The organism is Virgibacillus salexigens (genome assembly GCF_014905415.1).
GTDB classification, from domain to species: Bacteria; Bacillota; Bacilli; order Bacillales; family Amphibacillaceae; genus Virgibacillus; species Virgibacillus salexigens.
Genome location: NZ_BNEO01000003.1, coordinates 57,672 through 115,342 on the forward strand (window position 1 = coordinate 57,672; position 57,671 = coordinate 115,342).

Annotated in this window: 46 protein-coding genes (1 of these 46 only partly in view); 38 read left to right on the plus strand and 8 right to left on the minus strand. The window is 39.1% G+C overall.

The window, feature by feature from the left end; translation table 11 throughout:
* The 9 genes from lacZ to JKP73_RS14420 form a co-directional block, all read left to right on the plus strand.
* Window positions 1-3,867: the 3' portion of a beta-galactosidase, LacZ type gene (gene lacZ, locus JKP73_RS14380; RefSeq protein WP_200411484.1), read on the plus strand. It extends 537 nt beyond the left edge of the window; the window shows 3,867 of its 4,404 coding nt (coding positions 538-4,404); its start codon lies beyond the left edge, outside the window; its stop codon occupies window positions 3,865-3,867.
* 101 nt (window positions 3,868-3,968) lie between these two features.
* Entirely contained in the window at window positions 3,969-6,671 is a 2,703-nt protein-coding gene (locus JKP73_RS14385; RefSeq protein WP_200411485.1) for an NPCBM/NEW2 domain-containing protein, read from the plus strand.
* Between the two features lie 1,082 nt (window positions 6,672-7,753).
* Window positions 7,754-8,341 carry a CalY family protein gene (locus JKP73_RS14390; RefSeq protein ID WP_200411486.1) on the plus strand — a complete coding sequence of 196 codons (588 nt, stop codon included), beginning with the start codon at window positions 7,754-7,756 and terminating at the stop codon, window positions 8,339-8,341.
* Between the two features lie 67 nt (window positions 8,342-8,408).
* Window positions 8,409-12,146 carry a glycoside hydrolase family 84 protein gene (locus tag JKP73_RS14395; RefSeq protein WP_200411487.1) on the plus strand — a complete coding sequence of 1,246 codons (3,738 nt, stop codon included), beginning with the start codon at window positions 8,409-8,411 and terminating at the stop codon, window positions 12,144-12,146.
* Between the two features lie 286 nt (window positions 12,147-12,432).
* Window positions 12,433-15,183 (plus strand): family 20 glycosylhydrolase, encoded by a 2,751-nt coding sequence (locus JKP73_RS14400; RefSeq protein WP_200411488.1) that lies wholly within the window; start codon window positions 12,433-12,435, stop codon window positions 15,181-15,183.
* A 745-nt stretch (window positions 15,184-15,928) separates the two neighbouring features.
* Window positions 15,929-16,090: a SipW-dependent-type signal peptide-containing protein gene (locus tag JKP73_RS14405; protein ID WP_234447125.1), complete on the plus strand. Its 162-nt coding sequence runs from the start codon at window positions 15,929-15,931 to the stop codon at window positions 16,088-16,090.
* A gap of 29 nt (window positions 16,091-16,119) precedes the next feature.
* Window positions 16,120-16,689, plus strand: a complete 570-nt coding sequence (locus JKP73_RS14410) for a hypothetical protein (protein ID WP_200411490.1) — start codon at window positions 16,120-16,122, stop codon at window positions 16,687-16,689.
* Window positions 16,690-16,783: 94 nt separating this feature from the next.
* Window positions 16,784-17,353 carry a signal peptidase I SipW gene (gene sipW, locus JKP73_RS14415; protein ID WP_200411491.1) on the plus strand — a complete coding sequence of 190 codons (570 nt, stop codon included), beginning with the start codon at window positions 16,784-16,786 and terminating at the stop codon, window positions 17,351-17,353.
* Between the two features lie 2 nt (window positions 17,354-17,355).
* Window positions 17,356-17,538: a hypothetical protein gene (locus tag JKP73_RS14420; protein WP_200411492.1), complete on the plus strand. Its 183-nt coding sequence runs from the start codon at window positions 17,356-17,358 to the stop codon at window positions 17,536-17,538.
* Between the two features lie 563 nt (window positions 17,539-18,101).
* Here JKP73_RS14420 and JKP73_RS14425 read toward each other — a convergent pair.
* Both JKP73_RS14425 and nhaC read right to left on the minus strand, forming a co-directional pair.
* On the minus strand, window positions 18,102-18,326 hold the full coding sequence (locus tag JKP73_RS14425) for a hypothetical protein (protein ID WP_021292470.1): 225 nt from the start codon (window positions 18,324-18,326) through the stop codon (window positions 18,102-18,104).
* A 63-nt stretch (window positions 18,327-18,389) separates the two neighbouring features.
* Window positions 18,390-19,847, minus strand: coding sequence for a Na+/H+ antiporter NhaC (nhaC, locus tag JKP73_RS14430; protein WP_200411493.1), 1,458 nt, complete (start codon window positions 19,845-19,847; stop codon window positions 18,390-18,392).
* Between the two features lie 398 nt (window positions 19,848-20,245).
* On the opposite strand from nhaC, the gene JKP73_RS14435 reads away from it, so the two are divergent.
* Complete coding sequence (locus JKP73_RS14435) at window positions 20,246-20,935, plus strand: FadR/GntR family transcriptional regulator (protein ID WP_021292468.1); 690 nt, start codon at window positions 20,246-20,248, stop codon at window positions 20,933-20,935.
* A 101-nt stretch (window positions 20,936-21,036) separates the two neighbouring features.
* Here JKP73_RS14435 and JKP73_RS14440 read toward each other — a convergent pair whose 3' ends face one another.
* Both JKP73_RS14440 and JKP73_RS14445 read right to left on the minus strand, forming a co-directional pair.
* The gene (locus JKP73_RS14440) at window positions 21,037-22,239 is read right to left on the minus strand and encodes a chromate transporter (RefSeq protein ID WP_200411494.1); all 1,203 of its coding nucleotides are present in this window, start codon (window positions 22,237-22,239) and stop codon (window positions 21,037-21,039) included.
* A 14-nt stretch (window positions 22,240-22,253) separates the two neighbouring features.
* Entirely contained in the window at window positions 22,254-22,562 is a 309-nt protein-coding gene (locus tag JKP73_RS14445) for a PadR family transcriptional regulator (protein WP_200411495.1), read from the minus strand.
* 339 nt (window positions 22,563-22,901) lie between these two features.
* Here JKP73_RS14445 and JKP73_RS14450 point away from each other — a divergent pair, with 339 nt between their 5' ends.
* The 15 genes from JKP73_RS14450 (at window position 22,902) to JKP73_RS14520 (ending at window position 38,482) form a co-directional block, all read left to right on the plus strand.
* Complete coding sequence (locus JKP73_RS14450; RefSeq protein ID WP_021292466.1) at window positions 22,902-24,062, plus strand: betaine/proline/choline family ABC transporter ATP-binding protein; 1,161 nt, start codon at window positions 22,902-22,904, stop codon at window positions 24,060-24,062.
* Between the two features lie 13 nt (window positions 24,063-24,075).
* Window positions 24,076-24,720 (plus strand): ABC transporter permease, encoded by a 645-nt coding sequence (locus tag JKP73_RS14455; protein WP_021292465.1) that lies wholly within the window; start codon window positions 24,076-24,078, stop codon window positions 24,718-24,720.
* A gap of 25 nt (window positions 24,721-24,745) precedes the next feature.
* The gene (locus JKP73_RS14460; RefSeq protein WP_031335834.1) at window positions 24,746-25,669 is read left to right on the plus strand and encodes an osmoprotectant ABC transporter substrate-binding protein; all 924 of its coding nucleotides are present in this window, start codon (window positions 24,746-24,748) and stop codon (window positions 25,667-25,669) included.
* A gap of 1 nt (window position 25,670) precedes the next feature.
* Entirely contained in the window at window positions 25,671-26,321 is a 651-nt protein-coding gene (locus tag JKP73_RS14465) for an ABC transporter permease (RefSeq protein WP_021292463.1), read from the plus strand.
* 33 nt (window positions 26,322-26,354) lie between these two features.
* Window positions 26,355-28,022, plus strand: coding sequence for a CocE/NonD family hydrolase (locus JKP73_RS14470; RefSeq protein ID WP_200411496.1), 1,668 nt, complete (start codon window positions 26,355-26,357; stop codon window positions 28,020-28,022).
* A 153-nt stretch (window positions 28,023-28,175) separates the two neighbouring features.
* On the plus strand, window positions 28,176-28,712 hold the full coding sequence (locus tag JKP73_RS14475) for a GbsR/MarR family transcriptional regulator (protein WP_021292461.1): 537 nt from the start codon (window positions 28,176-28,178) through the stop codon (window positions 28,710-28,712).
* Window positions 28,713-29,180: 468 nt separating this feature from the next.
* Window positions 29,181-29,321: a hypothetical protein gene (locus JKP73_RS14480; RefSeq protein ID WP_021292460.1), complete on the plus strand. Its 141-nt coding sequence runs from the start codon at window positions 29,181-29,183 to the stop codon at window positions 29,319-29,321.
* A 277-nt stretch (window positions 29,322-29,598) separates the two neighbouring features.
* Window positions 29,599-29,748 (plus strand): hypothetical protein, encoded by a 150-nt coding sequence (locus tag JKP73_RS14485; RefSeq protein ID WP_021292459.1) that lies wholly within the window; start codon window positions 29,599-29,601, stop codon window positions 29,746-29,748.
* Window positions 29,745-31,343, plus strand: a complete 1,599-nt coding sequence (locus JKP73_RS14490; RefSeq protein WP_200411497.1) for a sodium/proline symporter — start codon at window positions 29,745-29,747, stop codon at window positions 31,341-31,343. The genes JKP73_RS14485 and JKP73_RS14490 overlap by 4 nt, the downstream gene beginning before the upstream one ends.
* Window positions 31,344-31,346: 3 nt before the next feature.
* On the plus strand, window positions 31,347-31,835 hold the full coding sequence (locus tag JKP73_RS14495) for a hypothetical protein (protein ID WP_038246345.1): 489 nt from the start codon (window positions 31,347-31,349) through the stop codon (window positions 31,833-31,835).
* A 204-nt stretch (window positions 31,836-32,039) separates the two neighbouring features.
* On the plus strand, window positions 32,040-32,825 hold the full coding sequence (locus tag JKP73_RS14500) for a carbon-nitrogen family hydrolase (RefSeq protein ID WP_021292456.1): 786 nt from the start codon (window positions 32,040-32,042) through the stop codon (window positions 32,823-32,825).
* A gap of 159 nt (window positions 32,826-32,984) precedes the next feature.
* Window positions 32,985-33,830: a pantoate--beta-alanine ligase gene (panC, locus tag JKP73_RS14505; RefSeq protein ID WP_021292455.1), complete on the plus strand. Its 846-nt coding sequence runs from the start codon at window positions 32,985-32,987 to the stop codon at window positions 33,828-33,830.
* Between the two features lie 614 nt (window positions 33,831-34,444).
* Window positions 34,445-35,119, plus strand: a complete 675-nt coding sequence (locus tag JKP73_RS14510; protein WP_021292454.1) for a uracil-DNA glycosylase — start codon at window positions 34,445-34,447, stop codon at window positions 35,117-35,119.
* Window positions 35,120-35,411: 292 nt separating this feature from the next.
* Window positions 35,412-37,037, plus strand: a complete 1,626-nt coding sequence (locus tag JKP73_RS14515; protein ID WP_188943466.1) for an amidohydrolase — start codon at window positions 35,412-35,414, stop codon at window positions 37,035-37,037.
* 5 nt (window positions 37,038-37,042) lie between these two features.
* The gene (locus JKP73_RS14520) at window positions 37,043-38,482 is read left to right on the plus strand and encodes a sodium:solute symporter family protein (RefSeq protein ID WP_200411498.1); all 1,440 of its coding nucleotides are present in this window, start codon (window positions 37,043-37,045) and stop codon (window positions 38,480-38,482) included.
* A gap of 30 nt (window positions 38,483-38,512) precedes the next feature.
* On the opposite strand, the gene JKP73_RS14525 is transcribed toward JKP73_RS14520, so the two are convergent.
* Window positions 38,513-39,058, minus strand: a complete 546-nt coding sequence (locus JKP73_RS14525; protein WP_038246352.1) for a GNAT family N-acetyltransferase — start codon at window positions 39,056-39,058, stop codon at window positions 38,513-38,515.
* 141 nt (window positions 39,059-39,199) lie between these two features.
* On the opposite strand from JKP73_RS14525, the gene JKP73_RS14530 reads away from it, so the two are divergent.
* From JKP73_RS14530 to JKP73_RS14550, 5 genes are all read left to right on the plus strand, one after another.
* Window positions 39,200-39,787 carry a TetR/AcrR family transcriptional regulator gene (locus JKP73_RS14530; protein ID WP_200411499.1) on the plus strand — a complete coding sequence of 196 codons (588 nt, stop codon included), beginning with the start codon at window positions 39,200-39,202 and terminating at the stop codon, window positions 39,785-39,787.
* 27 nt (window positions 39,788-39,814) lie between these two features.
* Window positions 39,815-41,152 (plus strand): purine-cytosine permease family protein, encoded by a 1,338-nt coding sequence (locus tag JKP73_RS14535; RefSeq protein WP_021292449.1) that lies wholly within the window; start codon window positions 39,815-39,817, stop codon window positions 41,150-41,152.
* Complete coding sequence (locus JKP73_RS14540) at window positions 41,149-42,240, plus strand: S-methyl thiohydantoin desulfurase family protein (protein ID WP_200411500.1); 1,092 nt, start codon at window positions 41,149-41,151, stop codon at window positions 42,238-42,240. Before JKP73_RS14535 ends, JKP73_RS14540 begins: the two co-directional genes overlap by 4 nt.
* A 2-nt stretch (window positions 42,241-42,242) precedes the next feature.
* Window positions 42,243-43,808, plus strand: a complete 1,566-nt coding sequence (locus JKP73_RS14545) for a hydantoinase/oxoprolinase family protein (protein ID WP_200411501.1) — start codon at window positions 42,243-42,245, stop codon at window positions 43,806-43,808.
* A 158-nt stretch (window positions 43,809-43,966) separates the two neighbouring features.
* Window positions 43,967-44,530, plus strand: a complete 564-nt coding sequence (locus JKP73_RS14550; RefSeq protein WP_021292446.1) for a GNAT family N-acetyltransferase — start codon at window positions 43,967-43,969, stop codon at window positions 44,528-44,530.
* 441 nt (window positions 44,531-44,971) lie between these two features.
* Here JKP73_RS14550 and gbsB read toward each other — a convergent pair whose 3' ends face one another.
* Window positions 44,972-46,180: a choline dehydrogenase gene (gbsB, locus tag JKP73_RS14555; protein WP_200411502.1), complete on the minus strand. Its 1,209-nt coding sequence runs from the start codon at window positions 46,178-46,180 to the stop codon at window positions 44,972-44,974.
* A gap of 21 nt (window positions 46,181-46,201) precedes the next feature.
* On the minus strand, window positions 46,202-47,671 hold the full coding sequence (betB, locus tag JKP73_RS14560) for a betaine-aldehyde dehydrogenase (protein WP_200411503.1): 1,470 nt from the start codon (window positions 47,669-47,671) through the stop codon (window positions 46,202-46,204).
* Between the two features lie 332 nt (window positions 47,672-48,003).
* Between betB and cudC the strand changes: the two genes are divergently transcribed.
* From cudC to JKP73_RS14575, 3 genes are all read left to right on the plus strand, one after another.
* Window positions 48,004-48,567, plus strand: a complete 564-nt coding sequence (cudC, locus tag JKP73_RS14565) for a choline uptake/conversion transcriptional regulator CudC (protein ID WP_021292443.1) — start codon at window positions 48,004-48,006, stop codon at window positions 48,565-48,567.
* Window positions 48,568-48,589: 22 nt separating this feature from the next.
* Window positions 48,590-49,486, plus strand: a complete 897-nt coding sequence (locus JKP73_RS14570; RefSeq protein WP_021292442.1) for a glycine betaine ABC transporter substrate-binding protein — start codon at window positions 48,590-48,592, stop codon at window positions 49,484-49,486.
* 165 nt (window positions 49,487-49,651) lie between these two features.
* Window positions 49,652-50,944, plus strand: a complete 1,293-nt coding sequence (locus JKP73_RS14575; RefSeq protein WP_021292441.1) for a M20 family metallo-hydrolase — start codon at window positions 49,652-49,654, stop codon at window positions 50,942-50,944.
* A 48-nt stretch (window positions 50,945-50,992) separates the two neighbouring features.
* On the opposite strand, the gene JKP73_RS14580 is transcribed toward JKP73_RS14575, so the two are convergent.
* Window positions 50,993-52,213: an EAL domain-containing protein gene (locus JKP73_RS14580; protein WP_188943471.1), complete on the minus strand. Its 1,221-nt coding sequence runs from the start codon at window positions 52,211-52,213 to the stop codon at window positions 50,993-50,995.
* 255 nt (window positions 52,214-52,468) lie between these two features.
* On the opposite strand from JKP73_RS14580, the gene JKP73_RS14585 reads away from it, so the two are divergent.
* From JKP73_RS14585 to JKP73_RS14605, 5 genes are read left to right on the plus strand one after another with little or no spacing between them, the layout of a single operon-like run.
* Window positions 52,469-53,218 carry an IclR family transcriptional regulator gene (locus tag JKP73_RS14585; RefSeq protein ID WP_200411504.1) on the plus strand — a complete coding sequence of 250 codons (750 nt, stop codon included), beginning with the start codon at window positions 52,469-52,471 and terminating at the stop codon, window positions 53,216-53,218.
* A 23-nt stretch (window positions 53,219-53,241) separates the two neighbouring features.
* A complete protein-coding gene (locus JKP73_RS14590) occupies window positions 53,242-54,195 on the plus strand; it encodes a sugar kinase (protein ID WP_160807470.1) in 954 nt (317 codons plus the stop codon).
* 13 nt (window positions 54,196-54,208) lie between these two features.
* Entirely contained in the window at window positions 54,209-54,838 is a 630-nt protein-coding gene (locus JKP73_RS14595; RefSeq protein ID WP_038246371.1) for a bifunctional 4-hydroxy-2-oxoglutarate aldolase/2-dehydro-3-deoxy-phosphogluconate aldolase, read from the plus strand.
* Between the two features lie 18 nt (window positions 54,839-54,856).
* Window positions 54,857-56,005: a galactonate dehydratase gene (dgoD, locus tag JKP73_RS14600; protein ID WP_038246375.1), complete on the plus strand. Its 1,149-nt coding sequence runs from the start codon at window positions 54,857-54,859 to the stop codon at window positions 56,003-56,005.
* A 56-nt stretch (window positions 56,006-56,061) separates the two neighbouring features.
* The gene (locus JKP73_RS14605) at window positions 56,062-57,420 is read left to right on the plus strand and encodes a GntP family permease (RefSeq protein ID WP_200411505.1); all 1,359 of its coding nucleotides are present in this window, start codon (window positions 56,062-56,064) and stop codon (window positions 57,418-57,420) included.
* Window positions 57,421-57,671: the final 251 nt, after the last annotated feature.

The following is a 57,671-nucleotide window of genomic DNA, read 5'->3' on the forward strand; positions in this document are numbered from 1 at the left end:
TATCTCTGGGTAAACGGTGAAAAGGTTGGCTACAGTGAGGATAGTTTCACACCTGCAGAATTTGATATATCCGATTATATCAAACGTGATGGAAAAAACACCATTTCAGCAGAAGTGTATCGCTGGTCTGATGGCAGCTGGCTGGAAGATCAGGATTTTGTTCGGCTGAGTGGTATTTTCCGGGACGTTTACCTGTATTCCACACCAGACACACATATGCGTGACCTCAGTGTAACGACAGACCTTGATAAAAATTTTGAAGATGCAACATTGAATGTAAATGTTGATGTAAGCAAGTACAGTGGCAAGCAAGTAAATGGCCAGACCGTTGAAATGAATCTGTATGATGCCAATAACAATAATGTGCTGGATACGCCGATAACAGGTGATGTTGCTTTTGATGGAAAAAAACAGGTGTCGATCAAAAAGGATAAGCTTATCGAGAATCCAAAAAAATGGTCAGCTGAGCATCCAAATCTATATACATTGGTAGTGTCATTGAAAGATGAAAACGGAAAGATTATCGAAACAACCAGCACAAAAGTCGGTTTCCGCGAGTTCACCGTGGAAGATGGCCAAATGAAAATTAATGGGAAACCGATTACCCTTAAAGGGGTAAACCGTCATGAAATAGATCCTGAAGATGGACGGACGGTTTCAACAGAACGCATGATTCAAGATATTAAGCTAATGAAAAAACATAACATAAATGCTGTACGTACCTCGCATTATCCGAATCAGAGCGAGTGGTACGATTTAGCGGATAAATATGGGCTATATATTATTGACGAAGCAAATCTGGAATCACACGGAAAACGTTCTGAACTTCCAAAAAGTGATCCTCAGTGGCTCCCGGCATCACTCGATAGGTTGCGGAGTATGATTGAGCGGGATAAAAACCATCCGTCGGTATTGATTTGGTCACTGGGAAATGAAGCTGGAAGCGGATCTACTTTTCAGCATATGGCTGATTTAGCTCATGAAATGGATCCAACCAGGATTGTCCATTACGAAGGGGATACCCGCTGGGCTGACATTGATAGTGTAATGTATCCGGCCGTTTCCTACGTTGAAAATTACGGAAAATCCGGTAAGAAAAAACCGTTTTTGCTAATTGAATATGCACATGCAATGGGGAACAGTGTAGGAAATCTGTATCAATACTGGGATGTTATTGACAGCTATGATAATTTGCAAGGCGGTTTTATATGGGACTGGGTCGATCAAAATCTGCTTGAACCTGTGCCGGGCAATGAAGACGAATCGTATTTTGCTTATGGTGGTGACTGGGGAGATAACCCGAATGATGGAAACTTCCTTGCCAATGGACTGGTCTCGGCGGATCAAATCGTACAGCCTGAGTTGAAGGAAGTTAAGAAAGTATACCAGGATATTGAAATACATGATGCTGATGTGAAAAATGGTGTTATCGAGCTAAAAAATGAATTTCTGTTCACGAATTTAAATCAGTATGAAGCGCATTGGGAGCTGAAACAAGACGGTGAAGTCATTCAGGAAGATACGCTTGATAATCTTAATGTTGCACCATTGACGACAAAGGAAATCGAACTGCCAATCGATCAGCCATCCTTACAAGCTGGATCTGACTATTATTTGAATATCAGCTTCAAGCTTAAAGAAGATACGAGCTGGGCGTCCAAGGGCTATGAAATTGCTGCACAACAGTTCGAGGTGCCATTTGATGTTCCGGAAAAACAGCCGGAAGCAATCGGGGATATGCCGGAACTCGCAGTTGATAACAGCGATTCCGCGATCGATATTGACGGAAATGATTTCAAACTGAATTTTGACAAAGCAAAGGGTACGATTGATTCGTTTACGTATAAAGGAAAAGAATTGCTTAAAAGCGGTCCACAGCCTGATTACTGGCGCGCGCCAAATGAAAACGATATCGGAAATGGAATGCCATCAAGAACAGGGACATGGCGTGATGCCGGTAAAAACAGAACCGTTACCGATGTAACAGTTACAAAATACGGTGAGAATGCTGTCCGTATCCATGTTTCGGGAATATTGCCGACGACACCCCAATCGGAGTACCAGACAGTTTATACCGTGTATGGAACAGGTGAAGTAGCGGTCAAAAATACGCTGACATCGGGAAAAGGGCTTCCGGAAATACCTGCAGTAGGAATGGAATTAACGCTTCCTAGTGAATTTGAGCAGATTAACTGGTATGGTCGCGGACCAGAAAGTAACTACTGGGATCGTAAGACCGGTTATCCCATAGGTGTTTACAGCAGTACGGTTGACGATGAATTTTTCCCATATGCGATGCCGCAGGAGACCAGCAATAAGACAGACGTTCGCTGGGTGACGTTCACCAATGAAGCTGGAACCGGTCTGATGGCGACAGGACTGCCGCTAATGGAATTCGGAGCACTTCATTACACAGAAAAAGACTTGGAAGAAGCGCGTCATCCGTATGAAATGGAGAAAAAAGAGGATATTTTTGTCAACTTGAATTATCACCAGATGGGACTTGGCGGTGACGACAGCTGGGGGGCGCGGCCACATCCGGAGTTTACACTACAGGCAGATCAATCCTATACATCCAGTTACCGTTTGCGTCCGATTACAGCACAAGATTCACCCATGGAACTAAGCAAGCGGATAGTCACCGATGAACTGGTGGAAAGCATCACCATTGATGGAGAAGAGCTGAAGAATTTTAATGCAAATGTAAACGAATATACAAAGAAATACTTGCAGGGAACTAAAGACGAAGCACCTAGAGTAGAGGTAAGTCCGATTCGTGATGATGCGAATGTGGAGATTAGCCAGGCAGATTCACTTCCAGGTAGAGCAGTTGTAAAAGTGACCTCAGCAGATGGCTTGTTATCTGCGGAATACAAAATTCAATTTGAGGTTGTCGATGAGCTTTATCTGAGTGATTTAGATTGGGAGAACGCAACCATCGGCTGGGGAACGGTTCACCGTGATGCTAGTGTTGACGGTAATACACTGACATTGTCAGGGGAAACAGAGCCTGTCACCTATGAAAAGGGAATTGGGACACATGCCCATTCGGAAATAATGTATGATATCGCCGGAAAAGGCTATGAAACATTTCAAGCATACGTCGGTCTGGATCGGGAGGCGAACTCGACAGGAACGGTTAACTTCCAGGTGTTTGCAGATGGAGAAAAATTATTTGAAAGTGGTGTGATGCACCGCGATACACCGGCGAAACTGGTCAATGTGGACATTATCGGCAAGGAACAGCTGAAATTGGTTGTCACCGATGGTGGGGATAATAATGGTAATGATCATGCTGACTGGGCTGATGCAAAGTTCATGACGAAAACGGATAAAACAAAACCGAAAATTAGTACTATGATGGACGGAGAAGTGCTGGAACAAGAAACAACGCTTTCTGATACCGATACCGTCAAGTTCACTTGGGAAGCAAATGACGAAGGTAGTGGTGTTGTAAAAACTTCTGCAACATTTGATGGTAAACCATACGAAGAGGATTCGGCGATCCGTTTAGCTGGAAAACCAGGCGAGCACCAATTGGTTGTAACAGCTGAAGATAAGGCAGGTAATACAACAGAAAAAACGTATATCCTTAAAGTTACAACGAGTGCATCCGCTATGAAAACACTCGTTCAGCGCTATAAGGAAGATGGGGCCTTCAGCAGCGAACAGGCAGTACGTCGATTGAACCATCAGCTGACAACTATCAATCTATTTTTGGAAAAAGATGAAGCACAAAAGGCAGTCAAACATTTGATAGGTTTTGAACAGCTGTTAAATCATCAGAAAGCAAACGGATCTATTTCCAATGAAGCTTATCAGGTACTACAGGCCGATACCGATTATTTGCTGGAAAAGTGGCAATAGTCCAGCCAAAAAAGTTCCAGTGGCAAGTTATGTTGACTTGCCACTCGGGCTTTCGTCTTGTTTGAGGATACTTATACTTGTTAAATGAAGAGGGTGACTAAATGTATGCGAAGCGAATCATAAGCTTGCTATTTTTTCTGGTTATTTTATTCACGGTAATACATTCAATTTATCCTGTTCATGCTGCGACTGACGCTGTTTTGGATTATACTGTGGATCAGGATTTCAACGGGACAAGCGACTATGTTGATCAAACAGGCGATTTATCGAACGTTAAGCAGTTGGAACAAGGGTCAATTCTCGTCAAATTTAAATCGACGAGCAGCAAGGCTGTTAATACCTTCTTAAGTGCATCTCATACAGAAGATGCCTCAAGTAATCTATCTTTTACCATGAACAATGGGACCATCTATGTGGAAAATCGTGAAGATCGTGTGTATGCAACACAGCTTCAGGCATCAGGTTCCTACAATGATGGAGAGTGGCATACGGCAGTTTTGACGGTTGGCATTGACGGGACGAAAATTTACGTCGATGGTAACCAGCTGGGGGCAAGTGATTCCATAGCTTTTTTTAGCAATATTTCAGATTTGGACGGCATGTGGATCGGTAAAAATGTAGACAATGCTGGAGATCAATGGTATTACAAAGGACAGCTTGAAAAAGTACAGCTCTACGATAAAGCACTTACTGCCGAAGAGGTAAAAGCGTTAAGCGGTACGGATAATAATGGTTTTTTCAAGGAAAAAGAACTATTTAATGTAAACGATGGAAAAGGATACGGACAATATCGCATTCCGAGCATCTCTGTTATGGCAAACGGTACTGTCCTTGCTGTTGCAGAGGCGAGAACAGGTGGTGACCAGACACCTACTGATCTGGTTCTGAGACGGAGTACAGATGGCGGGGAAACATTTTCCGATCAAGTCATCCTGGCACCAGGTGTGGAAAACGGTAACGCTGAAATGAACCCGATGCTGCTTGCAGAAGACAAAGGAAGCACCGTTCATTTACTCTGGAGCCGCTGGGAATGGGACAATCCGCAGTACTTTATCCGTACGAGCAAAGATAATGGGGCAACATGGGGAAAAGCAAGAGAAATTACTTCTGTGCTGGATGCGTACACAAACCCAGATAGCCCTGATTATTTTAAAAATATTTCCGGAGCAGGCATGGGACCAGGGCATGCTTTTCAAATGTCCAATGGAGCACTTGTCGTTCCCATTTATTTAACAACGTACGGGTGGGCCAACAGTACAGTTGCCTACATTTATAGTGAAGATGGCGGAGAAACTTGGAAAGCAGGTCCAAAAGTGCCAAATCCTCCTGGTTTTTCAAAAATCCATGAAAATATGATGGTGGAGATTTCTAATGGTGGTTTAATGGCAAATATGCGTAACCCAGGCAGTGATTATCGGGCAGTCTCCACAACAACTGGACTGGAAGAGCCATGGACGACACCGGTTTCGGATAAAACGCTGATTGGACCAATAAATGCAGCAAGTCTAGCCCTCTATGATGCGGACACCATTTTATTTACCAATACAGCAAATAAATCAACACGTACGAATATGACAATTCGCATGAGTGACGATGATGGCAAAACGTGGTATGAGTCCAGGGAGATTTATGCAGGTCAGACTGGCTATTCCGATGTAGATGTCGGTCCAGATAAAACCATTTATACATTTTACGAAAAGCCAGCAGGGAGCAAAATTACACTTGCACGTTTTAACAAAGATTGGATTGAAGGCAGCGCAAATATTCGGTTAAAAGTAGATGAGCAGGTAAAACCTGGAGTGAGTACCACGGTAAAAACGGCATTTACCAATTATAGCGAAAAGGTAGAAAATGATGTGGCAATAAATATGCATGTGCCGGAAAATTGGACAGCAGAAGCGAATCAGTCGGCAGCATTTGATGCCATTGAACCTGGAGAGTCAGTGGAAGTCACCTGGAATATAACTCCGGATAAAAATACGCTGGCAGGTAACTATGAATTACGTGTAGATGCTTCCTATGAAATTGGCGGAAATCAGCAAACTGAATCTGCTGTAAAAGAAGTGAAAATCCTTCCGCCAATACCAACCGAAACAGCTTATTTAAGTGACCTTGGCTGGATTAGCGCGATGAACGGCTGGGGACCAGTGGAGAGGGATACAAGTGTTGGATCAGATAGTGCTGGTGATGGAAGTACCCTTACTATCAACGGTGAAACATTTGACAAAGGTCTTGGCGTACATGCGTATTCAGAAGTTGTCTATCATCTTGGTGGGAAATTCTCCCGCTTTACATCTAAAGTTGGAGTAGACGACGAAGTTTCTCCTGCTTCAGCAGCAAGTGTTGTTTTTGAGGTATGGGGTGATGGTGGGAAACTCTATGATAGCGGCATTATGACTGCCGATGATGACGCCAAAGCAATCGATGTCTCTATTGAAAATGTGAACGAGCTTAAGTTGATCGTAACAGACGGTGGCAATGGTAATGGCAGTGACCATGCAAACTGGGCAGAAGCGAAAATAATCCGATATACCGCACCTGTTTCAGCATCCTTAATCGAAGCACATGTGGAGGAATTAGAAAATGAAGGTGCGTTTGAGAGTGGTCTTATTGCTCGCTTGCTAGGGATGCATGTAGATACATTGGTACAATATGAAGACAAGGAATTAACAGAGAAACTCATTAAACATCTAAACGGCTTTAAACAGCTGTTGCAGCAACAAAAGGAAAATAACGCTATTTCAGCTAAAGCTTATGACACATTAACCGCCGATGCAAAGCGGTTGCTTGCAAAATATCAATGAGAACTTGACAACGTTCTTCCCGAGGTAAATTAGCTGCCGGAGGACTTGTCAATATAGATTTTCGATCGGGCTGAGTATGTTTTCAATTAACTAGAGGAACTTCCGCTCAATTTGGTTCTGAACTTGATCGCTTAACCGCCTCTCTCGTTCAATTTTCCCAGCACAGCAGCTTGATCAATTCACTGCCTATCCCAATAAACCCAGAAACAAATTGTTTTAGGAGAGGTGGAACAATGCAGAAAAAAGCTAGTTTCATAATAAGGATTGGTCTAGTAACCTGGGATTTCAGAAAATGCTGCAGCAATTTAAGGCAGACAACCAAATAACGGAAAAAGTATTCACCAACCTTACCTCTGATGCCAATTATGTAATCGAAAAGTGGAAATAAATCTATATTTAAACAGGCATAGTCAAATGGCTGTGTCTGTTTTCTTTTAGCAGACGGTTACAAGAGGTATCTTTCCCGTGTTATTCGGGCCATAGAATTTATTAATAGTAAATATAGTAAGGCCCCCATCTGCTCCCAATCACAACAAACTTAATCAGTCTATATTTTCCATTGCTGGAAACACAAGAGCCGTCCCTTTGTTTTTAGGTACAACTGCCTGCAATTGAAATTTCCTTTTGCGACAATAGTTCTAATTATAGACAGAATACTCCTAAAATTTAATGAAAAGAACAATATATCTAATAGAAAGGACAATATCTACATTGTGAAAGCGATTTATTATGTGTAACCTTTATGTAACCAAGACTTAAGCAGTGAAAAAAACAAATTTGAAGAAGATGGCGAATTTGCCAACTATGGTGCTGCACGATTTTTAAATGTTCACCTAACGACAATAGAAAGCATTGAAATGAAAGAGAAAGCGGAAAAAGTAATCAATTGAAGGGTTGAAAAGCTGCTCGATCATCAGAAAGAGAAATGATGTAGAAAAAACTTACAGAACATTGAAAACAGGAACCGAAACGTGGATGGATAACTGAAAGAACTAAATTCATGATTAGAGCTTCTCTGTGACAGGTGTGATTTGTCATGGAGGAGTTACTAAATATCTAAAAATTTTAAGGAGGATTTTATTTTGAGTATTAAAAAACAATTAGGAATGGGAATTATGTCGGCGGCGCTTGGATTATCGTTAATCGGAGGAGGAACGTATGCATACTTCAGTGACAGTGAGCAAACGAGCAACACGTTTGCAGCAGGTACGCTTGACCTGTCTGTGGACCCGACAACAATAGTAGATGTCGATAATCTGCAGCCGGGATCATCGGTAACGCGTAATTTTGAATTGCAGAACAACGGTACACTGGATATCCGCAACGTATATCTGGAAACGGATTATATGGTAGAGGACGCCGAAAGCAACAATACCGAAGATTTTGGCGAACATATTCAAGTGCAATTCTTATACAACGCGGATAAGTTTGATGAGGTTGTCTTTGAAACGACGTTGGCTGAACTGAAGAATATGAGTCCAGAAGCGGTTAATGAAAATATTTTCTATCCGGAATTTGGCGAACAGGGTCTGGAGGCAGGTACAGTCGATGATTTAACTGTGAAATTTAACTTTGTCGATAATGGCGAGGACCAGAATCAGTTCCAGGGTGATTCCCTGCAGCTGAACTGGACGTTTAACGCTGAGCAAGGCGAAGGCGAAGAAAAGTAATTTGATGAAAGTGGGGAAAGATTACAGTTCTCTCTGCGTTTTATTCTCACAAAGGAGGGTGTGACATTTGAAGGGATGGCGCGTTGTTTTACTAACGTTAATGCTGATTGTATCACCACTTTTCAGCTTAGCTGCCAGTGCGGCTGAAGACATCGTCAAATCGCAATACGAAATTTATCCACTACCGCAAACCGAAATAGATTTAGGGACGGATTTTACAGTTACAGACGAAGTAAATATTGTAATGGAAGACGGCATAGATCAGCCAACAAAGGATCTATTGAATGAAACTCTTGCATCAAAAACAATTACGATTACGACATCAGATAAAGTTGTTTCGGATCGTACTAATATTTTGATTGGAACAAAAGGATCAAATGGCTATGTGGACACTTATTTTAGTGAAAATATAGATTACGATACCAGTATTTTCGATGAAATTGACCCGTACGTATTAACGATGGATAAAAATTTAGAGGAAAATGGAACGATTGCGGTACTCGGAAAAGACACCGATTCGGTATTTTATGGTCTGGAAAGTTTAAAAATGATTATCGACCAGATTTCCGGTAAACAAATTCATTCGATGCAGTACGAGGATTACGCCGATACCAAGTGGCGGGGATTTATTGAAGGTTTCTACGGGTTTCCGTGGTCACACGAATCCCGGAAAAGTTTAATGGAATATGGTGGGACCATTAAAATGAATGCCTATATTTACGGTCCGAAAGATGAAAAATATCACAACAGCCAGTGGAGAAAGCTTTATCCGAAAGAAGAGCTGGCGAAAATTAAAGAACTTGCCCAAGTAGGACATGAAACCAAAACGGAATTTATCTGGGCGATTCATCCGGGTTTCAATATGATTGACTGGGATAATTATGATCAAGAAATGGATAAACTGTTTGCAAAATTTGAGCAGTTGTATGGTGCGGGTGTACGGCAGTTTGGTTTGTTTATGGATGATATCAGTACAGCCCAGGCGCTAAAAGATAAGGACAAACATGTAAAATTAATTACCGACATTGCCAACTGGGTAAAAGAAAAAGGTGATGTAAAGCCATTAGTCTACACGCCGCCATTTTACAATCAGGCATGGACAGGTTCGTATGGTAAGCCATACTTGGAAGCATTACGCGACGTACCGGAAAATGTAGAAATTATGTGGACTGGCAGTGGTGTTGTTGGGACCGTTAATGAACAAGACATGCAATGGGTGAAAGATATCATCGGACGTGATCCGTTTGTATGGCTGAACTGGCCTGTCAACGATTATGTGAATTCCAGACTGATGCTTGGTAAGGGGGAAGTGTTGAAGCCAGGTACGCATAACATTGCAGGTGTTGTTTCAAACCCGATGCGTTGGGCAGAACTATCGAAAATAGCACTGTTTGCTGTTGCGGATTTCACGTGGAATGTTGATGAATTTGATGCCAAACAGAGCTGGCTTGATTCCTTTGACTATATTGCACCAAATGCAGCATCGGAACTGAATACAATTGCTTACCATTTAAGTGATCCATCGCCAAGCACACATGGACTCGTAGTCGGTGAATCGGAAAATATTAAAACGGAATTAAACACGTTTCGAGATAAGTTTGCTAATGGAGAATCAGTTGATGAAGTCGGTAGGCAGCTGATCGATGAATTTAACAAAATATTGGATGCCATCAGCGGTTTTCGCGAAAAAAGCACGAACGAGCAAATGGTTGATGAAATAAACCCATGGCTCAATAGTCTGAAAAATGTGGTGCAGGCTGATAAACAGGCGGTGCAGTCAGCTATAGCACTGCAAAATAACGACTTGAACGCAGCGTGGGAGTCACTAGGAAATGCTTCTATTGCAATGGCGAAGTCAAAAACATTTACTATTGAAAAGCTGAATTCTCCTGATGTGACGGTGGAGGCAGGTGCCAAGCGGTTAGTTCCGTTTGCCAATGAGTTAATTAACAAACTCGATGCCAAAATCTATACATCTATTGATCCGAAAGCAACTGCCAATATTCCAATGACATCCTATAATTATACAAATATGGAAAAAATATCAGACGGTGATCCGGAAACACTTGTCTATATCAAAACGTTGCAGGAAAACGGTGACTGGTATGGTGTTGATCTAGGAAAAACAGTCCCTGTAAACGATATTCATATTTTACAAGGAAGAAATAATGACGACCATGACATTTTCCATCGTGGGTTATTGGAATACTCTATAGACGGTGAAAACTGGACTGCAATAGGTGGGGAGCGTTCCGGTTATAAAGTGGATGTCGATAACCTTGATGTAGAAGCACGTTATGTCCGCTATCGTCTGACACATGCAGGCGTACCTGGTGGAAAGCCTGATCTATGGACGGCAATCAGGGAATTCACGATCAATGCCAACAAGGAAAAGGCAGGCCTGTATACGAATGTTGACAAGTTAACTGCGGAAGTAAAAAGTACGAACACACAGGCAACATTGGAAAATCTGGCCGGTGTAACACTGAAACCATCCGAGTATATCGGGATTGCATTGCCGACAATTGAAAAAATCGGATCTATTAAGCTAGACCGAAGTAAAACTGATGCTACATTGCAAGTATCCGAAAACGGGATCGAATGGGAAGGAGTTAAGGAAGAAGCCCCTTATCCAAACGCATCGTATGTGCGTCTAGTGAATAAGACGGATGAAACGATCACATTTGATTTAACAAAATTGCAGGTCAAATTGAACAAATTTATCGAACCAAATGTCACCCATAATTATGAAAGTGTATACCAGGGCAAAGCTGAGAATCTTTATGATGGAGATTTGAATACAAAGACATGGTTCGGCGGGATACAGGACACAGGTAAATACGTGCAAATTGACATGGGCGGCATGGTTAATGTCAATGATGTAGCTGTTGCTATTAACGATGGTGAAGGAGATTATTTCCGCCAAGGTGACTTGCAAATTTCCAAAGACGGTGAAACATGGGAAACCATTCACACGTTTGAGAACCCAGGTGACCACAGCTTAAACTTCCCTGATCACGAAGTACCGTATCGTTACAAGCGTGTGCAAGTTGACGGCGAACAAGCGCGATATATTCGTTTGATTTCCACGGAAAATCATAATGTTTGGCTTGGTTTAAACGAAATTATCGTGAACGAAGGCATGGAAAAACCCGGACCGAAAAATCTTGCTGTGAATGCTAATCCAAAAGGCTCAAACGGAAATGAAGCAGTACAGGCGATTGATGGCAAATTAGCGACGTTCTATACACCTAATGGAGACGCACAAGCAGGACAGCTGAATTACAAGCTTTCAAAGGATACAGAAGTTGGCAGTGTCATGATTCTGCAAAGCCCGCAAGTTATTTCCGATGCGGACGTTTCAATACGAGATACTGAAGGCTGGCATAAAGTCGGCAGCCTGTCAAAATCGCTGAACACATTGAATACGTCTGATTATGATCATGTGCTGGAAGTGAAATTGGAATGGACTGGTGATGTGAATCCGCAAATCCATGAAATCATTCCAGTAGTAAAAACAGAACATCCTGCAGACAAGACGGTAGCGGATGTAAAAGAAATGGTGAAGGAATTTGCAACTGACGGTGAGATTAGCGGTGACAGCACAGTTCGCAGGTTACAGATGCATCTGACAGCAGTCGAACGCTATGAATCACATGAGAATGCGGAAAAAGTTGTAAAACATATGAAAAGTTTTCAACAGCTGGTTTTTTACTACCAAAAACAAGGGAAGGTTTCGGATACGGCGAACGATTCGCTGAATGTAGCCGCTGATGCTTTGCTGATGCAGTGGAAAAAGGAATAGCGCTGCAATAGATCGGTGAAGAACACAGGCAGATCGTGAGCTGATGAGCAGAGCATTAACGTGAGAGCTTGATGAGTTGAAGGGAGAAACGCTAAAGCTCACAAATAGCATGTTAAATTTCACAATCATACGCTAATATTCACAATTAAAATGCAAGTTTTGTAGAAAAACAAAGGCGCTAGAGCAGGACATGGTTTATCCGGTAATTAGCTTTAAATGTTTCAAAACACGTGGCTCCCTTTCTTTTTTACGGGGAGTCACTACTTAAATAGGTGAGGTGAAAGCGTTGAGAAAATGGATTTTATTTCTTTTTTGCAGCCTGTTAATAGCCGGCTTTCATTCATCTCAGACAGTACACGCCGAAGACACAAATCCCAAACCTAAAGTGATTCCAAGTTTACAGGAATGGAGTGGTGCGACGGGATTTTTTACATTAAATGAAAACTCCAGAATTGTGGTTGATACAGCATATACGGAAAAATTATCGAATACGGCCAACGTTTTTCAACAAGACTTAAAAGAAGTTATCAACCGTAATCTGCCAATCGAAACAGGGGAACAGCCTAATAAAGGAGACTTTTTTCTGACCATGCAGCAGGGAAAAGACAACTCAATTGGGGATGAGGGCTATCATTTTATCGTTGATGATGCTGTGACGATCCAGTCTAACACAGACACAGGAGTATTTTATGGGACACGGACGGCTTTGCAAATTCTCGTACAGGATGAAGATAAAAGCCGTATTGCCAAAGGTACTGCCAAAGACTATCCGAAATACGGGAAACGCGGATTTATGCTCGATGTCGGACGAAAGTTTTTCCCGATGGACTTTTTAAAGGATTACGCAAAAGTCATGGCATGGTACAAGATGAATGATTTCCAGCTTCATTTGAATGACAATGCGATTTTTAAAAACAATGACCCTAAGCATTGGGGTAGTTATGCTGCTTTTCGCATGAAAAGTGAACAATATCCGGAATTGACTGCAGACGACGGTCATTACAGCAAAGCGGATTTTAAAGAATTGCAAAACCTGGCTGAGGCTAATGGTTTAACGATTACGCCGGAATTTGATACGCCAAGTCATTCGCTGGCGTTTACAAAACTAAGACCAGACCTTGTACATCCGGACCTGCCGGTAGACCATCTCGATATTACGCGGGAGGAAACGGTGGATTTTGTTAAGTCTGTCTGGGATGAGTATCTTGACCTTTTCGAAGCAGATGCTGTGCATATCGGGGCAGATGAATTTTACCGAAATGATACGGAAATGAGCAACGTCTACCGCAGTTATATTAATACGCTAAGTGAGCATGTGGAAAAGCAGGGAAAAACCGCTCGCGCGTGGGGTGGCTTATCATATTATAAAGGAGACGTGACCGTTGATAAAGATGTTGTTTTCAATATATGGAACGTTGGTTGGTATAACCCGAAACAGGCAGTGCAGAATGGTTATGATATTATTAACTCGGATGACGGACTGCTTTATATTGTTCCTAAAGCGGGGTACTATCATGATTACCTTGATACGAATTGGCTGTACAATAATTGGGAGCCGACAATGTTCAGCGGTGGCATTACACTAAATGATGATGAAGAGCATTTGCTTGGCGGTATGTTCGCCCTTTGGAATGACTTGCTGGGGAAAAAAGTAAGTATTCCAGATGCACATGATCGCATTAGTAAAGCGATGCCGACATTGGCTGAAAAAATGTGGCGCGGCAATTCCGATGAGACAACCTATGCCAATTTTAAAAGGCTAAATAAAGCGATTGGAGAAGCACCGGGAACGAATTTAGACTATGATGTAAAAAGCAAGACCGATACGTTGCTACACTATACGTTTGAAGATAATAAGGTGACAGACGTATCGGAAAATAATTACGATGGGACGTTACAAGGTGCAACCATCACAACAGAAGGTAAAGAAGGCAGTGCATTGGTAATCTCGGATGAAACAGACCATGTGACGACAGATATCGATACAAAAGGTTTTCCATGGACCGTCTCAGCTTGGGTGAAATTGAAGGAAACGAACAAGTCAGAAGCAGTACTAATGGAATCAGATTACAGCAGTTTAAAGCTTAAACAAAAGGAAACAGGTAACGCAGGTTTCACTCGAGAAGGGTATGATTTCAGTTTTGATACAGCCATCCCAACAGGAAGATGGGTTCATGTTGCTTTTCGAGGTGATTTAAATGGAACGTCCTTGTCTATCGATGGAGAGTTGAAGGATACACTTTCAGACAACATGTTGCTTCCCATCAAAACGATTGGAAGTAAAACAAACACATTTATAGGTATGATGGATGAGCTGAAAATTTTTGACAATAAGCTTTCTTCAGCTGAAATTGCCAAAGCTGCAGACGCACCAGCATGGACGATCAATGTTGCAGCCGGTAAGCCAGCAAGAGCTTCATCGAATGAGACAGCATACTTGACACCGGACCTTGCTGTAGATGAAAACGAAACAACACGCTGGGCATCAGGCTACACCGATCAGGAATGGATTTACGTAGATCTATTAAAACAGCAACCTATCAATACAGTCGTGTTGAAATGGGAAAGTGCGTATGGCAAAGGGTACAAGATTCAGGTGTCCAACGATGGTGAGAACTGGAAAAATGTCAATACCACTACAAATGGTGACGGGGGTAAAGATGTTATTCATTTTCCTGTAGAAGATGCACGGTATGTACGTATGCAAGGTACAGAACGGGCAATTAATTGGGGATTTTCCTTGTATGAATTCGAAGTATATCAGCCTGTTACTGCTGCAGGTATGAAAAAACGGATTGAACAGCTGCAAAGCCGTGGTGAAATTACCAGTGATCAGACAGTACGGCAATTAACGATGCATATGACAGCAGTCAATCGTTATTCAGATCAGGAACTTACTGCGAAAGTATTGAAGCATATGGAAGGCTTTCAACAGTTAGTAGAAATACAGCATGAAAAAGGCAAGCTTACCGATAAAGTGTATGAAACGTTACAAGCTGATGCTGAAGGCCTGATCGCAAAGTGCGAGATGCAATAGAACGTATGAAAGGACTGGTTGATTTGGCATCGTGAGGTTAGATGAAATATGCGGTGGGTTGGTGAGTGTTCGAGTATAGTTCAAAAAGAGTACATGAATAGTTTTGCCAATAAATTCTAAAACCGTCAAAATCGTACACTCATTTACTCACCCAACCAGTCTTTTTACACATAATAGGTGCATGATGTGCAACTATAGTGGTCTATTGTAGTTAAAAATTAAATTTTATATTTTATTATGAATGAGTAGAATACTAGCATGGAGTAAATAGAAAGGTTGTTTTTTAAGAAGAAAAGGGATGAATGAGGATGGAAGGTAAACGTATTTTACAAGCGGCAACCGCTATATTAGATTTGTTCCTTGTTGGAGCAACTACATACGCGTGTTTTTGGGAAAATTGACCTCAGCACAAGTACATCAATGATTAATGATGTTGTAAAACCTTAAACTCGGAGATATCATAAAGCGCGTTCTACCGCGTAATGTCAACTTGATATATCTGTGAGATTGTATTGGGAACAAGTTTTACAGTAAATGATACGAAAGGTGATAAGATAAAGCAATTATTTATCCAGGCACGAAATGAATTATTTATTTTGCTAAAGGTATTAGAGTGCTGGTATTGGTGTATTTAGCAAAATAAATAATAACGAAGGAGGTAAGGCATTGGATAAAAAGCAAAGGATTTAGAAAGAAGACAAAAATACGAATAGCAGGAAAATTGGTTTTAAGTAGTTATTTGATCGTGTTTACGGCAGGGTACATAACCTCCAGTACAGGTGCTTATTTTAATGATGCGGATAAAAAAACACAAGTTATTCAGGCTGGTACCTGGTGGGATGGCAGTGAACTAGCATTCAACGGGATGGCGAAGAAATCTGGTGACCAATCCCTGCAGGACCGGTAAGAATCACGCTTCAAAATAAAGGGAAAACAATGTTGGGGCAGACAGAGTATAGCGTTTACTACTCCAAAGAAGGCGATCCGAAAAAAGGCAAGGCGATAAAAAACGGCGAAATTAAACCATTGCAAAATAAGGAGGCGATTATCCTAAATTACGAGGATGCTACTGAGGGATCCTATATGTTTAAGGTAATGCAACGACCGGATTATTATGGTAATAATGACAAGCGCGCAGAATTGTGGAGCGAGAAAATTAATGTAGCATGTGCTGATAAGAATAAACAAGCAAATGAAGACGAGAAGCAAGGGGGAGACAAGGACAAGCATGAAACAGAAACCAAAGCTAAACAAGGAGCGTTTGACACGAAACTGACGGAGAATCAAAAGCAGAACGAGGCTGAATTAAACGGAAAAACAGAAGATACCACAAGGGCTGAACCAAAAACGACAGAAACGAATGAACAAGACCTGAAGCAATCAAATCAAAATATGCAGGTGAAAAAGAAAGAAACGGTTATTAAGGAAGAATTGAATAAGAATAAAGATCAAAATAGCAAACTAAAAGCGGATGATAAGCTTAACGATGAATCAACCGGTAAATAATCGCCAGCAACTGAGTAGACAGCACAACAGCAAGGTTTAACCAAGGAGGCACCAGCAAGGTCTATAAAAGACACTGGAAAGGAGACTGAAAAAGATGAGCCGATTAAATAAAAGCGAAGTTAAATGGGTGAATAACATCACAACAGGCATCCTATTTACTGTAATGATTGCCATGATACTTGTCGTTATTTCAGCAAAGGCGTCCGGTGGGGAACCGGAAGTTTTTGGTTATCAGTTAAACACTGTTCTTTCCGGCTCAATGGAACCTGGAATTCAAACAGGCTCACTAATTGTAGTTGAAACCATTGAAGATAAGACGAATTTTAAAAAGGGAGACACCATTACCTTTCAAAAAGATGAAAACATGCTCGTTACGCACCGAATTATCGAAGTCATTAAAAACAAAAATGGTGTCAGTTACCGGACAAAAGGTGATAATAATGATGCTCCAGACCTTAACCTCGTGCCATCTCAGAATGTTGTCGCAGAGTATACCGGTTTTACTTTACCTTATGTAGGGTTTTTCATTAACTTCTCCCAGTCCAAAAATGGGTTTTTGCTTTTTCTGATACCAGGAATCCTGTTTCTTTGTTATTCGGTAATTACCATAAAGAGAGCACTGTCGGAGCTGGAAGCTAAGGAATCGAATAAAGGGGAAGCATGAGTTTGTTTGAAGAGACAACGTTACTAATCTATTATAATAAAGTATACTTACGAATGATGATAGAAGATAATGCAGATACGTTCTATAGGAAACGGAGAAAGCCTACCTATGCTGGTGAATATCGTTATGGTGGGTTCGAAATACTAACATATGATGGAGAAATAGAGGGGGCAGATACATATTAGAACTAGTGGAAGAAGTAGAAGAGATTCCTCAATATATTTAACTTATTAATTATCCTATCTATCCTACTAGTGTTAATCACTCGAATGATAGAGCATTATTGTAAGTATGGCAGAAGGTAATTACTTCGGTAAGGAAGAAAAACGGTCAATATTAGACTTGTTTTTAATTGCAAATCAATAATTATAGATATAATAGATTTTTCACGCTTGGCCTACGTATTACCTCATAGATTGTAGTTTATGGGGGAATATAAAATATCATCGTAAATATTGAAACAGTTGTTGAAACCCCAGAAGAAATTGCCACAATAAACAATCTGGAAAGCCTTCTCGAATGTATTGTCATAAACAGAAAATGTAATTGTAAGGACAGTAAAAGGAGGGATATTTAATTAACAGTACCGGGAACAGTAGGGTAAGTGGTATTACGATGTTTCTTTTATGATATGCAGTGGTGTTGCTACCCATTTAAGTTTGTATCATTGAAACGAACTTAAATGGGTAAGACATTAAAGGGCTACTTTGCAAGAACAGTTAGATTCTTTTTTCAGAATCAAATCTTATTAATAAAGTGGTTGTTGATTATGACAAGGCGGAAATCCATTTATATCCTGAATCATATAAAAATCGTATTGTTTCATAGCGAACTGATCTTGATACATGTACTCAATAACAAGGACCTTTCTGTCAGAAGTACCGCATAAAACTCCTGATGTGCCTTGCCCATTTGTTAAGGAAATTCCTACAGGTTGCCCTATTAAAAATCTGATTTTTTCTTGCCAAGGCATTGCCATCACTCCTTCTATATAAGTATATTACGTTAGAAATAATGGGTGCCTGTCTATCCCCTATTACATTGCTTGTTGATTTTTTTCTTCTGTTACTTGTTGACTATTTAATTTTTTAATACCAAAACTATTTGTATAAGGAGCAAGAAAACCGTATAAAGCAGAGAAAACGATACCGCCCAAGTTAAAAACTGCCCATGGGAGGAACTCAAAGTTACCTACACCTAGTGTCGTTGCCATAAATACACCTGAAACGGTCCATGGCATAAGAACTTCTGTAATGGTGACTGAATCTTCCATGCTACGAGATAAATTTACTGGGTGCAGATTCCTCTTTTTGTACACATCACCATAAATATCTTTGATTAGGAAGTAGGTGACGAGGGCATTCGACGTACAATTGATCACAGCAAAACCTGTTACTAGAGAAGCGAAGATTACACTTCCAATGGATTTTAGGTAAGCTATAACTTTTTCAAGGATAACGTTAAGCGCTTGGGAAACCTCTAATGCAGAAGCGAAAAAGAATGCACAGAACACAAAGAACGTTGCATTGTACATCGAATAAAGTCCGCCGCGGTTAAGTAGTTCCTGAATATCTGCAGAAATAAGTTCTGGAGCGACACCTAGCATTTCTGTATTGAATCCTTCAACGGCCGCCGTAAATAAGTTAGCAACGGTGGCATGTTGAAATAGCAGGGCGATGATCATTGCCGTCACTGCTGAACAAAACAGTACGATTAATGGATTTTTCTTCATGAGAGAACCTGTAATAACGATCACTGCTGGAAGTAAAACCAAAGGGGTAAGACTGAACAACTCACTAATCCCAGTCAGCATCTCTTCAATACTCGTTAACTGCGTTGGTGATGAATCAATTTGTAGTCCAACAAAATAAAAAATGATGATAGCAATAATAGATGAGGGGACAGCGGTGTAGAGCATATGCTTAATGTGTTCATACAAATTCGAGCCTGCGGCAAGTGCACTCATATTGGTAGTATCAGATAATGGTGAGAGTTTATCTCCAAAATAAGCGCCTGACACGACTGCACCCGCGGTGATTGCCATGGATAAATCCATCGTTTGGGCAATACTCATGAGCGCGACACCGATCGTTCCAGCTGATCCCCATGAGGTACCAGTACATGTTGACACGATGGCTGTCGTTATAAATGCAAGTACATATAAGTAAGTAGGGTTGATGATTTCCAGCCCGTAATAAACGAAGAATGGGATTGTCCCTGAAATCATCCAGGTACCGATTAATAGTCCGATACTGAATAATATAAGAATAGCGGGCAAAGCGGTTTTGATTTTTTCTCCCATAACGGTAATAATCGTTTCCCAGTTATGGCCGTAAAACTTAGCGAATAGTGAAAACAGTACGCCTGCGAAGATGAGCATTAGTTCAGCTTGGTATTGAAGCACACCAATACCGACAATAAAAATGATAAGAGACAAGGCAATGGGAATTAATGCCATTCGTACAGTTGGGCGTTTCACTTCATTTTGACTCACTTGTATCTCTCCCTTTAGTAAAATTTTGCTTGTTTGCAGCACATGGAATCCATGTTCAAAAATCGTTGGTTAATAAATTTGAACTGCTTGTTAATAGACCGTTAAATACTATTTTTGTAAACGCTTTAAAAGTTCTGCGAAACAAACTAGTTTGTCTAATAGATTGGAGGAGAAAGGCTCTCTTCTTACTTTAAAGCGGTATCATTAAATGGAGTACAACGAAAGCCATTTGAAAAGTTTCTCGCGTTATGTCCACTTTTTTAATCGTTGCATTTATATTATCATACTATCAACCTATATGAAAGGTTTGTTTTTTCTGAAAATAAATGCTGGGCCTTTGTTATTAATCAAACCCAATAGTATAATAGCTGTACATAGCTGATTCAGAGGTGAATGAAGTGAAAGCAATAAAAAAGAAGCGATTATCGGAAATCTGTGCAAAGGAAATCAAAGATTATATAAAAAGGGAAAATCTGAAGAGCGGTGATAAACTACCTTCTGTAGCTCAATTGGTAGATATATTGCAAATTGGAAGATCTTCATTAAGAGAAGCCCTTCAGCTCCTCGAAGCTCAAGGAGCCATTGAAGTATTAAATGGGAAAGGGACTTACATTAAAGATATGAATCCTTTTCAGGTTCAGCTTGCCTTTGAAGTGGAAGATAAAAAGAATTTCTTACTAGAGACGCTTGAGGTGAGGGAGGCACTGGAAGGAAAAGCTGTGCAATTAGCTGTACAAGTAGCTGATGAAGCGGATATTCAAGTGATGAAATTACATTTAAAACAATATGTTCGATTTTTGAGTGAAGGGAAAAGAGAGAAGGCAAATCTGGCAGATTCTAATTTTCATCAGGCTATTTACCGTGCATCAAATAATTCGATGCTTGAGAGCATGATCCATTCTTTCTGGGAAACCTTTCATGAATTTTGGAATGTGCCATTTGGAAAAGACGATATTTTTGACCAAAGCTATCCTTACCATGAAACATTGCTACAAGCGATTCAGGAGCGTGATTCGGTAAAAGCGCAGGAAGCATTTGAGAAAATCATGAAGTCAGTGCGGAACTCCATTACGGAAGTTCAAGTTTAGGAAGGAAGTGACTATATCTTAAATAGATAGATAAAAATTATCACCTCCCAGTATAAGGTTCCATAATGAACTATACCTAGGAGGAATGAAAAAATAAATCTTTAAATAAACGATAGTAAGGTGCCTCCGATTGCTCCTGTCAGTACAACTGTCCAAGGAGGCAATTTCCAGTAAACTAACATACTGAAAAGGATGGCAGCAAAAGCAAAATCAATCGGCTCTAAAATAGAGCTTGTCCAAATTGGTTGATAGAAGGCAGAAATAAGAATTCCAACTACTGCTGCGTTTACGCCCATTAATGCACCTTTGATTTTTCGATTACTGCGAAGACTATCCCAAAACGGGAGAGTTCCTAAGATTAGTAGAAAAGCAGGTAGAAAGATTGCAAAGGTTGCAAGGATCCCCCCTAACCAGCCATTCATTATAGCACCTAGATAGGCAGCAAAGGTAAATAATGGTCCCGGGACGGCTTGAGCTGCACCATAACCAGCAAGAAAGGCTTCTTCACTCAACCACCCTGTAGGTACAAATTCACGTTCAAGTAAAGGCAAGACGACGTGTCCGCCACCGAATACAAGCGATCCAGATCGATAAAAACTATCGAACATAGCGATCCAATGATTCGCACTGATTTCTCTTAAAATGGGAAGTAATAGTAATAGCCCGAAAAATAGCGATATACAAATGAACGAAAAACGCTTTGAAATTGGAAAATGAATATTTGCATCATCATTTGTATTGTTTTTATAGATGAGAAACCCAATAAACCCAGATAATAGTATAATGCCTATTTGGGTATATGCTGTTTGCCATAGCAGGGTTACTACTAATGAAAGTAGTGCGATCGCTTTTCGCTTTATATCAGGAGTTAGTTTTTGAGCCATTCCGATAATTGCATGAGCAACAACAGCAACCGCTACGATTTTTAAACCTTGAATCCAACCGGCACTACCAATGTCTAGGCCTTGCATGAGTAGAGCAAACACGATAAGAGCTAGTACAGAAGGAATAGTGAACCCTAAAAACGAAACAATACCGCCAAGTACTCCAGCACGCATTACGCCTATCCCAATACCAACCTGGCTACTCGCAGGTCCAGGTAGGAACTGGCATAATGCTACTAAATCAGCATAATGCTTCTCATCCATCCATTTCCGTCTACGAATGTATTCTTCATGAAAATAACCAAGATGCGCGATTGGCCCGCCGAATGAAGTTAAGCCTAATCTCGTTGAGACAAATAAGATTTCCAGTAACGATGGAATAGATACGTTTTTGTTTTGATTGTTCTTCTTCTTTTTCATTTCATCTCCTCCGGCTAATCTTTAATTTCTTTAAATAGTTCATACGCTTTCGCTCGAGCTTCTTTAAGAACAGTCAAGCCTTTATCCGTGGATGTGTAATACTTTCGGATTTTTCCTTCTACATTCTGTTCTTCTTTCGTTAACAAACCATCTGCTTCCATCGAATGAAGGATTGGATATAGGGTACCAGCGCTTATGCTATATCCGTGTTCTTTCAATTCCTCTAACATCCAGGAGCCAAAGATAGGATGCTCTGCAGCATGATGTAAGATATGAATCTGAATAAAACCTAAAAATAATTTTCTTAGTACTCTATCTTCCAATTCTACCCCTTCTTATCGAGTTATTTCGAAATACAATATCGATTTTCGATATCGATAATACCATAGGATTTATACTGCTTCAAGCTGATTGAAAAAATCAGATGTAAATTTTTGATAACATTCATACCTCCTATTTAGTTGTAAGTAAAAAACCAGATCACCATTAAATACGAAGAATTTTTAAGCAATTCTACGTTATACAGAATAAAAACTTTGTACAATAAATATTTTATAAAGTTTTCAAAGTGTATGGATTCAAATGCTTGTTTCGATTGTTGGATCTTTCTCCTATACTTGTATAGGCGACAAAGTTCGACAGTATTAATGGAGGTGCTAGTATTGTTAGAGTTTAAACACGTTTCCAAACAATTTGAAGACGGTACAATAGCCGTTAAGGATTTAAATTTACATATTAAAAAAGGAGAGTTTGTTTGTTTTATTGGGCCGAGTGGATGTGGTAAAACAACCACAATGAAGATGGTCAATGGCCTAATTGATAAAACGGAAGGGTCTATTCTTGTCGATGGAAAAGATGTGGTAGAACAAGATCCAGTTAAATTACGGCGATCTATCGGATATGTGATTCAGCAAATTGGCCTTATGCCGCATATGACGATTAAAGAAAATATTGTGCTTGTTGGGACGCTATTAAAATGGTCCAAAGAGCAGAAGGATAAACGTGCACGTGAGTTATTAAAACTAGTAGATATGCCGGAGGAATTTCTTGATCGATATCCGCACGAATTAAGTGGAGGTCAACAACAACGCATTGGGGTGCTTCGTGCTTTAGCAGCAAATCCACCACTAATTTTAATGGATGAACCATTTGGAGCACTTGATCCAATTACAAGGGATTCGTTACAAGAAGAATTTAAGAAGTTACAAAAAGAACTGGATAAGACCATTGTCTTTGTAACACATGACATGGATGAAGCGTTGAAGCTTGCCGACCGTATTGTCATTATGAAAGATGGACAAATTGTTCAAGCAGATACTCCAGATGAGATTCTGCGAAATCCAGCAAATGAATTTGTGGAAGAATTCCTAGGTAAGGATCGGTTAATTCAAGGCAGGCCTGATGTTACTACGGTCGAACAAATCATGGAGCATTCACCTGTAACCGTACAAATGGGAACGACTTTGAAATCTGCCATATCTACAATGAAAGATAGACATGTAGATTCATTGTTAGTGGTAGATAGTGAGAATAAGCTCCAAGGTTTTATTGACATAGAGGGGATTAATTTAAACTATAAGAAGATGCATCTCGTAGAAGAAATAATGGAGAAAGAGTTATTTTCTGTCTCTCGTTATAGTCTACTACGTGATACGGTTCACAAAATCCTTCGTCGAGGAGTAAAATATGTGCCTGTTGTTGATGATGAGAAAAAACTAGCAGGAATTGTGACTCGTGCGACATTAGCTAATCTTGTCTATGACACAATTTGGGGCGATGGTATGGAAACAAATGACATGGTAGCTGCAGCAGAAGCAGAATAGGAGGGAAGTGAAAATGATGGATTTTCTTGCAGAATACGGTAATGAACTGCTTGTTAAAACATGGGAGCATTTATATATATCACTTGCAGCGATTATTCTTGGCGTTTTAGTCGCTGTACCGCTTGGAATTGTCCTATCGAGGAAACCGAATTTTGCCGATCGTTTCATCTCATTTATTGGTATTTTACAAACCATTCCAAGTCTAGCAATTCTAGCATTCTTCATTCCGATTATGGGGGTTGGAAAGGTTCCGGCGATTTTCGCACTATTCTTCTATTCCTTGCTGCCGATTTTACGAAATACATATATTGGTGTGCGAGATGTGGATCCAGGTGTGAAAGAAGCAGGTAAAGGAATGGGAATGAGCAATTGGCAATCGATTGTGAAGATGGAGCTTCCTTTGTCTCTGCCGGTAATTATGGCAGGTATTCGCCTATCGACTGTTTATCTTGTTGGTTGGGCAACACTTGCAGCTTTTATCGGCGGTGGAGGACTTGGTGATTTTATTTTTGATGGATTGAACTTATATCAGCCATCACTAATTATTGCTGGTACGATACCGGCTACGATACTTGCTGTAATTGCAGATCGCTCACTTGCATTTTTAGAAAATCGGTTAACACCCGATGGATTAAAGGATTCTTATAAAACGGCATAAACTTGGAGGTGTAAATGTGAAAACAATGATTTATAAAGGCAGCATATTCCTTCTACTATTTGTGTTCCTTTCAGGCTGTTCTTTGCCTGGGCTGGCAAGTACAACTAATGAAACAATTAAAATTGGTTCATTAGGTACATCGGAATCCCATATCCTGGCGGAAATGCTGTCAATCATGATTGAGAGAGAAACGGATGCAGATACGGATTTAGTGACGCATCTTGGTTCATCTATTGTTCAGCATCAAGGCATGACGAGAGGGGACCTAGATATTACCAGTACACGTTATACAGGAACGGATTTATCCGGAGCTCTTGGCATGGATCCAATCACGGACCCAGATAAAGCGTTACAAATAGTGAAACGTGAATTCCAAGATCGTTTTAACCAAACTTGGGCTGCTCCATATGGATTTGAAAACAGTTATTCTGTGGCTGTGACCGAGGAATTTGCTAAAGAAAATAATATTGAAACGATATCTGATTTGGAACCGTATGCGAATGATTTACGTTTCGGTGTTGATAACGCTTGGATTAATCGTAAAGGGGACGGATATGACGGATTTAAACAATCCTATTTTTCCTTTGGAGAGGTTTTCCCAATGAATATAGGACTCGTGTATCAAGCGGCGGCTAGTGGCTACATGGATGTTGTTCTAGCATACTCTTCCGATGGACGGATTAAAGAATTTAATTTAAAGGTGCTTGAAGATGATCGACAATTCTTCCCACCTTATGACGCGTCCCCAGTAATTGCAGATGAGGTACTAGAGAAGTATCCGGAAATTCGAGAAATTACGGAACGGCTAAATAATCAAATTTCTACAGAAACGATGCAAGAGCTAAATTATCAAGCGGATGTGGAATTAATTAATCCTCGGAAAGTAGCCAAACAGTTTCTTGAAGAACATAATTATTTTGAGCAGTCAGTAGCAGAGGAGGGTGAGTGAATTGGAAACATTGGAACAATTTATCCATTATGTTAGTCAGAATAGTGGTTATATCTGGGTGCAGTTTTACAGGCATTTTCTGATGGCCGCCTATGGTGTATTATTTGCTGCAATCATTTCGATACCTCTTGGTATACTAATTGCAAAATACGGGAAATTAAGCAGTTGGGTACTGGCATTTGGAAGTATTATCCAAACAATACCAGCATTGGGAGCAATGGCAGTTATTATGATTGTAATGGGACTTGGTACAAACACCGTAATTGTAACCCTGATGCTTTATTCCATTCTGCCAATTACGCAAAATACATATGTTGGTATGAAAGAGGTAAATAAAGATGTGGTTGAAGCTGGGTATGCTTCTGGAATGACTCGATTTCAACTGCTTCGCATGGTAGAACTACCACTTGCTGTTAGTGTTATTATGGCAGGGCTTCGTACTGCATTAGTTATTGGTATTGGGATTGCAGCAATCGGGGCGTTTGTTGGTGCTGGTGGCCTAGGGGCAATTATCCTTACTGGAACAAATGCCACGGATGGTACACCAATTATTCTTGCTGGAGCCATTCCAACAGCGTTAATGGCGATTATTGCTGATCTGATTATGGGATGGATTGAACGGAAACTGCAGCCCGTCAAATCTTCTAAGTAAGATTTGCTGAATCGTTCAACGAGGAGGAAAATGATGAAGGCTCATAACATGGAGATAGATAAAAATATGCCCTGTGAATTATCTGATGGTACGGTTTTACAATCCGATGTTTACCGTCCCGCCGAAGCAGGAGAATACCCGGTGCTTATGTTGAGGCTTCCATATAACAAGGAAGCGCGACGCTATTATGATGAATACCTAGAAGTCCCAAGAATGGTAGAGGCAGGTTATGTGGTCATCCTTCAAGACGTGCGCGGAAGATATGCCTCTGGTGGAGAATTCTATCCATTTGTACATGAAGGAAAAGATGGATTTGAGGCAGTAGAATGGGCGGCTCGTCTTCCATTTTCCAATGGAAAAGTCGGATTATTTGGCATGTCTTATCACGGATATACACAACTTGCTGCTGCAGTGGAACAACCACCATCGTTAAAAGCCATTGCTCCTGTTATGACAATGGCTGATCCTTGGGGGGATATTCTTGGTACTGGCTCTGCGCCTCATGCGATTGGTAAGTTTGAAACATGGGTGTTAGGTTCCATCGTTGAAGACCAATTAAAACGAAAGAATCTACTAGATAAAGTACAGCTAAATAACTATTTGGAGCATCTAACCGAATATATGCATGAAGCGCCCGCCAATCAGTGGTCACCAATGAAGAATCTTGATCCAGGCTCATTTTTCTTCGATATCATGCAAGGGAGGTTGGACAATCAATTAGTCGAACGTTTGCAATTGAAGGAGCAGTTATCTCATGTAGATATACCAGCTCTTTTTATGGGAGGATGGTTTGACGCATTGCTTTCCCCAACCTTACAAGCCTATGAAGCGTATCAAGGGGATAAAATGTTGTGGATTGGACCTTGGACGCATGAACAAATGACTGGTCAAGCCGGTGCAGAATTCTTTGCTGGCGCAGCAAAGAATATAGGTGCTGATCAAATTGCAGACCCTACTGAAGTACATATACAATGGTTTGACAAATGGTTAAAAGATAAGCCATTGTCTATTCAAAAACCAGTACAGTTATACTTGATGGGTCAGCAAAGATGGGTAGCATACGATGAATTCCCTAACGTTGAACAACAAAAATTTTTTCTGGAAAGCAGGGGAAAATCGCAAACAAATGCAGGTGATGGAGAGCTAGTTTCCAAACCTTCGAGTAAGGTGACAGAAAGTTCACTTACACTTGATCCATACCATCCTGTTCCGACCAGTGGAGGAGGATCATTGATAGCAGGCGTGGAATCCGGTATATTTGATATAAGTAACCTTCATGAGCGTGATGATGTCCTTGTTTATACAACAAAACCGATAAGTAGCGACATACAATTATTAGGTACGCTCAAAGCAGAAATCTGGTGTTCTTCTCCAACGAGTTTATGTGATATTTCATTGCGAATATCTGATGTAGATCCAAGTGGTCGAGCATGGGTGCTTATGTATTCATTTCATCGTGAAAAGGTGGTGGATAACCATCCATTTTGTTTATTAGCAGATATTGGAACAACTGCATATAAATTGTCGAAGGGCCATCGATTACGCCTTGATATTGCAGCAAGTAACGCACCGTTGTATGATATTAATTTGAATAATGGTAAGACAACGAAAACCCATACCGAGGGTTATGTAGCGAATGAGACGATTTATCATGGAGGAAAAATGTCATCGAAGATTATTGTTCCATGTACAACGATATAATCAAATCTAAAGGAATCATGTAATGGTTAAAGCTCTTATTCTGTTATTCCTTTCCTTTGGCAATTATATAAACAATATGCTGCTTTCGTCATTTTGGTTTTTAGCTACAATGTGGTAAAGTTCAAAGAACATGCCAATAAGGAGATTTATTTAATGAATAATAGAGAACAAATTGAAAATGTTAAGACACAATTTATTGAAAAGATAACGGATAATATGAATGCCTTCGGGGTATCAACAAGTGTTGGGCGCGTACTTGGTATCATTTATATGAATAGAGAACCGATGACTTTAGATGAATTATCTGCTGAGACGGGCATGAGCAAAACCAGAATGAGTCAGGTAGTTAGAGAAATGATTGATATGAACATTGCTGAGCGTGTTTTTAAGAAAGGTGTCCGCAAAGATTTATATCAAGTAGAAGAAGACTATTATCAGACATTCATTTCTCTATTTATATTTACATGGCAAAAAGCGATCAATCGCAGCCGGAATTTCGAACAACGATTAATTCAAAAATTAGATACACTACAGCTGGAATCAGATGTAGCAGAAGAAGATGAACAAGCAATTAATGAACTTCTTCATGAAATTAGAGAGTGGATGGATTACTATGATTGGATCCAACGAGTTACGGAATTCTTTGCAAGTGGTGAAATATTCGAGCATGTACCAAAGAAAAAAACATAAACTAGTTAAAGCGATGTTTTCGTATAAAAGTGATTGCTTTTGCGAAGTCACCGTTTTTTTGCAGGTATCCTTTCAAGAGTAAGTACTTATGTATATAACGGGAACGTGTTAGAAAAAATTTATTCAGCTAACTTCATACGGTATCATTTGGCAAATTGGAAACCGATTGATAGTGGATATATCTAAAATTCATCCTATATGGTAAAAAGGAAGTTTCATAAATTATGGATTGAACCACAAGAACCAGACCATAGGTATATAAAATAAAAGGCCCTCCTAATCAAGGAGGGCAGTGAGCTGAAGTAAAGTGTTATAGTGATACAGTTTTATGTTACGTAAAATTCAACTTTCTGTGTATAATAAATGCCTAATTTTAAAGCACTTATATCCTAATTCCAATATAAATAAACCGTTTATTTACAATGGTGCCGGGAATACCTCTCATATAACAAAAGAGAGGTGGTGATTATGAGACAATATCATGAATCATTTTATTTTAAACGGGATATTGCTTACTTACAAGATCTGCTGCAGCGGTGTGATATTGAACCGGTGAAAAAGCAGATCCAGAACGAAATGAAATTTATTTATTCTGTATTGAGAAAATAACATGAAGAGACGAAGGCTTATTCCTTTAATCATCCGAACGATTTCACTCAAATCCATTCGGATGATTTTTTTAACATAAAACAGGTTCTTAGGCAGGACAGTCTAATTTAGCCGGCTTTCCTTTATAACAGACGCTTGCGCCTTCTGTTCTACAAACTGTTAACGCAGGTGAAGTTATTTTTAACATTTTGTAAATCATTTATTTTTCTTTTCTACTATACAATTTAACAATGCAAGAAAATTTATAAAAGGACAAGTTAGAATAAGGAGGAAGTTTATGTTTGGCTTACCTGTAGAAACAGCATTGCTTATGCTTCCTTGGCCGCTGATTTGGATAGCACTAGGGATATTCATGTTTATTAAATTCGGCCGTGAAGAAAAACATGAAGCTCAAAGAAATGTGGAAAAAGGGGATGATGCTAAATGAATTTGGATATAATTATCTTCTTTATTTACTTACTATCGATGCTCGGAATTGGCTTATACTTTACGAGAAGAGCTTCGACATCGCCAGATCATTACTTATTAGGAGATAGAAAACTAGGAGCTCCCGTTACTGCAATCAGTATGCAAAGTACATCGATGAGCGGGTTTATGTTTATGGGCGGTCCTGCTCAAGCGTTTCAGGAGGGTTGGCATGCTTTATGGTATGCCATTGGAGATGCAGGTGGTTCGATTGTAAATATTTCTGTGCTAGGAAAACGAATGAGGCGTCTGTCGCAACTTTTGGGTTCGCTATCACCAATTGAATATTTAGAGAATCGGTTTGAAAGTGTAGCTATTCGTGTTGTTGGAGCAGTAATTGCTATTGTGTTTCTATTTTCCTATGCGTTCGCTCAATTTATTGCAGCAGGTAAGGCCTTAGAGGCAATGTCTGGTTTTTCTTATGAATGGGCACTTATTATTGGAGTAGGTATCATTATTACTTATACCGTAGCAGGAGGATACCTTGCTGTAGCGGTTAGTGGTTTTATTCAAGGAGTTATTATGTTTATCGGGGTTACAGCAATAGGGATTATGGTTCTTCCGGAAGTTGGTGGTCTTACAGGATTGAATGAATCCCTTCGATCGATTGATCCCAGTTATCTCAGTATTTGGGGTAAAGATCTTATTTATTATGGACAGTGGGGAGTTATTATTGGAGCAGTATTAATTTATGCGATTGGGTATATGGGGCTGCCTCATGTTGTCGTGCGACATATGTCAATGGAAAAACCAAATACTGCAAAGCAAGCTGTATTATGGTCTGCTGGATTTAATCAGTTATTTACATTTACTCCATATATTTTAGGTCTATCAGCAATTGTGATTATGCCTACCATTTCAGATCCAGAAATGGTTATTCCAGAACTTGTTTATACGTTTTTTCCAGGGGTTCTATCAGCTATTTTATTATCAGCCATTATGGCTGCTATTATGTCTACCTGTGATTCTTTATTAATGCAAGCGGGTACAACCCTATCACGTGATGTATATCATCGGTTTATAAATAAGCGTGCTAGTCAAAAACAGGTGTTATTGGTTTCGAGATTATGTATTTTAATTGGCGGAGTAATTGGAATTATTGTAGCTACGTATCAACCTCCTACTGTTTTTACACTTGTTGTCTTTGCGTTTGGTGTATTAGGGAATACTTTTCTGGTTCCATATATTGCGTCTGTTTATTCACGTAAAGCGAACAAGGTAGGTGTATTATGTGCAATGATAGGAGGATCGGTAACAAATATATTTTGGGAATTGTTTTCTTTACAGGGTATTACTGGTGTTCATCCTTTTTTAGCTGGCTTGATCCTATCAGTAATGGCTATGTTATTAGGGAATTTATTTGGGAAGACTCCGCCTTCTTCTCCAGTACTTGAAGCATTTGAATTGGCGAAATTAAATCGAGATATTCCTAAAAATTTGGAAAAAGGAATACACGAAGGGCTAGCGATAGAGGCTCAGAATATTACGAAGTTCATAAGAAATAAGGAAAAAGTCACTAACATAGCTCTTCCTGCCAATGCAAAAATGGGGAGGTAGACTATGGACAATACAATGTTGGCTCAAGCAGTACGATTTACAGAAAAGGAAATTGAAACCAGCCTATATCAATTAGATTCAAATAGCCAGTTCTTAGTGAATCGGCTTGTATACTATCCCTATTACTATTTTAATTATACAGTACAAGCGAAACGTTTGTTCTTACCAGTAAAGGAGGAAGTGGGTTGTACAATTGACGGAATTAGTGGGAAGGGTTCTTTAATTGATTGTAAGCCAAAGCTTACTCATGTTGAACTACCGTATCATGTTCAGCTCCCGTTGAAACAATCGCTGGAAGACTGCCAAACGAAATCGGAATCATTTATTTACCATGCCATCGCTTTAAAAATGAGAATGTTAAGCCTTTCAGAATTAAAGCTGAAACAGAAACAGTTTTTTTACAGACCATACTGGATTGTTAATAGCAAAGACAGAAAGGCTGCAGACTTTATCGTTGATGCAATATCTGGTCAATATCACCCATTGTCATAAGGGGCTTTGAAATATAAATGGCGTATTATTGTTGAACTCCATTTATATTTTTTATGGCGGGTAATTAGTAGTCTGCTTTAAAAATTTTAAATATATTAACGTATACTATATTATGGATATATAAATAGGAAAAAATAGAATGTAAGTTGATGCTGATAAATGTGAAGATACGAAAGATTACTTCGAAAAAAAAGGAGGGAGTAGATGAAATACTGTATTTACCAAATGGAGATTGTGTTTGGAAACCCAAAGGAAAATAGAAAGAAAGTTGCTGGTTGGATAAAACAAACAGTAAATGAGGAAAAACCAGATACAATTGTTTTACCAGAAATGTGGACAACCGCTTATGCATTCGATGATCTTGAAAATCTAGCAGATGATAATGGGGAACCAACAATTGCTTTTCTACAAGATATGGCTTCAACTTACCATATCAATATCGTTGGCGGATCATTTGCTAATCAAAAGGATAATGAAATCTATAATTCCAGTGTAGTCATTGATCGTAATGGGGATGTCATCCATCAATATGATAAGTTGCATTTAGTTCCTATGTTAGATGAACACTTATATTTAACGGGGGGAAAAAACAAGGCAACCGTTTTTCATTTAGATGGTGTGAAAATGGGCATTATTATTTGTTATGATTTACGTTTCCCAGAATTATTGAGAAAGCTTGCATTAGAAGGTGCCCAAGTTGTGCATATTGTTGCAGAATGGCCAGCGGCGAGACGCGATCACTGGGAAATACTGCAACAGGCTCGCGCGATTGAGAACCAGATGTATATTATCTCTAGTAATGTGGTAGGTAACTATAATCATGTAGATTTTGCAGGTACATCAATGGTGATCGATCCTTGGGGAGAAGTGATCATTAAGGGGAGTCGTACAAAGGAAGAAATTATTCGTGCAACATTGAAGTTAGATAAAGTTGTCGATATTCGCAAAGAAGTACCAGTTTTTTCTAGTAGAGTGCCAGATTATTACTAAATAGTTCTACATGGAAACCAAATGAACTCAAGAGCATAAGATGCGTTCGTCTGAACCCAGCTTCTCTGATTAAACGAGGCTGGGTTTTTCGTGTTCTCTATAGGCAAAGGAAAATGGTATACTAGAAAGGTATTTGGGATAGAGGAGGTGGAAGGGATAATGAAAATTATTCGTTCTATTGCGGAAATGCAAAAAGAGACGCTGATGCACAAAGAAAATAAACGGTCGATTGGTTTTGCTCCTACGATGGGGTATTTTCATAAAGGGCATCTTCAATTAATAGAAGAGGCAAAAAAAGAAAATGACATTGTCGCAGTTAGTATCTTTGTAAATCCTTTGCAATTCGGTGAAAATGAAGACTTTGGCCGGTATCCACGAGATGAGAAACGAGATATTCAATTAGCCGAATCATATGGAGTAGATCTCCTTTTTATACCGACTGTTGAGGAAATGTATCCAACGAAACCACAATTAAACATGGTCATGGTGGATCGTGTTGATGTATTATGTGGCAAGTCGAGACCTGGCCATTTTGATGGGGTAGTTACTGTACTAGCAAAGTTATTTCATATCGTTCAGCCAAATCGGGCTTATTTTGGTTTAAAGGATGCCCAACAAATAGCTGTGGTAGATGTGTTAATCCAGCAATATAATTTTCCAATTGAATTAATACGAGTACCTACTGCGAGAGAAGACAATGGACTAGCAATGAGCAGTAGGAATGTATACTTAACAGAACAAGAAAGAGCAGAAGCACCAGCAATAATTCACGCTTTACAAGAAGCTAAATCTTTAATGGAAAACGAGGAGCGTCACCCAGCTGTTATTGTAGAAAAAGTTCGCGCTTTATTGCAACAGCATACTTCTGCAAAGATCGATTATGTGGAGTTATTAAGCTACCCAGAATTAAAAACCATAGAGCAAATCAACCAGCAAGTGATTGTGGCAGTAGCTGTACAATTTGAAAAGGCGCGATTAATAGATAATATTATTTATCATCCGTAATAAAAGGGACTGCAGCTAAACAAATTTCGATTTAAACCGAAATATCCCGGGGGAAATTCAGTTTCTTGCCTATTTGTATAACGATGTAACGCTATGGAAGCAGTGGAAATCGTTGAGGTTGCTACAGGAACAGCATGTGTCCGAAGGTCTACTCGGATAAGCGCTTTCTGCTTATCCGAGTTGTTTGAGAATGCTTTAAAAATCGCATAGATTCAGCTTCCTTTTTTGCAAAAAAGTCAGGAGAAGCTCAACTAATTGAAAGTGAATCTATAGATAGATGGGTTTAAATAGTCAATGATTATGTAGTGGACTAATGATAGGTCCATTGTTAATAAGCATTTGTGAGACCCCTCACCGAGGTGGATTTCGTCCAATGATCCAATGGTGACCTCTGCATGTAATTCCAGCCTTGTATGATTCAGCAATTTTCTTACTCATTAACCAACCTCCTCTCTCTTATAAGAAAACCTGTAACTATTTATAGTTTAAATGGTACTGTGAGCACGCACTTTTTGTGCGTTGGTTACGTACAGGTTACTTTTAAGGTGTATCGGTAAATAACGAATCGATGATAGAATAAAGACCAAAACATGATGCAACAAGGAAGGGTTGAAATGGCAAAACAAATACTAGCAAATGATTGGGAGCCTGTGTTATATGAGGAATTTGGGAAACCGTATTACCTACAGCTAAGAGAATTTTTGAAACAGGAGTATGCATCGAAAACCGTATACCCAGATATGAATCATATATTTAATGCTTTACATTACACTTCATTTGAAAATGTAAAGGTAGTCATTTTAGGGCAAGATCCTTACCATGGTCCGAATCAGGCACATGGATTAAGCTTCTCTGTTCAAAAAGGCGTAGCATTACCGCCATCATTGAAGAATATTTTTAAAGAAATGGAAAATGATACAGGGAATCCAGTCCCCAATCACGGTTCATTAATCTCATGGGCGAAGCAAGGAGTACTATTGTTAAATAATGTATTAACTGTGCGAAGGGGAGAGGCTCATTCTCATCAAGGTATGGGCTGGGAGCAATTCACCGATCAAGTAATAAAATCGTTAAATAGGAAACAAAGCCCTGTTGTTTATATTTTATGGGGGGCAGCAGCGAAGAAAAAGCGATCCTTAATTGATACTTCAAAACATTATATCATCCAATCTGCACATCCAAGCCCGCTCTCTGCCTATCGTGGGTTTTTTGGGAGCAAACCGTTTTCTAAAACGAATGAGATTCTAAAGCAGAATGGACAAGAAGAGATTAATTGGCGATTGGATTAATCCATATCATAAGGCTGTCGAAGAACGTGCGAACGTCTCTCGACAGCTTTATTTTTATGTCTTGTTAAGCGAACAATTATTGACTAAAAATTCTAATTATGCTAAATTTAAATATAAATTAAATTTTCTAATATTAATTAAGAAGCTGCTAAATCTAAATGACTCTACGAGAAAGTAGAGCAATACTTAGGTTTAAACCAGTAATATGAACAGGTACTGATGGTTCTTTCTGCCTGCTTGTATTACTGGTTTCTTAGTTTTAACGACCGATATTCACAAGGAGGGTTATAACATGCAAGCAGATCTAATTATTATTAATGGAAACGTCATAACAATGGATGAAAAAAAACCAAGGGCAGAGGCAGTAGCCGTGAAAGATGGTTTGATTACCTATGTTGGTAAGACAAAAGATGCGTTAAGCTGGAAGAGTAAAGAAACGGAGATAAGAGACGTTTCAGGAAAAACCGTGATGCCGGGTTTTATCGAAAGTCATATGCATCCGACTCATTATGGATTAAATTTATTAGAGATAGATTGTAGACCAGAATCTGCACCGACAATTCATGCTATTTTACAAAAAATAAAGGAATTGGCTGCACGAATCCCTAAAGGTGAATGGATTCGTGGATGGGGGTGGGATGATAGCAAACTGAAGGAAGGGAGAATTCCAACTCGTTGGGAACTGGATCAAGCTGCTCCTAACCATCCTGTTGTGCTAAAACGAACATGTAACCATATGGTAGTCGTTAATTCATTGGCATTGGCTATAAGTGATATAACAAAGGAAACAAACCAACCTGTAGGTGGACATATAGAACGTGACGATGAAACTGCTGAACCTACCGGACTGCTGCAAGAAAAGGCGCAAGGAATGGTGGCTGCTCCTGAGTATGACTTGGAAGAAATGGAGAAGGGGATGAAGCTTGCTCAGCAAGATTTTGTAAAATGGGGGATTACTACCGTTCATGATATGGCTACACAAAACTTAGAATTAGCTCTTTATCAGCAAATGTTATCGAAGAAACAATTAAAGGTAAGAGTCCGCCCATGGATTTGGGCGATCGACCAAAATGGTTGGAAAGGTTTATTAGAGGAAGTAGTGGCGCTTGGTATACGGAGTGGTTTTGGAAATAACATGCTTCGGATACAGGGGGTGAAATACATGCTAGATGGTAGTGTTGGCGGGCGAACAGCAGCTGTTGCACAACCATATGAAAAGGATGAAAAATTAGGCATCCTCTATAATGACGTGGATGAAATAGCTCCCCTATTTAAACAATCATTAGAGGCAGGGTTACGAGTTGCGGTTCATGGAATAGGTGAACGTGCAATAGAGGTAGCTTTAAAGGCATTTGAAATAGCAGCTAAACATTTACCAATTCAAAGAATGCGTAATCGTATTGAACATTGCGCGCTTCCGACAGAGAACCAGTTAGAGCGTATGAAACAGCTTGAATTAATTGCTGCTTCCTCTATTGGTTTTCTTTATCATATTGGGGATAGTTATTTGACTAACTTAGGGAAAGAACGGATGAATCGAGTCTATCCACATCGTTCATTCAGGGACTATGGAATTATTGCTCCTGGGAACTCGGATCTTCCTGTAACTGGAGGGAATCCTTTTACTGGCATATATGCGGCTATTACTAGAAAATCAATAACTGGTCAGGTTTTGGATGAAATACAAAATATATCTTTAGATGAAGCATTAAGAGCTTATACGACAGATGCAGCATACAGTTCATGGGAGGAAGATCTGATTGGTGCGTTACAACCATCCGCACATGCAGATATGATTATACTTTCACATGACCCATATGAAATATCACCAGAACAATTATTAAATATTGAGGTAGAGCAGACATTTATCGGTGGACAAGCTGTTTTCAGTAAGGAATCAGAAACCGTGAAGGGATGATATATATGTTTACTGAACAGGAACGTTTCATGTTGTCAATTATTGTAGTTGTATACTTCTGTCTTTTATTTGTGTTTTCTTTATATATAAACCAGCGAAAAATCAAAACCTATGAAGATTATAATGTAGCAGGCAGATCTGTTTCGATGTTTCCAATCGTTTTAACCTTTGTTGGTACAGCGATTGGTGGTTCTATTTTGCTAGGGTTTATGGAAAATGGATATCGCCTTGGTATGGGGCAACATTGGCTAAATGCGGGTATTTTAATAACTGGGATTATTACGGCTTCTTTTTTAGTGAAGAAAATTCGGCAAATAGGGGAAAAACATCATATGGTGACGTTGGGCGATTTTACGGCACTACGATATGGAGAAGGGGCAAGGATTCCAACTGTAATTAGTGTTTTGCTTGCATACTGTGCGATTACAGGAATGCAATTTGTGGCAATAGCCACCATTCTAAATTTAACTCTTGGTTTAAGTATGACCGTTGGAATTATTATTAGTTGGCTATTATTAACTGCAAAGACTTATTTTGGGGGATTAAAGTCTGTCGTTTGGCAAGATGCTGTACACGGTACGATTCAGACGATAGGAATTATTGTGCTTTTTATCGTCATTCTTTGGGTTTCTGGAGACTGGGAGGGGATTGCCGCAAATGCGATAGAAATGGGGGAATCAGCAAGTTTGAGCGTGATGAACATATCTGTTAGTGAAGTACTTGTATATCTCTTTACAATAGGTGGTTATCAATTTGTAAGACAAGATTTATGGCAGCGATTTTGGGCAGCGAAAGATTACAAAACAGCAATGTATGGCTATTGGATTTCCATTATGCTTGCTTTTCTCATCGGTGTCATGGTTATTGTGATAGGGGTACTTACAAAATATGGGCTGCAAATGACTACCATTGCTCCTTCCCTAGTATATTATGAATCGATAGGCGCCGTTTTTCAATTCCCGCTTGTAGCAATTATGATTATTGCTCTCATGGCAACGATTATTTCATGTGCGGATTCCTTCTTCATGGCTGCTTCCTCTTCAATAATTAATGATATCATCAAACCCCGTATGAACCATGCATCTGAGCAAAAGATGCTTAAGTATAGTCGTTACTCAGTCATTTTTGTATCAATTATTGCATTATTCCTTGCGTTATACATGCCACAGCTCGTTGTTCTGTGGGTAATTGGTACAGCAATGCTCGTCTCTGGATTATTAGCTCCTGCCGTAATTGGATTGTTTTGGAAAGGTGCGACCCAAACGGCAGGTATTTCAGCAATGTGGATCGGATTGTGCCTTGCAGTTGTTTGGCAGCTAGCTGGTCATCCCTTTGGTATTCATCCGGTATTTATTGGTTTACCATTGTCTACCCTCACACTTATTTTTGTGTCGTGGCTAACAAAAGCCGACGCTGCATCGAATATTTGGACAGAAGCAAAATAAATGATGAGTAAAACCCCCGGTTGCCTTTGGTTAGCTAGGGGTTTTACTTATTTTGTATAAGATATGTTGTTTTAAAGGGTTACCAGCTTCTATATTCGGATGTTGGAATTCCTTTATTTTTTCCATACCGATGCGCTCCATTACTTTTTCAGACGGCTTGTTTATTTTTGCTGTAAAGGAGTAAATAGTTGATAGATGAAAGTCATCGAAGGCATGCTGTAAGCAAGCTGTTGCTCCCTCGACTGCATAGCCTTTTTTCCAATACGTTTTATCTAACCTCCAACCAATTTCAACCTCATGTTTGAATTCGACATTCATATTTATGGTAGCTAAGCCGATAAAACCGATAAATTGTTGATCTTCTAACCGGTCCACTGCATAAATTCCGTAACCTTTATCATCCATATGCTTTTCAAATCGCTTAATTAACCAATCTGACCTTTCTTTGGATAGTAGTGTTGGAAAATACCGCATGACTTCAGGATCTGCATTCATGGCTGCGAATGGCTCCCTGTCAGATGCTTGCCAACTTCGAAAACCTAGACGCTCCGTTTTGAATAAGTAAGAGGGGCCCATTATCATTCTCCTTTCCTTGAGCGATTTTTCTTAAGACTTCATTATAACAAAAATTTCACTAGATTGAATTATATAAAAATTTATTGACTTCTTTTCGATAGACTCTTATAATCTACCTAACGATTGTTAGGTGGTGATATAGTGGAGAAAAAATTAATAGACGCTGCTTTACGCCAGTATGCTTTACATGGGTACCATGGAGCTACAATGAGAAAAATTGCTTCCGAAGTGGGAATAAAGCCAGCTTCCATTTATTTCTTTTATGAAAATAAGGAAACACTGTTTATAGCAGCGTTCCATCAATTATTGGAAAATCATTTTAACGAAATGCAACGGATACGACATCGATATCAAGACAAGTCGGTAGAGCAAATTTTTTCTGCCATGCTCCATGGAATTGTTGCTCACCACAAAGGAGATGAACAAGGAACAACTGCGTATATCTCCCTTGTCACATCACCTATCCCAGAAATAAAAAAGGATTTACATGATCATATGCAGCGTTATAATGATTGGTTAGTTGAATCGTTAGAAAATGCATTAAAAAGTAGTTATCCATTGATGTCATCTAAGGAAGTAGATCGAGTAATAAAACAGTTTGTCCTTATTGGTAATGGGGTTTTTTGGGGAATTAAACTATATGAAGGAGAAGGTTTTGAGGAACAAGTTCGTCTTGCGGATCAGATGCTTCATACATTGTTTGCAGAGTTAAAGGAAACATACGCATAAGAATAAAATGTAAGCAGGGGGGATATCATGAGTGAACGTTTTGAATTAGTCGAAGATTATGAGCTAGAACCAGTACCCGAAAGTAAACGAAAGGGATGGGTGAAGCTATCGATTGTGTGGATGGGGGGAATAGTTGCCTTATCAGCAATTGTTTTAGGAGGAACGCTAGGGGCAGGGATGCCATTTGGCCAGGCAATCCTTGCATCATTTCTTGGATCGTTTATTTTAGCTGTTATAAGTGCGCTCTGCTGTGTCGTAGGTGCAAGAACAGGAATATCTACCCCCTTAGTATCTAAATTTGCATTGGGTAATTATGGATCCTATGCAGTTTCAGTGATTATTGCGATTTCCTTATTTGGGTGGTTCGGTGTACAACTTGACCTATTTGGTGCAAGCCTACATCATGTTCTTCAGAATGGATTAAATATAAGTATTTCCCCACTATTTCTTGTCCTTATTGGTGGGTTACTTATGACAACGACGGCATTCATTGGTTACAAGGCAATTGAGAAGCTAAGTTTACTAGCAGTACCTCTGTTAGGATTATTACTAACTTTTTCGTTAATCCGAGTCATGAGTGAAAAAACATTCTCAGGAATGTCATTGGCCCCTATTGAAGGAGAAGCCATAACTTTTGGTGCTGCAGTTTCATTAATTATTGGTTCGCTTGCGATAGGAGCAATCATTGGTCCAGATATCTCGAGATATGCTCGATCTACAAAGGATGCCATTATTTCGTCTTTTATCGGTTATTTTATGGGATTTAGTATTGTGCTGATTATTGCGATTACACTAGCCAAAGCGACGGCGCAAGTAGATATTGTAGAAATTATGCTCGGGCTTGGCTGGGGTACCGCTGCGTTACTTGTATTAATTTTAGCGCAATGGACAACGAATGATAATAATTTATATTCTTCGGCACTTGGGTTTGCGGTGATTTTTCCGAACATTCCTAAATCAATATTGACAATTGGAGCAGGAACGATTGGGACAGCAATGGCTGTATTTGGTATTTATGATAATTTCATCCCATTTTTAAATTTTTTAAGTGCCTTCATTCCACCTATTGGAGGGATATACGTTGCTGATTATATGATTCATCGAAATAAATACGATTATAAAAAACTAAATAAGACCAAAAATATCGAGATTGTAGGTATGGGTGTATGGTTCATCTCCTCTTTTTTTGCTTTTATGACTACCCCCGCACCGACTGGTTTTGGTCTTTTGTCTTTAACAGGAGCACCAGGTTTGGATGCCTTTTTAATTGCTTTTCTACTACAACTTATATTAGGAAGGCTTTTTAAGAATACGAAAGAGGATCCAAATACATTGTTGAAAGTTGAAGGAGGAACAATAGAATGAGATACATTGGTAAACAAGAAATAGAAGATATAGCTGTTGGAGCGGCCTTATTAGGAACAGGTGGTGGAGGAGATCCTTATATTGGAAAGTTAATGGCTCTACAGGCAATTGAGGAAAAAGGGCCAATTCAGTTATTGTCAGTGGAAGAAGTGCCTGATGGTGCATTAGTAGTTCCTTCTGCTATGATGGGGGCACCAACCGTCATGATTGAAAAGGTACCTAGTGGGAAAGAAGCAATCGGAGCTTTTGAGTCTTTGCAAGCTTATCTTGGAAAAAATGTCTTTGCAACAATGCCAATAGAAGCAGGGGGTGTGAATTCATTATTACCATTTGCTTTAGCTGCAGAGTTGGGGTTGCCAGTCATTGACGCAGATGGGATGGGTCGTGCTTTTCCAGAACTACAAATGGTAACATTCTTTTTAGAGGGAATATCTGCTACTCCGATGGTATTGGCAGATGAAAAAGGTAACAGCTCATTACTTCAAACGGTTAACAATGTTTGGGCGGAGAGAATAGCCCGCTCGGCAACGGTTGAGATGGGTGGTTCTGTTATGTTGTCGATATATCCGATGGAGGGAAAACAAGTAAAACAGAGCGCAATTCATCAAATATTGCAGTTGGAAGAGCGAATTGGAAGAACCATTCGAGAGGCAAAACAATTCGATTATGACCCCATTGCTGAAATATTATCAATTACGAACGGTTTTCAACTATTTCAAGGAAAGGTAATTGATATTGATCGTAAAACAGAATCTGGATTTGCACGTGGTATGGCAACTATAGAAGGAACAGATAATTATCAAGACCAGCAATTGTATTTAAAATTTCAAAATGAACATTTATTAGCTGAAACCAAAGATAACGTATTATGTATGACTCCTGACTTAATCGCTGTTCTTGATTCAGATACTGGGCTACCAATTACGACAGAAGGGTTACGATATGGATCTCGCTGCGTTGTTATCGGATTACCGTGTGATAGGAAATGGAGGACTGAAAAAGGGATAGAAACGACAGGCCCTAGATATTTTGGATATGATCTAGATTACACTCCAGTAGAAAAATTAATGTGTATGGAGGAGGAATGAAGATGAGAAGTTATCGTATTGGCATTGATGTAGGCGGGACACATACAGACGCAGTGATGTTAGATGAATTCTATCAAGTAATTGCTGAAACAAAAGCGCCTACTACAACAGATGTGAGTAAGGGAATCTATCATGCTCTAAAAGAGGTAGTTATGAATGCTAATGTACCTTTAGAACAAATAAACTATGCGATGTTAGGTACAACCCATTGTACAAACGCGATCGTTGAAAGGAAAAGGCTAAATCAAATCGCAGTTATTCGGATTGGCGCTCCAGCGACATTAGCAATTAAGCCATTAATGGGAGTTCCAGAAGACTTACAAGAAATATTAGGGAAGTATATGTACATTGTCGAGGGCGGCCATGAATTTGATGGTCGGGAAATCGCTCGTCTTGATGAAGAAGAAATCTATCGAATTGCAAACAACGTAAAAGGGAAAGTAGATTCAATCGCGATAACATCTGTTTTCTCTCCTGTGTCAAATGCACATGAACAGCGAACGGCAGAAATTTTACACGAAGTGCTTGGTGATGAGTTGGAACTATCGCTATCAAGTGAAATTGGTAATGTGGGCCTTTTAGAAAGAGAGAATGCAACGATTTTAAATGCTGCCGTAGTGAATGTTGCAAAGGAAACTGCAAATGGTTTTATTGATGCATTAAAACAAGAGAATATCAATGCTAAGGTTTTCTTTGGGCAAAATGATGGTACATTAATGTCTGTTGAATATACCGTTCGATACCCCATTCTTACCATTGCCTGTGGACCAACAAATAGCTTGCGAGGAGCGGCCTTTTTAACAAATAAATCAGATGCGGTAGTTATAGATGTAGGTGGTACTACGACAGATATAGGTGTGTTAAGTAATGCTTTTCCTCGCCAATCATCACTTGCTGTCGAAATTGGCGGTGTTCGGACAAACTTCCGTATGCCAGATATATTGTCTGTCGGTCTTGGTGGAGGAACCATTATTCAAGTTTTTGAGGATGGCTCCTTTCAAATCGGACCAGACAGTGTAGGATATAAACTTTCGGAAAAAGCACTAATTTTTGGAGGGGATACACTTACAGCTACCGATGTCATCGTCGCTTTGGGGAGAGCCAATATAGGGGATGCATGTAAAGTCAATCATTTGAGCAAAGATCTACTGCAAGCTATTTATGAGAAGATGGTTTCCATGGTAGAAGAAGCGCTTGATAAAATGAAAACAAGCGCAGACCCAATACCAGTAGTTCTTGTAGGTGGAGGAAGTATTTTGTTACCTGAAGTGCTTAAAGGGGCCTCTGAAGTCATTAAACCAGTGAATTTTGGAGTTGCTAATGCGATAGGTTCAGCTATTTCACAAGTCAGTGGACAGATTGAAAAAATATTTATGTTAGATGAGTTAGGTAGGGAAAAAACAATGGAACGTGCAAAACAGATGGCATTTGAAGAAGCAAAGATAGCTGGAGGAGATCCAGAAGACCTAGTGATTGTAGACATAGAAGATGTGCCACTTGCCTATCTACCAGGAAACGCAACTCGAATACGTGCCAAAGCAGCCGGTTCATTGAAGAAGATGAGCTAATCAAACAAGCGAGAGTTACAAGACATTGGTAATTCTCGCTATTTTTGTAATAAATCAAGCATAGAGACAAATATCTTAGTTAATGAAATGTTGTTTTACCTGAGGGGATAAGTCAATAAAAGAAGATGTTTTAAGCATCCTAAGAGAGGAGGTATCAGGTGAATTATCAAGAATTTGAAATGAAACAGCCCATCCTCCATACCCCACGCTTAAAACTTCGTAAAATAACCTTAGCAGACCTTCCAGCTATGTTTGCTTACACTTCCTTGGATGAGGTGACAAAGTATTTACCATTTGATACGCACAAACGTGTAGAAGATACAAAGCTATTTATTGATTATGTTCTAGATCAATACACAAATTGCAGGTTAGCACCTTGGGCAATTGAACTACAATCAACAAATACGTTTTTAGGTACGATCGAATATGTATTTTGGGAACAAGAGAATAACACAGCGGAAATAGCATTCGTTCTATCCAATCATTATTGGGGAAGAGGCATCATAACCGAGGCTGCAAGAGAAGTTATTCGATTTGGATTTGAGGAGATGGACTTAGAACGGGTTCAAGCTAGATGTTTTAATGCGAATATTGCCTCCCAAAGAGTCTTAACAAAAAATGGGTTCCAATTCGAAGGTACGCTGCGGAAGCGCTTATTTAGTAAAGGAAAACAACAGGATATTCGGGTGTATTCCTTATTAAGGCAAGAATACAGTATGTAAAATAAGAAAATCTTACGTACTCCTAGTTTTCTCCATTAGCCCATAAAAGTTCGAGAACATGCGGTGATAATAGCTGCCTGTCAGAGATGAAGTAGATTGCCTTCCATCTAGCCAGGGTGAACAAGGTGAAGAAGATACTTTTTCTGTCTTAAGGAACTGCAAAAGGGCGAATGCCCTTCTCCTAAAAAGCTATTCTATGAAAACAATTGTTGGAATAGGGGTAACTGTTTTCATTTCTTCGTAATATTCATACCAACACGTTTGCCGATAAGAGAAAGTGTTACGATCTGATATTTTGCTTGGACTGTTCAAGTTTGATCGGAATGATGCTTGATTTATCTCTTAGCATATCTTGTACTCCCTTGGTATTACCAAATAGCTGTAAAAGAGAGAAAAGCAACCAGTTAGTAGATTAACCATTCTGGTTGCTTTTTTTATCCATTATACAGTTTTAGGTGTTAATCCAAAGCAGCGTTTATAAATCCATTTGTAATCTTTTTCAGTTAAATCACGCGGATTCCCAACTGTTTGTGGATCTTTCATTGCTTCTTTAGATAAGCGGTCAATCATATCAGGAGCTACTCCCTGTTCTTCAAGAGAAGGGATATCTAAATCTTCAGCTAAGCGATACATTTCATTAACAGCTGCTTTAGCAGCCTCTTCGGTTGTCATATGGAATGTATCCACTCCAAGCGCTTGAGCAATACGAGCGAATTTATCTGGGTGCCCTTTCCAGTTATATTCCATTACTGGTCCCATCATTGTTGCAACACATTGTCCATGTGCAACTGGAATAATGCCACCTAACGTTTGTGACATTGCATGTGCTGCTCCAGCAGATTCACTTCCATAGGAAAGTCCAGCCAGCATTGCAGCTTGTGCCATACCATAGCGTGCTTCTAAATCTCCACCATCTGCATATGCACGGCGGATATATTTACCTACGTATTCCACGGCCATTAATGCAACCGCATCTGTTACTGGTTGAGCAAAATGCATAGTATAGCATTCGATTGCATGAGCCAATGCATCAATTCCTGTCATTGCTGTTACATGTGGAGGCATGGATACATGTAATTCTGGGTCAAGGATAGTGAGATGTGCAGCGATTAATGGCCCGCCTGTATTGAATTTAAACTCGCGTTCTTCATCGGTAATTACTGCCCATTGAGTAACTTCTGATCCTGTTCCAGCAGTTGTTGGAATGGTGGTCAAAGGTGGGATACGATTTTCTAATGGTTTTTTCCCTTCCGCCGCTTCGTAATCTAGCACACTACCTTCATGAGTTGCTTCTACACCAATACCTTTCGCAGTATCCATAGAGCTTCCTCCGCCAACAGCGACTAAGCCATTACATCCTTCATCTTTAAATACTTTTGATCCTTCAGCTATTAGGCGTACAGGTGGGTTTGGTTCTACTTTATTAAAAACGACAACTTCAATTCCAGCTTCCTTTAGATGCTTCTCTACTGGTTGAGTTACTCCTGCTTTATAGATTCCAGGGTCTGTTACTAGAAGTGCTTTGGTTACACCAAGATTTTTTACTTCTTCACCAATATGTTTGATTGCCCCGATCCCATGCTTAATTACTGTAGGAATTTCAAATGTATGGAAATTATGCATATGTTCGATTTTCATATTTAAACTCATTATTATATTCCTCCTTAAAGATTAGAACCAATTCATTGCTTCAGGTTTTAAATTTTGAAAAATATGTTTCGTTTCTTGATATTCTTCTAATCCAGCTTTTCCAAGTTCACGTCCGATTCCAGATTGTTTAAATCCGCCCCAAGGTGCATGTGGGAAATAAAGGTTGAATTCGTTAATCCAAACTGTCCCCATCCGCATTTTAGCAACACATCGTTCTGCTTTGGCAATATCATTCGTCCAAACTCCTCCAGAAAGACCATAAATAGAATCATTTGCTAGAGTAATAGCTTCTGCTTCGGTTTGGAAAGTTTCTACTGTAATAACAGGCCCAAATCCTTCTTCCTGAACCACATGCATCTCCGTTGTACAATTTGTAAGTACAGTTGGAAGATAGAAAAAACCTTGTTGCAGTGCTTGGTTATTCGGACGTTTTCCACCTACTGCCACAGTAGCACCTTCTTGCTTTCCCGTTTCCACATAATGAATTACTTTATTTAAATGTTCTTCAGAAATTAATGGACCCATTTGCGTATTCTTATCAAAACCGCTACCTAATTTAATGTTTTCGACCCGTTGAACTAGCTTCTCAATAAACTTGTCATGAATGGTTTCTTCAACAATTAGTCTTGTTCCCGCAGAACAAATTTGCCCGGCGTGAAAGTACACCGCATTTAATGCTTGATCAACTGCAGTATCAAAGTCAGCATCTGCAAAGATAATATTTGGATTCTTTCCACCCAGTTCCAGTGCTATGTTTTTTACATTCGCACTTGCTGCTTGCATAATCTTTTTCCCAGTAGCAATGCCACCAGTAAATGATATAAGGTCTACTTCCTCATTAGCAGATAACTCCGCACCTACGGATTCGCCTGGTCCAAGAATTAAATTAATGACCCCAGATGGAACTCCAGCTTCTTCCATTAATTCGAATACTTTCACTGTAGTTAATGGTGTGATTTCACTTGGTTTCATAATAAGTGTATTTCCTGCGACTAATGCTGGTGCTAGTTTCCAAGATGCTTGTAATAGCGGATAATTCCATGGCGTGATTTGCCCACAAACGCCAACGGGCTCATGTACCACTTTACTTATCGTATTTGGTATAGGAGAGTCAATGATTTCTCCTCCGTTTTTATCTGCAAGTTGAGCATAATAACGAAAGACTCCAGCAATATCTTCCATATCGCCGCGGCTCTCCTCAACGGTTTTTCCAGTGTCGAGGGATTCCAGCTTAGCTAATTCTTCTTTGTCTCTTTCAATTAATTCTGCAATGATATGAACAATATGTCCCCGTTCTGTTGCAGGGGTTGCAGCCCATTTCCCAGAATCAAACGCTTCCCTCGCTGCATTAATCGCTGCCTTTGTGTCAGTTTCATCACTTTCCGTAACGGTAGCAATGATTTCTTGATTAAAAGGGTTAATGATGTCTCTCGTGGCATTTGAATGGGAAGCTACCCATTCACCATTAATATAATTTTTTTTGAAGTCCAAAGGGAAAAAACCTCCTTCATCCGTTAATTTTGTTAAATAATTATTTAACGTTTTGAACAAATTAAATGTAACATGGGGAGCAATAGATGTCAAAATGAAACCTTAGTTGTTCATTTAAGGGAATAGTAAGGTTCGTATAGTATAGGATCTACTTTATGTTTTTCATATTTGTTAGATTTTTTTATTTGAATAAGTAAGCCCCGCTTTTGTAGTGCATACGGCGTCGGATTTGTAATATAAATAGTTGACATATATTGAGGATACGTTAACATTAAGTTTGTAAAAAAAATATTTAATATATTAAATTTATTAAAAGTAGGAGGTGAAGATGAATGGCAGCTTCAAATGATGACATGGCTAGGGAGAAGCTGGAAGAGGCCAAGGGATATGTCATTGAAACCATTGCTGAAACAATGGATGTCTATGGTGTAACACCAGCAGCAGGAAAGTTATATGCAACCATGTATTTCAAAGACCAAATGAATCTCGATGAAATGCGGGAGGAACTTGGAATGAGCAAGCCAAGTATGAGTACTAGTGTACGCAAACTTCAAGAAAACGAGATGGTGAAGAAAAAGTTCCAACGCGGTTCTAGAAAGCACACATATGCAGCTGAAAAAGATTTCTTTCATTCCTTTATGTCCTATTTCTGTCAAATGTGGGACCGTGAAGCAAAAATGAATATGGAAGCTATAAAGCAAGCTGAATTTGAACTTGATCAGATATTTGAAGATGAAAATGTGTCGTCAGAGTTAGTTGATGAAGCACGAAAGATCTATGAGCTGCTTGATCAATCAAAAGTGTATTACCGATGGCTTGAACGTTTAGTTGCGAGTATTCGATCTGAGGAAATATATGAGTTTCTGCCGAAAGATCCAGAAGATAAAAATACGTAATGGGGAGAGGATTAGACTATTTATGCGTTTCATTAAAAGTAAACTTCTAGTTATAGGATTAGCAATCGTTGTAGTATTAGCAGCATGTGGAGATAGTACAAATTCAAATTCTGAGAACTCAAACGAAGATACCTCTGAAGATAAAGGTACCATTGAAATGGCTCAAATAAATTGGGCTGAGAATATCGCCGTATCTAATATGTGGAAGGTCATCTTAGAAGATCAAGGATATAAAGTGAATTTGAACTTGCTTGATATGGGTACCATTATGAAAGCTTTGGCGGAAGATGAATTGGATATCAATTTAGAAGTATGGTTACCAGTTCAAGATCAGGCATATTTGCAGCAGTATAAAGATGAGGTATTCTTTTCGGAAGAAACTTGGTATGACAACGCTAAAGTTGGTCTTGTCGTTCCAACATACTTAGAAGATATTAATAGTATTGAGGATCTGAATAAAAATAAAGAAATGTTTGAAGGGGAAATAACAGGTTTTGATCCTGGTGCTGGAACCATGGAAGTTACGGAGGAACTAATTAAAGACTATAATTTGGATTATGAATTGGTTCCTAGCTCTGAACCTGCTATGATTACGGAAATTGATCAGGCAATTAAAAACGAAGAGCCAATTGTTGCACCATTATGGAGTCCGCATCGTGTTTTCTCACAGTATGATCTGAAATATCTAGACGATCCTAAAGAGGTATATGGTGGCGTCGAAAAAATTCATCATGCGACCCGTCAAGGCTTTGCTGATGATTTTCCAGAAGTGAGTCAATGGATGAAAAACTGGAAAATGGATGATGATGCAGTTGGAGAATTAATGACCTATGTCAAAGATGCAGAAGAGCCAATTGATGGTGCAAGAAAATGGGTAGAAGAAAATCAGGACTTGGTAAATGAATGGTTGAATAAATAGATATACAAGGATAGTTAGCTGTCGAGGGATTGGCAGCTTTTCTTGTATAAAACTGAGGTGCACGTTGACCATCGTATTTCGTCCGTTTGACTTATTGACTTTTTGAACAAATTACAATTATTCTATTATTTATAAAATGATGGCTATAGTAGAGGAGCGTTTACGATGGAAAGGGAGAATTTTATTCAAGATCGTTTATTGAAAGAATTCGATGTTCAATTAAATCATAGTGGTATATCTGGTGAACGTATAGCTCAACGTATTAATGAATTGGCTACTATTGGGCGTACAGAAGATGATGGATCCAATCGGGTGGGTTACTCGGAAGAAGAGGTTCAAGCACAAAATCGAGTAGCTGGATGGATGCGTGATGCTGGACTTCAAGTAAGAAGAGATGGGGCCGGTAATTTAATTGGTAGATGGGAAGGAAAAGATCCTACATTACCAGCAATAATGAGTGGCTCGCACGTTGACAGTGTTCCAAATGGTGGACACTTTGATGGCACCCTTGGAGTTCTTGCTGCATTAGAAGTAGCTGAGGCATGGAAGCATACAAATTATCAGCCTATTCGATCTTATGAAGTGGTTGTATTTGCTGATGAAGAGGGTTCGCGTTTTAATGGTGGATTGAATGGTAGTGAAGGAATGATTGGTAATCAAAATCTGGAAGAAAAAAAGAAGCTAACGGATAAGGAAGGATATTGTTTCGAAGAAGTTCTTAACCAGAATCATTTAAGTATCTCAAGTTATCAATCTGCCAAACGAGATATGAATGAAGTTGAAATGTTTGTTGAAGTACATATAGAGCAGGGCAAGCGTTTAGAAAAGCAAGGGATCCCTTGTGGTATTGTGACTGGAATTGCAGGTCCATGTTGGTTAGAAGTTACCTTTATTGGAGATGCTGGTCATGCAGGAAACACCCCTATGGATGATCGCAAAGATGCTTTGGTTGCAGCTAGTAAGTTTATCTATGAAGTCAATCAATTGCCACGTCAAATAAATGACTCTGCAGTCGCTACTGTAGGTAAACAGTTCGTTGAGCCTAATGGCGTTAATGTTATACCAGGAAAAGTGACGTTGTATGTCGATATAAGGGATATTTATCAAGATACAAGAGATGCATTAGTAAATCAGGTATTGGATTTGGCGGAAGAAATTTCAAAATCTTTTCATATTACTTATCATTATCTAGAAAAAACCAGATTTAAACCAATTCCAATTCAAGAAGAAAAGCAACAGCTATTGGCAGAATGTATGGAAGAAGTAGGTGTTAAGCCTTATCGACTACCAAGTGGAGCAGGCCATGATGCGATGATCATAGGAAGACATGTGCCAATTGCGATGATTTTTGTGCAAAGTAAGGACGGAATTAGCCATAATCCCTTAGAATGGTCGAAGTTAAATGACTGTGTACAATCCGTACATGTTTTAAAGAGATTTATCGAAAAGGTACAGTAAGAATGATAAATAATGAAAGAGGTCTTTCAGATAGGAAAGACCTCTTTCTCATAATAATCCATCTTGTTCAAAAAGAAAATTATATGGGATATCGATGAAAATATATAGATGGTCAGAAATAGGGTGAGAATAGGTTCTGATTCGTTCATCTTTTTCAATATCTGTATATAAATCGGACAAGATTCCCTTTTTTTCCATATTCATACGAACGATATTTTCAAAGAAATATGGTCGCCAACTCCAGTTTTTTTGTCTGCCTTCTGCATATAAATACCAACTGCCATCTTCATCCTTCTCTGCATTAGAAGATAATTGAAACCCTGCTTCATTACAAATATAAACTCGAAATGTAAAATCATTACAATCGGATGCAATGGTAAGAATGGTTTCGTCATATGGATCATCTGGATTTATTTTCTTTAAAGTTGTTTTTAGTTGTTCATTAATTGTTTCAGTTAAATCAAGTTGGGCTTTCATTTTCTTTCGCTCAAATGTAATAAAATGATGGAAGTCTTTTTTTACCTTATCCTTACAGTTGTCAGCTGCGATAAAACCAGGCTGCGTTTTTACTAAATAGTTTCCTTGATAATAACGACCACCATTTCTCCAAGCATAATTTAATTGTTGAAATGTAGCTATCCCTTTAAACAATAACGTTGCCCCAATCTTACGTGAAAGCATGGACAATAAATGGTGCACATCTTGATATAGTTGAGGCAAGTCATCATCTTGGAGAAAAGCAACATCAACTTTAATAATATTTGGTTTGATAATGGTTAGTTTATCCAAATTGCCATTTTGTTGACCAACATTATCAATTGCAATTTGTATCCCATATGTTTGAATATACGCAAACAGATGTTTTAGCTCATCAATGTGGCTTGTTACAAAAGATTCGGCAAACTGCAGTACAATGTTATTTAGAAGAAGGCCCTGCTCCACATAACCATCCAGCAGTGCTATCATACTGTCTCCATTATCTTTTAAAAGTAATTTGGCATCATAATGAATAAATAAATATTGAGATTGATTTGTAGTTATATATTTATCTAGTACTTTATGAAGTACAGCATTACTAAGCTCTAAACGGAATTCGCTAGGAATGGATTCATCCTGAGCAAACCAACACAGGTTATGTAATTCTTTATCTTCTGTTTGAAAGTACGGTTTTACTTCATAGCCTATAATTAATTGATTTTCTGCACTTATAATCGGATCGAAGTATGGAACGATCTGATCAAGCTTCATCATGATATCTAGTGGGTCCATACAAGTCAACTCCATTATTATCCTTTATACGTACATTATAGCATGTATGGTGTTAACTTCTCATTAGATGAACTAATATTGGTTCCCTAAAAAGAGAGGTGTACTTACCTCTCAACCCAATTTAGGAGTTTTATTGAAAATAGGCTAAATGAATTGTATATATGTATTTGACTAAAACGCTTTCTTATGGTAAATTACTTTCAAATGAAATCATATATATGAATTAAAATCACATATATAAATTGAGGAGATGCTATGTCAGTAAAATCTGCGAAACGAGTACTTGAGATTTTTGAAGTATTGTCTCATTATCAGCAAGGCTTAACGATTAAAGAAATTAGTGTGAAGTTAGAAATGCCACAAAGTAGTACTTTTAACTTGTTAAGGACATTAAAAGAAGAAGGTTATGTACGACAAGACCTTCAAAAAAAATACCGATTAGGAGAAAAATTGATTCCTATTGGCACAAGTGCAATGGAATCTTTAGATATTTATTCCATCGGTTTGCCTTATCTTCAGCGGTTAATGGAATCGGTTCAAGAAACCATCTTTATGGCTGTATTATCTGAGGATGAGTTAGTGTACATTGCAAAAATAGATACAAATCGATCTATCCGTACTACGGCACAGCCTGGATATAGGAAACCGTTGTATTGTACAGGTCTAGGAAAAACTTTCTTGGCTTTTATGGCAGAGGATAATAAGAATCAGTTGTTAAATCAAATGGAATTAAAGCCGATTACTGCTCGAACGGTTATAGAACGCAACGAGCTGGAGAAACAACTAAAATTATTTCAAAAATTAGGTTACAGTATTGATGATGAAGAAAATGAGGAAGGCCTATATTGTTTAGCTGCCCCAATTTACGGTAGTAATCAGGGAATTACGGCTGCTATTAGTGTAGCTGGACCTAAGCAACGCATGCAAGTACGGACAGAAATGATTATAGAGGAATTGAAAAAAACTGCTCGGCATATATCAAAAGGAATTGGTTATTCGGGATAGTGAACAGGAAGGAGGTTTCAAATTTGGATGTTGTTGCAATTGGTGAAACGATGGTATCCCTTACACCTGAAAAGGCGGGATTGATGAGGCATGCAGATTCTTTTATTCCAAAAGTTGCTGGTGCTGAAACAAATACATTGATTGGACTTAGTAGATTAGGTCACTCTACTGGTTGGATAAGTAGATTAGGAGAAGATGAGTTGGGGGCAATGGTTCTTAAAGAGGTGAAGGGAGAAGGTGTAGATACTTCATATGTAGAGTTGGACGCTTCAATTAGTACAGGAATGTTCTTTAAAGAAATAGTAAACGATTCCGATGTACGTGTTTATTATTATCGGAAGGACTCAGCGGCAACTAAGATGAATCCAGAAATTCTTAATAGAGAGTATATTACCAAGGCGAAGTATCTATTTATCTCAGGAATTACACCTGCTATAAGCAGCACTTGTTGTGACACAATTTTTCAGGCAATTAACATTGCTAAAGATAATGGAGTATGCGTAGTTTTTGATCCAAATATTCGTCGAAAGCTTTGGAGCGAGAAAGAAGCAAAAGAAACATTACTACGATTGATTAAACGTTCTGATATCATCCTCCCAGGCAAGAGTGAAGGAGCATTTTTATTTGGAACGGAAGACAGTGAACAAATTAGTAATGGCTGTATGCAATTAGGGGCAAAGTTAACTGTGGTCAAATTAGGGGAAGAAGGCGCCTATTTTCAGTCATTAGAGGAAAAAGGGTATGTTCCAGGGTTCCCTATATCAAGAGTTGTAGATCCGGTCGGTGCTGGAGATGGATTTACCGCAGGCTTATTATCAGGCTTATTAGATGGATTGTCGTCTAGAGATGCAGTAGAAAGAGCGTGTATAACAGGTGCAATTGCTACAACAGTTACAGGAGATTATGAAGGACTTCCAGACAGAAAATTGTTAAAGGAAATACAGCGTAATGATAAGCGAGAAGATGTCAATCGATAATAGGAGTGAAAACATGAATACATTTCAATGGATTAAGAAGGAGAAATTGATAGCGATTATTCGTGGCTATAATACAGCTGACGCTTTAGCTATTGCCAAAGCTCTTTATGAAGGTGGAATTACAACACTTGAAGTAACGCTAAATAGTGAATCTCCTCTCCAAACAATTGAAAAAATAAGAAATGAATTGGGCAATGAAGTTAAGGTTGGGGCTGGGACGGTTCTAGACTCTGAGTCCGCAAGATTGGCTTTATCAGCCGGAGCGCAATTCATATTATCTCCGTCCTTAGATATTGATTCGATCAAATTAACAAAACGATATGGTGCAGTTAGTATCCCTGGAGCATTTACCCCTACAGAAATTGTTACAGCATTTCAAGAAGGAGCAGATATTATTAAAGTGTTTCCTGCGTCTTCATTGGGACCTAATTATATAAAGGATCTACAGGGCCCATTACCTCAATTAAAGCTTTTACCTACTGGAGGAATAACGCTTGAAAATGTCGCATCGTTTATTCAGAAAGGGGCTATAGGAGTAGGACTAGGAAGTGCATTAATTCCTAATACGTGTGAAGTGACAGCAGACTATTTATCTACTGTTACAAAAAAGGCAAGCGCTTTTACAGGTGAGATAACAAAATAAAAGGTTAGGAGGATAAAAATGAAAATAACCAATTATAGACTATATCAAGTACCGCCTCGTTGGCTTTTCTTAAAAATAGAAACGGATGAAGGAATTGTTGGTTGGGGCGAACCCGTAATTGAGGGAAGGGCTGCAACGGTAAAAGCCGCTGTGGAAGAATTGATGGAATATTTGATCGGTAAAGATCCACAGCGAATCGAAGATCATTGGAACTTAATGTACCGCTCAGGCTTTTATCGAGGCGGACCAATTCTAATGAGCGCTATTGCGGGTATTGATCAGGCGCTTTGGGATATTAAAGGTAAATTTTATAATGCACCAATCCACCAGCTGCTTGGTGGAGCTTGTCGTGATTCAATTAAAGTATATTCATGGATTGGTGGGGATCGTCCTGCTGATGTAGGGGCAGCTGCCAAAGAAGTAGTAGACCGAGGTTTCCAAGCTGTGAAAATGAATGGAACAGAGGAATTACAGTATGTTGATTCCCATCAGAAAATTGACCAAGTAGTTGAACGATTTGCTGTAGTCAGAGAGGCAGTTGGTCCATATATAGGAATAGGTATTGACTTTCATGGAAGGGTCCATAAACCAATGGCCAAAATTTTAGCAAAAGAACTAGAGCAATTTCGACCAATGTTTATTGAAGAACCTGTGCTTCCAGAAAATAACGAAGCATTACGAGATATTGCTAATCACGTTACAACCCCCATCGCTACAGGAGAGCGGATGTTTTCAAGGTGGCAATTTAAAACAGTTTTAACAGAAGATTATGTAGATATTATCCAACCAGACTTATCACATGCTGGAGGAATTACGGAATGTAAAAAAATTATTTCGATGGCGGAAGCTTTTGATGTTGCAGTTGCACCGCATTGCCCGCTTGGCCCAATCGCACTTGCCGCTTGTTTACAAGTAGACGCAACTTCGCATAATGCTTTTATTCAGGAACAAAGCTTAGGTATTCATTACAATGTTGGCAGTGATTTACTAGATTACATTAGTGATAAAGATGTGTTTAAGTATGAAGAAGGCTTTGTCAAAATACCAAATGGTCCCGGCCTTGGTATTGAAGTTAATGAGCCTCATGTTCAAAAAATGACCGAAGATGCTGAGCACTGGCGAAATCCAGTATGGAGACATCAGGATGGTTCAATAGCAGAATGGTAAAATTACAATACCATTCTGTAATATTATGTAAACGTTAACAAAGAGGGGGAGAAGGAATGACGGATACAACAATGCTCATTTTAGTTACTATATTTGGAATTGCTTTATTATTATTCTTAGTTATGCGTTCCAAATTGCAAGCATTTGTTGCATTATTAATCTCAAGTCTATTTATCGGTATTTTTTCTGGAATGGATCTTACCGAAGTCATCGCTACAATGGAAGAAGGAATGGGTGGAACATTAGGCTTTATAGCTGTTGTTGTTGGCCTTGGTGCGATGTTTGGCGAGATGCTCCGAGTGTCAGGTGGAGCTGAAAGGTTAGCCTTAACATTAATTAAGAAGTTTGGTGAAGGGAAAGTACAGTGGGCATTAGGTCTGACAGGATTTATTGTGGCTATACCAGTATTTTTGGATGTCGCACTAGTTATATTAATTCCAATTGTCTATAGCTTGGCACAAAAAACAAAGAAATCATTACTTTATTTTGGTATTCCGTTATTGGCTGGATTAGCAGTTACTCATAGTTTTGTACCACCTACCCCTGGGCCAATCTCTGTGGCTTCTATCTTAAATGCAGATTTAGGTTGGGTTATTTTGTTTGGTATTCTAGCAGGTGTTCCAGCTATGATTATTGCTGGGCCAATGTTTGGGAAATATATTTCGAAAAAGATACATCTAGAGGCTCCTGCATATATTACTGAAAAGCAATTACAAGAACAAGTAGATAATAATAATAGAGAGCTACCTAGTTTTGGAATGGTTGCAGCTCTTATTATGATTCCACTGGTTTTAATCTTAATTAATACCGTATTTGGACTAGTATTGGAAGAAGGGACATTTGTTCATTCTGCACTTACCTTTATTGGACATCCTTTCGTTGCACTTACGATTTCTACATTATTAACTTTTTATTTTCTTGGTACAAAACGAGGCTATACAAAAGAAGAAGTTCAAAATATTGCTACTAAATCATTGGAGCCTGCTGGGATTATTATTTTAATTACTGGTGCGGGTGGTGTATTTAAACAAACATTAATTGATAGTGGTGTTGGAGATGTATTAGGAGAAATGATGGCAACATCAAGTATGCCATTAGTATTAGTAGCATTTCTAATTTCGACATTTGTACGAGTCGCACAAGGGTCTGCTACTGTTGCAATGATTACTGCTGCTGGATTAATTTCACCAGTTATTAGTATGATGGATGTTTCTCAACCGATGCTTGGATTACTTGTTATTTCAATTGCTAGTGGAGCCACTGTATTCTCTCACGTAAACGATTCTGGTTTCTGGTTAGTAAATAGATTCTTTGGTATGAATGAAAAGCAAACATTAAAAACATGGACCGTGATGGAAACAATTATTGGACTTGTAGGATTCTTAGTAGTATTTGCCATTAGTTTCTTTGTTTAATAGAATAGTAATGATAAAAGGTGGGGGATGATTCCACCTCCTTTTATCATTTATGTGAGTCTGTGTATAGACCATACGGTTGGAGGAGTTGTTGCAGTTCCGATATTTAGGTTAATTGTTAACCCCTCAACTTGATAAAATAAGCCCAGAACATCGTCCGCTGTTAAATTACGCCAGTACTTAAAGTCACAGAAGCACTACCGAGAATTATTCTTAGATTTAATAAAAGTGCAATAGTAACATTTAATACA

What these genes read in the sequence shown, in the direction of transcription:
- JKP73_RS14385 (WP_200411485.1), top strand. Translation starts at nt 3,969, where the DNA reads ATGTATGCGAAGCGAATCATAAGCTTGCTATTTTTTCTGGTTATTTTA.
- JKP73_RS14410 (WP_200411490.1), top strand. Translation starts at nt 16,120, where the DNA reads ATGTTGGGGCAGACAGAGTATAGCGTTTACTACTCCAAAGAAGGCGAT.
- sipW (WP_200411491.1), top strand. Translation starts at nt 16,784, where the DNA reads ATGAGCCGATTAAATAAAAGCGAAGTTAAATGGGTGAATAACATCACA.
- JKP73_RS14425 (WP_021292470.1), bottom strand. Translation starts at nt 18,326, where the DNA reads ATGCCTTGGCAAGAAAAAATCAGATTTTTAATAGGGCAACCTGTAGGA.
- JKP73_RS14440 (WP_200411494.1), bottom strand. Translation starts at nt 22,239, where the DNA reads ATGAAAAAGAAGAAGAACAATCAAAACAAAAACGTATCTATTCCATCG.
- JKP73_RS14455 (WP_021292465.1), top strand. Translation starts at nt 24,076, where the DNA reads ATGATGGATTTTCTTGCAGAATACGGTAATGAACTGCTTGTTAAAACA.
- JKP73_RS14460 (WP_031335834.1), top strand. Translation starts at nt 24,746, where the DNA reads ATGATTTATAAAGGCAGCATATTCCTTCTACTATTTGTGTTCCTTTCA.
- JKP73_RS14470 (WP_200411496.1), top strand. Translation starts at nt 26,355, where the DNA reads ATGAAGGCTCATAACATGGAGATAGATAAAAATATGCCCTGTGAATTA.
- JKP73_RS14475 (WP_021292461.1), top strand. Translation starts at nt 28,176, where the DNA reads ATGAATAATAGAGAACAAATTGAAAATGTTAAGACACAATTTATTGAA.
- JKP73_RS14480 (WP_021292460.1), top strand. Translation starts at nt 29,181, where the DNA reads ATGAGACAATATCATGAATCATTTTATTTTAAACGGGATATTGCTTAC.
- JKP73_RS14485 (WP_021292459.1), top strand. Translation starts at nt 29,599, where the DNA reads ATGTTTGGCTTACCTGTAGAAACAGCATTGCTTATGCTTCCTTGGCCG.
- JKP73_RS14490 (WP_200411497.1), top strand. Translation starts at nt 29,745, where the DNA reads ATGAATTTGGATATAATTATCTTCTTTATTTACTTACTATCGATGCTC.
- JKP73_RS14495 (WP_038246345.1), top strand. Translation starts at nt 31,347, where the DNA reads ATGGACAATACAATGTTGGCTCAAGCAGTACGATTTACAGAAAAGGAA.
- JKP73_RS14500 (WP_021292456.1), top strand. Translation starts at nt 32,040, where the DNA reads ATGAAATACTGTATTTACCAAATGGAGATTGTGTTTGGAAACCCAAAG.
- panC (WP_021292455.1), top strand. Translation starts at nt 32,985, where the DNA reads ATGAAAATTATTCGTTCTATTGCGGAAATGCAAAAAGAGACGCTGATG.
- JKP73_RS14510 (WP_021292454.1), top strand. Translation starts at nt 34,445, where the DNA reads ATGGCAAAACAAATACTAGCAAATGATTGGGAGCCTGTGTTATATGAG.
- JKP73_RS14515 (WP_188943466.1), top strand. Translation starts at nt 35,412, where the DNA reads ATGCAAGCAGATCTAATTATTATTAATGGAAACGTCATAACAATGGAT.
- JKP73_RS14520 (WP_200411498.1), top strand. Translation starts at nt 37,043, where the DNA reads ATGTTTACTGAACAGGAACGTTTCATGTTGTCAATTATTGTAGTTGTA.
- JKP73_RS14525 (WP_038246352.1), bottom strand. Translation starts at nt 39,058, where the DNA reads ATGGGCCCCTCTTACTTATTCAAAACGGAGCGTCTAGGTTTTCGAAGT.
- JKP73_RS14535 (WP_021292449.1), top strand. Translation starts at nt 39,815, where the DNA reads ATGAGTGAACGTTTTGAATTAGTCGAAGATTATGAGCTAGAACCAGTA.
- JKP73_RS14540 (WP_200411500.1), top strand. Translation starts at nt 41,149, where the DNA reads ATGAGATACATTGGTAAACAAGAAATAGAAGATATAGCTGTTGGAGCG.
- JKP73_RS14545 (WP_200411501.1), top strand. Translation starts at nt 42,243, where the DNA reads ATGAGAAGTTATCGTATTGGCATTGATGTAGGCGGGACACATACAGAC.
- gbsB (WP_200411502.1), bottom strand. Translation starts at nt 46,180, where the DNA reads ATGAGTTTAAATATGAAAATCGAACATATGCATAATTTCCATACATTT.
- cudC (WP_021292443.1), top strand. Translation starts at nt 48,004, where the DNA reads ATGGCAGCTTCAAATGATGACATGGCTAGGGAGAAGCTGGAAGAGGCC.
- JKP73_RS14570 (WP_021292442.1), top strand. Translation starts at nt 48,590, where the DNA reads ATGCGTTTCATTAAAAGTAAACTTCTAGTTATAGGATTAGCAATCGTT.
- JKP73_RS14575 (WP_021292441.1), top strand. Translation starts at nt 49,652, where the DNA reads ATGGAAAGGGAGAATTTTATTCAAGATCGTTTATTGAAAGAATTCGAT.
- JKP73_RS14580 (WP_188943471.1), bottom strand. Translation starts at nt 52,213, where the DNA reads ATGGACCCACTAGATATCATGATGAAGCTTGATCAGATCGTTCCATAC.
- JKP73_RS14585 (WP_200411504.1), top strand. Translation starts at nt 52,469, where the DNA reads ATGTCAGTAAAATCTGCGAAACGAGTACTTGAGATTTTTGAAGTATTG.
- JKP73_RS14595 (WP_038246371.1), top strand. Translation starts at nt 54,209, where the DNA reads ATGAATACATTTCAATGGATTAAGAAGGAGAAATTGATAGCGATTATT.
- dgoD (WP_038246375.1), top strand. Translation starts at nt 54,857, where the DNA reads ATGAAAATAACCAATTATAGACTATATCAAGTACCGCCTCGTTGGCTT.
- JKP73_RS14605 (WP_200411505.1), top strand. Translation starts at nt 56,062, where the DNA reads ATGACGGATACAACAATGCTCATTTTAGTTACTATATTTGGAATTGCT.